The 57671-nt window shown below is 38.6% G+C and carries 53 protein-coding genes and 2 tRNA genes (2 of these 55 cut by a window edge); 26 read left to right on the top strand and 29 right to left on the bottom strand.

The features are described from left to right. From AC2SLP_RS07045 to AC2SLP_RS06965, 17 genes are all read left to right on the top strand, one after another. Positions 1-457: the 3' portion of a phosphoribosylanthranilate isomerase gene (locus AC2SLP_RS07045; RefSeq protein ID WP_486535969.1), read on the top strand. The gene continues 182 nt to the left of window position 1, outside the view; 457 of the gene's 639 nt are visible here — the last part of the coding sequence; its start codon lies beyond the left edge, outside the window; it ends in the stop codon at positions 455-457. A gap of 186 nt (positions 458-643) precedes the next feature. Next, positions 644-973: a helix-turn-helix transcriptional regulator gene (locus AC2SLP_RS07040; protein WP_486535960.1), complete on the top strand. Its 330-nt coding sequence runs from the start codon at positions 644-646 to the stop codon at positions 971-973. Positions 974-1148: 175 nt separating this feature from the next. Next, positions 1149-1712 carry a hypothetical protein gene (locus AC2SLP_RS07035; protein WP_486535959.1) on the top strand — a complete coding sequence of 188 codons (564 nt, stop codon included), beginning with the start codon at positions 1149-1151 and terminating at the stop codon, positions 1710-1712. Positions 1713-2010: 298 nt separating this feature from the next. Beyond that, positions 2011-2283, top strand: a complete 273-nt coding sequence (locus AC2SLP_RS07030) for a hypothetical protein (protein ID WP_486535958.1) — start codon at positions 2011-2013, stop codon at positions 2281-2283. Positions 2284-2299: 16 nt separating this feature from the next. Then, entirely contained in the window at positions 2300-2896 is a 597-nt protein-coding gene (locus AC2SLP_RS07025; RefSeq protein WP_486535957.1) for a DUF6714 family protein, read from the top strand. Between the two features lie 489 nt (positions 2897-3385). Further along, entirely contained in the window at positions 3386-4603 is a 1218-nt protein-coding gene (gene trpB / locus AC2SLP_RS07020; RefSeq protein WP_486535968.1) for a tryptophan synthase subunit beta, read from the top strand. Between the two features lie 159 nt (positions 4604-4762). Further along, entirely contained in the window at positions 4763-5017 is a 255-nt protein-coding gene (locus AC2SLP_RS07015; protein ID WP_486535956.1) for a hypothetical protein, read from the top strand. Continuing rightward, a complete protein-coding gene (locus AC2SLP_RS07010; RefSeq protein WP_486535955.1) occupies positions 5014-5415 on the top strand; it encodes a type II toxin-antitoxin system VapC family toxin in 402 nt (133 codons plus the stop codon). The genes AC2SLP_RS07015 and AC2SLP_RS07010 overlap by 4 nt, the downstream gene beginning before the upstream one ends. Positions 5416-5467: 52 nt before the next feature. Further along, positions 5468-6289 carry a tryptophan synthase subunit alpha gene (gene trpA / locus AC2SLP_RS07005; RefSeq protein WP_486535954.1) on the top strand — a complete coding sequence of 274 codons (822 nt, stop codon included), beginning with the start codon at positions 5468-5470 and terminating at the stop codon, positions 6287-6289. A gap of 261 nt (positions 6290-6550) precedes the next feature. Next, the gene (gene accD, locus AC2SLP_RS07000) at positions 6551-7480 is read left to right on the top strand and encodes an acetyl-CoA carboxylase, carboxyltransferase subunit beta (protein ID WP_486535953.1); all 930 of its coding nucleotides are present in this window, start codon (positions 6551-6553) and stop codon (positions 7478-7480) included. A gap of 72 nt (positions 7481-7552) precedes the next feature. Then, entirely contained in the window at positions 7553-8941 is a 1389-nt protein-coding gene (locus AC2SLP_RS06995) for a bifunctional folylpolyglutamate synthase/dihydrofolate synthase (RefSeq protein ID WP_486535952.1), read from the top strand. Between the two features lie 114 nt (positions 8942-9055). Beyond that, positions 9056-10615 (top strand): type II secretion system ATPase GspE, encoded by a 1560-nt coding sequence (gene gspE / locus AC2SLP_RS06990; RefSeq protein WP_486535951.1) that lies wholly within the window; start codon positions 9056-9058, stop codon positions 10613-10615. A 357-nt stretch (positions 10616-10972) separates the two neighbouring features. After that, positions 10973-12598 (top strand): TolC family protein, encoded by a 1626-nt coding sequence (locus tag AC2SLP_RS06985; protein ID WP_486535950.1) that lies wholly within the window; start codon positions 10973-10975, stop codon positions 12596-12598. 155 nt (positions 12599-12753) lie between these two features. After that, entirely contained in the window at positions 12754-15561 is a 2808-nt protein-coding gene (locus AC2SLP_RS06980; RefSeq protein ID WP_486535949.1) for a type I secretion system permease/ATPase, read from the top strand. Positions 15562-15563: 2 nt separating this feature from the next. Continuing rightward, entirely contained in the window at positions 15564-16733 is a 1170-nt protein-coding gene (locus AC2SLP_RS06975; RefSeq protein ID WP_486535948.1) for a beta-barrel domain-containing protein, read from the top strand. A 209-nt stretch (positions 16734-16942) separates the two neighbouring features. Beyond that, a tRNA-Val gene (locus AC2SLP_RS06970) sits at positions 16943-17018 on the top strand. A gap of 54 nt (positions 17019-17072) precedes the next feature. Next, positions 17073-17149, top strand: a tRNA-Asp gene (locus AC2SLP_RS06965). A 223-nt stretch (positions 17150-17372) separates the two neighbouring features. On the opposite strand, the gene AC2SLP_RS06960 is transcribed toward AC2SLP_RS06965, so the two are convergent. Continuing rightward, entirely contained in the window at positions 17373-17954 is a 582-nt protein-coding gene (locus AC2SLP_RS06960; protein WP_486535947.1) for an Rrf2 family transcriptional regulator, read from the bottom strand. A 217-nt stretch (positions 17955-18171) separates the two neighbouring features. Between AC2SLP_RS06960 and AC2SLP_RS06955 the strand changes: the two genes are divergently transcribed. Further along, a complete protein-coding gene (locus AC2SLP_RS06955) occupies positions 18172-18612 on the top strand; it encodes a CopD family protein (RefSeq protein ID WP_486535946.1) in 441 nt (146 codons plus the stop codon). A gap of 115 nt (positions 18613-18727) precedes the next feature. Here AC2SLP_RS06955 and AC2SLP_RS06950 read toward each other — a convergent pair whose 3' ends face one another. After that, entirely contained in the window at positions 18728-19960 is a 1233-nt protein-coding gene (locus AC2SLP_RS06950) for an NnrS family protein (protein ID WP_486535945.1), read from the bottom strand. A gap of 399 nt (positions 19961-20359) precedes the next feature. On the opposite strand from AC2SLP_RS06950, the gene AC2SLP_RS06945 reads away from it, so the two are divergent. After that, positions 20360-21178: a HesA/MoeB/ThiF family protein gene (locus AC2SLP_RS06945; RefSeq protein ID WP_486535944.1), complete on the top strand. Its 819-nt coding sequence runs from the start codon at positions 20360-20362 to the stop codon at positions 21176-21178. 97 nt (positions 21179-21275) lie between these two features. Here the strand turns inward: AC2SLP_RS06945 and AC2SLP_RS06940 are convergent, their stop codons facing one another. Beyond that, positions 21276-22574, bottom strand: coding sequence for an ABC1 kinase family protein (locus AC2SLP_RS06940; protein WP_486535943.1), 1299 nt, complete (start codon positions 22572-22574; stop codon positions 21276-21278). A 97-nt stretch (positions 22575-22671) separates the two neighbouring features. Next, positions 22672-23169, bottom strand: a complete 498-nt coding sequence (gene aroQ, locus AC2SLP_RS06935; RefSeq protein ID WP_486535942.1) for a type II 3-dehydroquinate dehydratase — start codon at positions 23167-23169, stop codon at positions 22672-22674. 498 nt (positions 23170-23667) lie between these two features. Between aroQ and AC2SLP_RS06930 the strand changes: the two genes are divergently transcribed. Then, positions 23668-23883, top strand: a complete 216-nt coding sequence (locus AC2SLP_RS06930) for a cold-shock protein (protein ID WP_486535941.1) — start codon at positions 23668-23670, stop codon at positions 23881-23883. 391 nt (positions 23884-24274) lie between these two features. Next, on the top strand, positions 24275-25426 hold the full coding sequence (locus tag AC2SLP_RS06925; RefSeq protein ID WP_486535940.1) for a DEAD/DEAH box helicase: 1152 nt from the start codon (positions 24275-24277) through the stop codon (positions 25424-25426). A gap of 31 nt (positions 25427-25457) precedes the next feature. On the opposite strand, the gene AC2SLP_RS06920 is transcribed toward AC2SLP_RS06925, so the two are convergent. The 7 genes from AC2SLP_RS06920 to ilvA form a co-directional block, all read right to left on the bottom strand. Beyond that, the gene (locus AC2SLP_RS06920) at positions 25458-26432 is read right to left on the bottom strand and encodes a sulfite exporter TauE/SafE family protein (RefSeq protein ID WP_486535939.1); all 975 of its coding nucleotides are present in this window, start codon (positions 26430-26432) and stop codon (positions 25458-25460) included. Between the two features lie 158 nt (positions 26433-26590). Continuing rightward, positions 26591-26857 carry a cbb3-type cytochrome oxidase assembly protein CcoS gene (gene ccoS / locus AC2SLP_RS06915; RefSeq protein WP_486535938.1) on the bottom strand — a complete coding sequence of 89 codons (267 nt, stop codon included), beginning with the start codon at positions 26855-26857 and terminating at the stop codon, positions 26591-26593. A gap of 225 nt (positions 26858-27082) precedes the next feature. Further along, complete coding sequence (locus AC2SLP_RS06910; RefSeq protein ID WP_486535937.1) at positions 27083-28042, bottom strand: YdcF family protein; 960 nt, start codon at positions 28040-28042, stop codon at positions 27083-27085. Between the two features lie 488 nt (positions 28043-28530). Further along, entirely contained in the window at positions 28531-29607 is a 1077-nt protein-coding gene (murB, locus tag AC2SLP_RS06905) for a UDP-N-acetylmuramate dehydrogenase (RefSeq protein WP_486535936.1), read from the bottom strand. Between the two features lie 293 nt (positions 29608-29900). Next, positions 29901-30401: a low molecular weight protein-tyrosine-phosphatase gene (locus tag AC2SLP_RS06900; RefSeq protein WP_486535935.1), complete on the bottom strand. Its 501-nt coding sequence runs from the start codon at positions 30399-30401 to the stop codon at positions 29901-29903. A gap of 227 nt (positions 30402-30628) precedes the next feature. Beyond that, positions 30629-31069: an RNA-binding S4 domain-containing protein gene (locus tag AC2SLP_RS06895; protein WP_486535934.1), complete on the bottom strand. Its 441-nt coding sequence runs from the start codon at positions 31067-31069 to the stop codon at positions 30629-30631. A gap of 98 nt (positions 31070-31167) precedes the next feature. Continuing rightward, a complete protein-coding gene (gene ilvA / locus AC2SLP_RS06890) occupies positions 31168-32721 on the bottom strand; it encodes a threonine ammonia-lyase, biosynthetic (protein ID WP_486535933.1) in 1554 nt (517 codons plus the stop codon). A 234-nt stretch (positions 32722-32955) separates the two neighbouring features. Between ilvA and rpiA the strand changes: the two genes are divergently transcribed. Together rpiA and AC2SLP_RS06880 are read left to right on the top strand one after the other, a co-directional pair. After that, a complete protein-coding gene (rpiA, locus tag AC2SLP_RS06885; protein ID WP_486535932.1) occupies positions 32956-33615 on the top strand; it encodes a ribose-5-phosphate isomerase RpiA in 660 nt (219 codons plus the stop codon). A gap of 147 nt (positions 33616-33762) precedes the next feature. Continuing rightward, positions 33763-34599: an alpha/beta fold hydrolase gene (locus AC2SLP_RS06880; RefSeq protein WP_486535931.1), complete on the top strand. Its 837-nt coding sequence runs from the start codon at positions 33763-33765 to the stop codon at positions 34597-34599. 123 nt (positions 34600-34722) lie between these two features. On the opposite strand, the gene argF is transcribed toward AC2SLP_RS06880, so the two are convergent. The 6 genes from argF to AC2SLP_RS06850 all read right to left on the bottom strand — a co-directional run bounded on the left by argF (position 34723) and on the right by AC2SLP_RS06850 (position 42017). Next, on the bottom strand, positions 34723-35643 hold the full coding sequence (gene argF / locus AC2SLP_RS06875; RefSeq protein WP_486535930.1) for an ornithine carbamoyltransferase: 921 nt from the start codon (positions 35641-35643) through the stop codon (positions 34723-34725). Between the two features lie 123 nt (positions 35644-35766). Further along, positions 35767-36924 carry an alanine racemase gene (gene alr / locus AC2SLP_RS06870; protein ID WP_486535929.1) on the bottom strand — a complete coding sequence of 386 codons (1158 nt, stop codon included), beginning with the start codon at positions 36922-36924 and terminating at the stop codon, positions 35767-35769. Positions 36925-37136: 212 nt separating this feature from the next. Beyond that, positions 37137-38780 (bottom strand): ABC1 kinase family protein, encoded by a 1644-nt coding sequence (locus tag AC2SLP_RS06865; protein WP_486535928.1) that lies wholly within the window; start codon positions 38778-38780, stop codon positions 37137-37139. Between the two features lie 320 nt (positions 38781-39100). Next, complete coding sequence (locus tag AC2SLP_RS06860) at positions 39101-39817, bottom strand: ubiquinone biosynthesis accessory factor UbiJ (protein ID WP_486535927.1); 717 nt, start codon at positions 39815-39817, stop codon at positions 39101-39103. Between the two features lie 88 nt (positions 39818-39905). Further along, positions 39906-41021, bottom strand: a complete 1116-nt coding sequence (gene ubiE / locus AC2SLP_RS06855) for a bifunctional demethylmenaquinone methyltransferase/2-methoxy-6-polyprenyl-1,4-benzoquinol methylase UbiE (RefSeq protein WP_486535926.1) — start codon at positions 41019-41021, stop codon at positions 39906-39908. Between the two features lie 321 nt (positions 41022-41342). After that, a complete protein-coding gene (locus AC2SLP_RS06850; protein ID WP_486535925.1) occupies positions 41343-42017 on the bottom strand; it encodes an FFLEELY motif protein in 675 nt (224 codons plus the stop codon). A gap of 641 nt (positions 42018-42658) precedes the next feature. Here AC2SLP_RS06850 and AC2SLP_RS06845 point away from each other — a divergent pair. Then, a complete protein-coding gene (locus AC2SLP_RS06845) occupies positions 42659-44374 on the top strand; it encodes an ATPase (protein WP_486535924.1) in 1716 nt (571 codons plus the stop codon). Positions 44375-44653: 279 nt separating this feature from the next. Continuing rightward, complete coding sequence (locus tag AC2SLP_RS06840) at positions 44654-46261, top strand: inorganic phosphate transporter (RefSeq protein ID WP_486535923.1); 1608 nt, start codon at positions 44654-44656, stop codon at positions 46259-46261. A 164-nt stretch (positions 46262-46425) separates the two neighbouring features. Here the strand turns inward: AC2SLP_RS06840 and AC2SLP_RS06835 are convergent, their stop codons facing one another. After that, positions 46426-46941, bottom strand: a complete 516-nt coding sequence (locus AC2SLP_RS06835; RefSeq protein ID WP_486535922.1) for a hypothetical protein — start codon at positions 46939-46941, stop codon at positions 46426-46428. A 426-nt stretch (positions 46942-47367) separates the two neighbouring features. On the opposite strand from AC2SLP_RS06835, the gene AC2SLP_RS06830 reads away from it, so the two are divergent. Further along, entirely contained in the window at positions 47368-49353 is a 1986-nt protein-coding gene (locus AC2SLP_RS06830) for a single-stranded-DNA-specific exonuclease RecJ (RefSeq protein ID WP_486535921.1), read from the top strand. A 110-nt stretch (positions 49354-49463) separates the two neighbouring features. Here AC2SLP_RS06830 and AC2SLP_RS06825 read toward each other — a convergent pair whose 3' ends face one another. The 11 genes from AC2SLP_RS06825 to mrdA all read right to left on the bottom strand — a co-directional run. Next, complete coding sequence (locus AC2SLP_RS06825; protein WP_486535920.1) at positions 49464-50138, bottom strand: trimeric intracellular cation channel family protein; 675 nt, start codon at positions 50136-50138, stop codon at positions 49464-49466. 70 nt (positions 50139-50208) lie between these two features. After that, entirely contained in the window at positions 50209-50844 is a 636-nt protein-coding gene (locus AC2SLP_RS06820; protein WP_486535919.1) for a trimeric intracellular cation channel family protein, read from the bottom strand. A 145-nt stretch (positions 50845-50989) separates the two neighbouring features. After that, positions 50990-51409 (bottom strand): ClpXP protease specificity-enhancing factor, encoded by a 420-nt coding sequence (locus AC2SLP_RS06815; RefSeq protein ID WP_486535918.1) that lies wholly within the window; start codon positions 51407-51409, stop codon positions 50990-50992. A 36-nt stretch (positions 51410-51445) separates the two neighbouring features. Continuing rightward, positions 51446-52066: a glutathione S-transferase N-terminal domain-containing protein gene (locus AC2SLP_RS06810; protein ID WP_486535917.1), complete on the bottom strand. Its 621-nt coding sequence runs from the start codon at positions 52064-52066 to the stop codon at positions 51446-51448. 460 nt (positions 52067-52526) lie between these two features. Then, positions 52527-53246, bottom strand: coding sequence for a cytochrome c1 (locus AC2SLP_RS06805; RefSeq protein WP_486535916.1), 720 nt, complete (start codon positions 53244-53246; stop codon positions 52527-52529). After that, positions 53246-54451: a cytochrome b gene (locus AC2SLP_RS06800; RefSeq protein ID WP_486535967.1), complete on the bottom strand. Its 1206-nt coding sequence runs from the start codon at positions 54449-54451 to the stop codon at positions 53246-53248. The genes AC2SLP_RS06805 and AC2SLP_RS06800 overlap by 1 nt, the downstream gene beginning before the upstream one ends. A 23-nt stretch (positions 54452-54474) precedes the next feature. After that, positions 54475-55059 carry a ubiquinol-cytochrome c reductase iron-sulfur subunit gene (petA, locus tag AC2SLP_RS06795; RefSeq protein ID WP_486535915.1) on the bottom strand — a complete coding sequence of 195 codons (585 nt, stop codon included), beginning with the start codon at positions 55057-55059 and terminating at the stop codon, positions 54475-54477. Positions 55060-55366: 307 nt separating this feature from the next. After that, complete coding sequence (gene rpsI, locus AC2SLP_RS06790; RefSeq protein WP_486535914.1) at positions 55367-55753, bottom strand: 30S ribosomal protein S9; 387 nt, start codon at positions 55751-55753, stop codon at positions 55367-55369. Positions 55754-55774: 21 nt separating this feature from the next. Next, positions 55775-56203 (bottom strand): 50S ribosomal protein L13, encoded by a 429-nt coding sequence (gene rplM, locus AC2SLP_RS06785; RefSeq protein WP_486535913.1) that lies wholly within the window; start codon positions 56201-56203, stop codon positions 55775-55777. Positions 56204-56399: 196 nt separating this feature from the next. Further along, complete coding sequence (rsmD, locus tag AC2SLP_RS06780; RefSeq protein WP_486535912.1) at positions 56400-57050, bottom strand: 16S rRNA (guanine(966)-N(2))-methyltransferase RsmD; 651 nt, start codon at positions 57048-57050, stop codon at positions 56400-56402. A gap of 114 nt (positions 57051-57164) precedes the next feature. Further along, positions 57165-57671, bottom strand: the 3' portion of a protein-coding gene (mrdA, locus tag AC2SLP_RS06775; RefSeq protein WP_486535911.1) for a penicillin-binding protein 2. 1467 nt of this gene lie beyond the right edge of the window; 507 of the gene's 1974 nt are visible here — the last part of the coding sequence; the start codon falls outside the window, past its right edge; its stop codon occupies positions 57165-57167.

The following is a 57671-nucleotide window of genomic DNA, read 5'->3' as shown; positions in this document are numbered from 1 at the left end:
TATGGGTGAGGAAGAATTAGTCATATTAGCAAATACGACGCATTTTGATGTGATTCAATTTCATGGTGATGAAACGGCAAGAGACTGCCAACGGCTTGCAGATCGGGTAAATAAACGCTGGATTAAAGCGTTACGGATTGATAAACAAACCCAAACGATAGACAGTATAAAAGCGCAAATCGATGAGTATGCCAAAGCGGGCGCAAGCAGTATTTTATTAGATGCGTATCATAAAGATGCGTATGGTGGCACGGGGCATCGCTTTGATTGGTCGCTGGTGCCAAAAAAGGCGAGTTTACCAATTATTCTAGCTGGCGGGCTTAACCCTAATAACGTAAGTGATATCGGTAAACAGAATTTGCCCATTCAAGCGGTAGATGTGAGTGGCGGTATTGAATCGGCAAAAGGGGTTAAGGATTTGGGCAGGATGAGGGCGTTTGTAGACGCCCTATGCTAATCCTCGGCTTGTTTCATAAGCATGAGAACCATTATAATTTCACTTACTCTCTACTAAATATAGTGTGATATAAGTGTCATTAATAACTAAATATGTTATTAGTGAGTGATATATTTATCATAATACCGATATTTAGCTTATGAATTACACCAATGGCGGTTGATTTGATTGGGGTAAGAACTAAACATGTCTAATAATTTATTGGAAAGTGATTTAATACATAGTCATAGACAACGAGCATCGCATATTAAGCCTAATCTTGATGGTTTGAGTCGTACTAAGGCGAGGGACAGAGTGATTAAATGCCTTGAGGATAATGCCTTATCTCAAGGCGAGGCACTAAAAATATTACGTGTGCAAATATTAGGCATCAAACAAGATGAGTTTGCACAAATGGTAAAAGTATCTCGCAAAACGTTATCAGACGTTGAAAATGATAAGGGCAATTATAGTGTTGAAACGCTAAATCAAATTTTCCGTCCTTTTGGCTTAAAGATGGGGTTGGTGCGGATTTAGATAGTATTCAATGGTCATGCGTTCAATCTGCCCACTTAAACGATGGATATGAGTGGCGGAATTGAGTTTGCTAGAGGGGTTGAGGATTTGGAAAAGATAAGGAGTTTTTAGTGAGGGGATTAGATATATTTAGTCCAACCTATGCCTACTATATTATTTTTATAGGAAATAAGTCATGATTGATTCATTAGTTAAAATTAAAAAATTGGTTGTTATTGGTTTATTTTGCATACCTTGTTGCGCTGGAGCTCAATCTGTAAATAATAAGTTAACCTTTGATAATGCAAATCCATTTTACAGAGAAATTAATGACATTCAAGTGAGTGACATAGACTATGACTTATTTAAAGCCAATCTAATGTTTAGAGTTATTAAATCATTTGCATACAACTGTAGAGCTAATGATCCAAATGTTAGTAATCAAATTTTAGAACGGGCTATGAGTCTGTTTTATGAAGAAAAACCAGAACTGTATGAACGTATAATTAAAACAGATACATTGTGGGAGGAAGTTAATCCTTTAACAAATGATGCAGGTAATTTAAACGCCATAGAGATTAATACTTTGCATATGGTTAAAGGACTGAACTTTCTTATACAAGGTAATGAAGTTGATGTTTCATCTACTGATTGTCAGTCTTTTTTGAGTAATATCAGCGATAATAATAGACAAAATGCCTATTGGGACAATTATTTGAATCAAGCTATACCAATTATCAAAGAAGCTAATGATTTTTAAAGGCTATAGGTTGGCTTGTTAGATCATCATTTATAGAAGGATACTAGTATAGAGATGTGCTAGCTTTTTCAACTAAAAATACTGTTTACAACTGACTAACTTAGTGTAGTCATAAGCCGTTAGTTATCACTCACATTACAATACTTGTTGTTTTGAGTAAGGGTTACAGTGGAGGTGCGGTTTAGCCTCGATTGAAGCGGTTATCCTGCTAGGCTAGGCGAGTTGCAGTGACTACGTTGCTTGGAAACATGTTGTTGATAATAAAGTAGTACGGTACTTTGTCTCTAGTTGTGGAGATGTGTGGAAGAATGTTGGTTTACAAACTTCTGAAGAAAGCAAATTAAACTATTTAGATTTATCAGGCTTAGATGAAGATGAAGCTAATGAAGTAATCTGGAGTGATAGAGTGAAAAGTAACGATGAGATTATTTCGTTTTTCGATGAGGAACATGTTATTGGTATTTGCGAAGCATGGACTGGTATAAATCCATGTAATTTTGATTCTCAACCAGTCCTAATTAACTGCTTACCAAATGACGGTATTTGTGGGTTTTTGGAGAAGCGAGCGTAGCTTAACTATAACTAATATGCAAGATAACTTAACTATTGAAGATGAACAGCGACTAAGAAAGATACTTATTGAGTTTCGCTCCTTTTGTAAGCGTAGTAGATATTGCGATTATTCGCCAAAGTTAGAGGCATTGGTTATTAATCTGATTAGAGCTTTTCTAGATACAAAACTAGAAGAGGGCGTTGGATTTTTTGAGGCCACAGCTATTGATGATTATTATCCTAGAGATAGTGATGAATGTAGAGCAATGCGTCGCTTAGATGAGCACGATTACTGGGAGAATATTTACTTTAATAGTCATCAATCAAGAGACACTGAATGGCATAAACATTTCTACCCTATGTCTGCTATTGGTTTTATGGATGCTCAAGGGGTGAAATTTGTATTACCGTGTTGTTTATTATGGGCGTTAGAATACTATGACTACGAGGATAATGCTAAAGACATTCCTTGTGTTTCTAGGGTTGTTTTAATAACGGCGCACTTACTTAGTGCAGAACAAAAGTTAGTCGTGCTAGAGATTTTGAATATCTTAATAGATCGTGCATTTGAATGGAATGAAGATTATGAATATGATGATCTGAAGAATGCTATTCATAAATTGTCCTCGTAGTTGTTAATATTAATAGTTAATAAAATGAAATGTTTTTCAAAACGAAGTAGCTTAACGTCGAGGTGCGAGAGCCAAAGGATGAGTAAAGAATTCTGCAAGTTTAAGCTTCAAAGTATCATTCCAGCCTACCCTAACGTTAACCAAGCTAGTAGAGTAAAGCGCAAGTAGTTACAACATCAAAGACTACAGGAACATAATTGTGCTTGAGCGCTATACACTATAAACTACACCTACATATAAATGAAAATTAGATATAAGCTTTTATAAGCCTAATAAGCTTGAATCTATCCACTTGAGAAGGCATCAAAATGGCAATGTTAATTAAAGCTGGCAAACGTGACCGATGGCAACGTTTAACCTAAAATAATGTAAATTAATATTGAATATCTTAGCTATATTAAATTCAAAGAATTAAAGTGAGCGTTTATGAATAATTTTAACAATGTACCGCCCCGTGATGATACAAACAGGGATGAAGTACCTGATGATATGCCTTTAGACAATGTGACCGATTTTAATCAGTATCCTGATGCTAGTGGTCATTTTGGGATTCATGGTGGGCGCTTTGTGTCCGAGACCTTGATGGCGGCGCTAGAGGAGCTTGAGACGCTGTATTATCAGGTGAAACAAGACCCGAAGTTTTGGGAAGAGTATCATAATGATTTGGTAAATTATGTGGGTCGTCCGACGCCGTTGTATCATGCAAAACGTTTGAGTGATGAGCAAGGAGGTGCGCAGATTTATTTTAAACGTGAAGATTTGAGCCACACAGGCGCACATAAGATAAATAATACGATTGGTCAGGCGCTACTCGCTAAGATGAGCGGTAAGAAACGTATTATCGCTGAGACGGGCGCAGGGCAACATGGTGTGGCAACAGCAACAATTGCAGCACGTTTAGGGCTTGAGTGCATTGTGTATATGGGCGCTGATGATGTAGAGCGTCAAAAGATGAACGTGTATCGTATGCGATTGTTGGGTACTAAGGTTGTGCCAGTAACCTCGGGTTCACGTACCCTAAAAGATGCGATGAATGAGGCGATGCGCGATTGGGTAACCAATGTCGATACAACCTATTATATTATTGGCACGTGTGCCGGTCCGCATCCTTATCCTTTGCTTGTGCGTGATTTTCAAGCGATTATAGGTAAAGAGGCTAGATTACAGCATTTAGAGAAGACAGGTAAGTTGCCTGACGCGCTGGTGGCGTGTGTGGGCGGTGGCTCGAATGCGATTGGTCTGTTTTATGACTTTTTAAATGACAGCGACGTGAAAATTTATGGCGTTGAGGCAACGGGTGATGGTTTGGAGACGCTTCGTCATTCTGCGCCGCTCGCAAAAGGTCGTGTCGGGGTATTGCACGGCAACCGTACGTATTTGATGGCAGATGATGATGGTCAGATTCAAGAGACGCATTCGATTTCAGCAGGATTAGATTACCCCGGTGTTGGCCCTGAACATAGTTTTTTGAAAGATATTGAGCGGGTCGAGTATGTCGGTTGCACCGATAAACAGGCACTTAAGGGCTTTCATGAGGTGACCCGTAAAGAAGGGATTATCCCTGCGCTGGAGTCGGCACATGCAGTGTGGTATGGATTAGAGCTTGCGAAGACGATGACCCCTGAGCAGACGATTATTGTGAATATGTCGGGTCGTGGTGATAAGGATTTGCATTCTGTGATGCAGGCAGAAGGGTTTGAGCTTTAGAGTGACCATTTTAAAAACTGTCCTAATTGTTTTTGACTTGGTTCAAACTGGCTAGACCTACAGCTTGTAGCGTCTACACTTATTCACATTATTAGTTTAGCTTTCAGATGTGATATACGCTTTAAACCTTGCTTGTTAGAGGTTTTTTTGAGAGGGGTTATGCAAACGATAACTTTAAGAGTTGATGATGAGGCGGTCGATAAGGTTTTAGAATTATTGTCTCGTTTGCCCAAAAAGCAAGTTGAGGTAATATCAAAGCCTAACCAAGACGCTTCCGACTACGTGGATAGTCAATCTGATAAACTTTCTGGTATGTTTGCTCATTATGTGACTCAGAGGGTAACAGATGAGCAAATCAATGATGCCATCACTCAAGGTATTACTAAGCGAGCAATGGCAGGTAAAGGTCAATGATTTACGTTGTTGATACCAATGTCATGTTACGCTATTTACTAAATGATGACGTACACCAAAGTGAAATAGCGTCTCGTTTGTTATCTGATGCGTCATCAGAGTTTAAAATACCTACGTATGTACTGAATGAAGTTATTTGGTTTTTACGAAACTCATTCAAAGTTAAGCGTTCAGAATTGATTGATTTAATCGAAACTTTGCTATCAAAAGAAAACTTTACTTTAAACGTTGATGAAGTAAGCGTAGGTTTAGATTTTTTAAAGTCTGGTGGTGACTTTGCCGATGGCGTCATTGCTTATCAAGTTAGTCAGTATGATAATGCCAGTCTATTAACCTTCGATAAGAATGCGCAAAAGATAGCTCATGCATTAGATATTGTAGTGACTGAGCCAAGTTAAATCCACACTAAAGCATTTAGAATATTAATTACTAGATTTTATAGAGAAAATAATGACCCGAATAGAAAAAACCTTCCAAGACTTAAAAGCCCAAAACAAAAAAGCATTAATTCCTTACGTCATGGCAGGCGACCCTGCACCCGATACGTTTGTTGGCTTACTACATGATCTTGTTAAGCACGGCGCCGATATGATAGAGGTCGGCTTACCATTTTCTGACCCTATGGCAGATGGTCCTACGGTAGCAACTGCTGGCGAGCGAGCGCTAGCTGGCGGCACGAGTACCCGCCAAGCGATTGAGATGGTAAAAGCGTTTCGAAAAACCGACTCTGATACGCCTATTATTTTAATGGGATATCTAAACCCAGTTGAGATTATCGGGTATGACAACTTTACAAAGCTGTGTGAAGAGGCTGGGGTAGATGGGTTATTGATGGTGGATTTACCGCCAGCGGAGGCAGGTACATTTACCCAGTATTTATCTGACCATGCGATGAATGAGATATTTTTATTATCACCAACCACATTGCAACAAAGACGCAAACAGGTCATGACCCATTGTAGTGGTTATATCTACTATGTGTCGCTAAAAGGGGTGACCGGTTCTGCTACCTTAGATACGGATGACGTTGGCAAACAAGTGCAAGCGATAAAAGCAGAGACGGATTTGCCAGTATGTGTCGGCTTTGGTATTAATAGTGGCGAGTCTGCTAAAGCGGTTGGTCAACATGCTGATGGCGTGATTGTTGGTAGTGCGCTGGTAAAACAGTTTGAAGGATTGAGCGTAGACAGCGATAAAGATGCAATTAGCGACGCTCAAGCGAAGATGATGGCGACGATGGATGAATTGCGTGGTGCGTTGGATAGCTTATAGTAGTTTTATTGATAGCAGTTTTATAGTCAAAGAACTTTAAAGTAGTCACAAGGCAACCGAGTGCAAGTACTACTTGGGTAGGCTTAACGAGGTTAACACCGTGACTCTTTATAAGTTCGCCGACTATATTGAACTATATTGGCTAAGTTAGAGTATTCAACCAAAATGCTATTAAACCATTAGTTTTTAAACTACTAAACCTATCTAAAATAGTTAGACTATTAGACAGATCACTCGACTTGTAATTGGCTAAATAAGACTATGACAAAAATTGTGAATGATACTGACCTACAATCAGAATTAAAATCTGCTAAAGATAAGGTGAAGCCGGCTTCTTCATCTGATGGATGGCTAGGACGTCCTGTACCTACCGTACACAAAAATAGTCTGCCCCAATTAACAGCGGTTGAAACAGAACCTTCGACCCAATGCCCGCAGTGTCATTCGATGACTACGAACACGGCACTTATATTTAATAGCTACGTTTGTCCTCACTGTGACTATCACCTTGCTATGACAGCGCGTGAGCGGTTGACTGGTTTTTTAGATCAGGTTGATAATGAACTGGGTCAACAGTTTAGTACGGGCGATCCCTTAAGCTTCGTTGATAGTAAACCTTATCCACAACGCTTAGCATCTATGCAAGCCAAGACACATGAAACGGAAGCTCTTATTGTACTTGAAGGAAAGCTTCGAGATATGCACGTTGTCTCTTGTGCTTTTGATTTTCGCTTTATGGGGGGGTCTATGGGCTCAGTCGTAGGTGATAGGTTTGTAGCAGCTGCAGAAACTGCACTAGATAAAAAAATCCCTTTGATTTGTTTTGCTGCGTCAGGCGGCGCTCGAATGCAAGAGGGGCTTTTATCCTTAATGCAAATGGCACGAACAGCGGCGGCCATTGAGCGATTGCGTCTTGCCAGTGTGCCCTATATTGTGGTTTTGACCAATCCAGTTTATGGCGGGGTCACCGCATCACTGGCTATGCTTGGTGATATTCATATTGCTGAGCCTAAAGCAATGATAGGTTTTGCTGGTAAACGCGTTATTGAACAGACAGTACGAGAAACGCTTGATGAGCCTTTTCAGCGTGCTGAATACTTACTAGATCACGGGGTTATCGATCAAGTTGTCCACCGTCATCAAGTTAACGATACCATTTATCGTTTACTTGCTAAGCTCACTTATTATTAATACATTGCCAATTTGATTTATTAAGCCATATTTAACATAATCGACGCCTTATTTATCTTACCGAGAAAATCTGTGACCATACCGCCTGTTATTACTCCAAACCAAGCCAGTTCGTTATCGGATTGGCTTAATTATATACAGCAAATTCACGTATCTGCCATTGATATGGGGCTGTCTCGTGTCATTCCTGTTGCTGATACGTTAGGGTTAATCCAAAGCGCCAAACAAGATGCTTATGTATTTACGGTTGCTGGCACCAATGGAAAAGGGTCAACGACGGCAGTGATCAGTGAGGTATGCCAACATGCTGGCTATAAAACCGCATTGTATCAATCTCCGCACATTATAGATTTTAATGAACGAGTGCGTATCAATGGTGAGCCTGTAGGTGATCAGGTCTTAGTTGATGCAATTTACGAGGTTGAAAAAGCTCGGCTTGAGTGCAATTTAACGTTATCGTTTTTTGAGATGACGACACTAGCCGCCATGCTAATTTTTGCTCAGGCCAATTGTGATGTGTGGGTGCTAGAGGTAGGCCTTGGTGGGCGCTTGGATGTGGTGAATATTATTGATCCTGATTTGGCAGTTATTACCAATATAGGTATCGATCATGTGGATTGGCTTGGGGATAATCGAGAAAAGATAGGGTACGAGAAGGCAGGCATATTACGTGACTCTATTCCTTTAATTTATGGTGAAACGGATATGCCTGATTCTGTAACCGTCAAAATAAAAGACGGTCATAATACCTGTTATCAATTTGATAAAGACTATAGTTTTATCGATCTAGGTGACAAGAGCAATCATGCTGATAAAAGCAATCAAGGTGATAAAAGTAGTCAAGCAGATAAAAGTAGTCAAGCCGAAAAATGGCTATTTAGCAGTGCTCACATTACCATGCAATTACCAAAACCTGTGTTATCCTTAGTCAATACTACCAATGCTATATCGGCATTATTAGCAAGCCAACTTAATATTACCCAGCAGCACATCGAGTCTGCTTTAGCAGAAGTTTCATTAGCAGGACGCTTTGACAATAGGCACATTGCCAATCGTAACTGGGTGTTTGATGTGGCTCATAATGAGCGTGGCATGGAGTTTCTGTTAGACCAATTTGCTCCATTGTGGGAACAGCACAAACAAACTTACCCAGCTTCAAGCTTGCATTTAGTATTTTCGATGCTTGAGGATAAAGACATTGCGCAAGTCGTAAATCTATTGGTAAACAGTCATATAGAAATTAAACAATGGCACATCGCCCAGATTGATCATCCACGAGCGGCTTCTGTAGAATGCTTACTCAAAGTATTGAAACAATATGGTCAATCTAGTGTGATAGAGTATGAGTCACTGCCTCATGCTCGAGACGCAGTCATAAAGAATACGACAGCTGAGGATTTGATCTTAGTATGTGGCTCATTTCATACCATTGGAGAAGTCTTAAAAGATTTCAATGAATAAATTGCACTATGATACTATTTATTTATATCAAGTCTTTTTTATTTATACCGAGTCTAGTTGTGTGTAAATTCTTCTGTTGTAGTCGGGTATTTCATCAAAATAAGTAATTAAATCATGTCATTTTTACCCTATGGTTTCGCCAAACGTCATCAAATTTTATTAGTTCCTTCTATCGATGTGACGGTTTCTCCAACACTCTTGTTTACAGAAGCCACACCCGTTAATGCAATTAATGAAGCCATTCATTTCGTCTCAAGTCAAAGTGGCGGAATGAAGCCTGACCTCGTTAGTGTCAGTGGTACTGAGCTTGAGCAAAAAATGAACACGGCATATGCCAGCAATACAGGAGAGTCGCAGCATATTGCGGCAGGGCTTGAAGATCATCCAGATTTGGTTAGTTTGGCCGAAAGTGTGCCTGAAACTGAGGATTTAATGGATAGCCAAGATGATGCTCCTATTATTCGACTGATTAACGCCCTATTATCTGAAGCCATTCGCCTAAACGCTTCAGACATACATATTGAAACGTTCGAAAAAAGATTATCCGTGCGCTTTAGAGTAGATGGAGAGCTTAAAGAAATAGTGAGTCCAAAACGTCAATTGGCGCCGCTTTTAGTGTCACGTATAAAAGTTATGGCCAAGCTCGATATTGCTGAAAAGCGCATACCGCAAGATGGGCGTATTAGTTTGCGTTTAGCAGGACGAGAGGTTGATGTTAGGGTATCTACACTACCTTCAAGCTTTGGCGAGCGCGTAGTTATGCGTTTGCTTGATAAGCAGGCAGGACGCCTAAACATGACCTACCTTGGGTTAGATGACAAAGACTACGAACAGCTCAGAAAGCTCATATATAGACCTCATGGAATAATATTGGTGACGGGCCCCACAGGTTCTGGTAAAACTACTACCCTATATGCGGCATTAACCGACTTAAATGATCAAACGCGAAATATTTTAACCGCAGAAGATCCAATCGAATTTCAACTTGATGGCATTGGTCAAACTCAGGTCAATACAAAAGTAGACATGACTTTTGCTCGAAGTTTACGCGCCATGCTACGCCAAGATCCAGATGTGGTTATGGTTGGTGAGATACGTGATTTAGAAACCGCTGAAATTGCCGTGCAGGCATCGCTAACAGGTCATCTTGTTTTATCCACCTTACATACCAATACCGCCATTGGTGCAATGACTCGCCTGCAAGATATGGGCGTTGAGCCATTCTTATTATCCTCATCATTAATCGGAGTAGTCGCTCAGCGTTTGGTACGCACATTGTGCCCGCATTGCCATACATGGAAATCAGCTGATCCAGTCCAAGCTGAATTGTTTGCTAATATTAAACATCACCAGCCTGAATTAATAAATTTACGTAATAAGTCAGACAATACCTTATTATTACCCATATCTGTGGGGTGCGAGTCATGCAATCATTCAGGTTATAAGGGGCGTACCGCAATATACGAAGTCGTGCCCGTTGATGACACATTACGGCGTATGATTCATAGCGGTTCTGCAGAGTTTCTATTAGAAGAATATGCTAGGAAACTAACGCCTTCAATACGTGATGATGGCTTAAAAAAGGTTCTTAAAGGAAAAACATCTTTAGAAGAGGTTTTGAGAGTGACTAAAAATTCTGAAGGGTCTAAAAATGAAGCTTTGGAATTATTATAACGTCGTACTTTAAGTCAGAGATAAATATAGATTAAATTTAGTTTAACTGGAATAATTTTATTTAAATTGAAGATAGTATGATAAAAATTAATAATTGAATTTATTAAAATTAGCATAACTGGTTTAATTTATCTTCTTAGTCGTTTAAACTGTTTAAAAAATATTACATATATTTAAACCCTATTTAATTTGCTTTGTATTGGTATTGGTCAACAATTTCAAATCAATTGATGTAAAATCATATAATTAAATCATTCGTTAAGTAATACTTATAGATTCTTATCGCTAGATTATGTTCTTAAATAAGTATATTAACCTCATTATGTATTAACCTTAATTAAATAAGTTCACAGAATTATGATACTTAGATCAAAAACCGGAAATAGTCATATAACTAAGAAAATTATATTATCTTTAAGCTTTATGACAGGCGTAGCTGCAACAGCTTATGCTGATACTTCTTTAACTGATGTTACGGTTAATACATTAATTTCACAGGCGATTGAGACGCATCCCTTGGTAGGAGCTGCGCGCGCTGAACGTGACGCCACCGCAGAAGGGGTCACTGCCGCTAAGTTAAATGTGCTACCCACGCCAAGCTTTACCACTAATTATGATGATAACAATGATATTGTCTCTGAGGTTGCTCTTAGACAACCTTTATGGACGGGGGGTCAGTTAACAGCTAATGTCAATCAAGCAATATTTGATGACAAAGCGGCCATCGAGTATGTGTTTGAGCAACAGAACCAAGTTGCAAAAACTACCATTGAAGCATGGCAAACTTATATAACTGCTGTTGCCCAGCAGCGCGTTTATGTAGGCACATTAGAGCAACTATATAACTTTGAACAAATGATGAAACGCCGTGTTAATCAAGGCGTATCTGCACGTATTGAGCTTGATTTAGTTGGTAATCGTATTCTACAAGAGCAAAATGCTTATGAAGCGGCTGTTGAGCAGCAGCGAATTGCGGCAGCACGTTTGGAACAAATTATTGGTCGTCCAATTACTAAAGGAAGTGAGTATAACGTTCCTAAACTTAAAGTATTGTCCGATAGAGCTATAGAATCGTCTTTGAATTTTGAGCAATTGGCATTTGGCGACAATAGTTTCTACAATCCGTCAGTTGTCAGAGAATTCTTTCAAATTGAAGCCGCCAAACAAGAAGTTAAAGCGCAAAATGCTGCAAAATATCCCACTGTCTTTGCTGAATATAAACACACATACGATCATGATGAAAGTGAAGATGATGGTCAGTTTTATGTGGGTTTAAACTATCAACCAGGCGCAGGGTTTTCTAACTTTGCCTTAACTCGTGCATCTCAAGCAAGAGTCAATAGTCTCATTCAGAATCAAGAAGCCGCACGCCGTGATGTCATGGAAGACATTCAAATTCAATTTCAACAATTTAATAGCGCAAAAAGCCGAGAACAGGCTTTGATCGCGGCGGTAGCAGGCGCACAAATCGTTGTTAGCTCTTACCAGCGCCAATTTAAAGCAGGTCGTAAATCTTGGTTAGAGGTTTTAAACGCAGTCAGAGAACTTAGTGGCTATGAAATACAGCTCGTCCAAGTGCGTGCTGATATTTTGGCTTCTTTTTATAAACTGCAAGTCGATTTTGGACTGATGCCTTGGCAGCAGTTTGAGCGTAATCGAGAGCCTGTTAAATTGTTCAAAGTCACAGATACCGTTAAAGATTGGATAGACGTAGATCGAAGCTCGCTTAATCGCCCATTTGCTAATAGTAATAGTGAAGTCATTCAAGGTGATGATAAGGTATATGGTTATGTAGAGCCTGAGACGGCTATTTATGTTGAATCTGATTCCGCTGTTGAACCGACTATAGATACGGATGCATCTATTGAAAGTGTGGGTGAAAGTAGCAGTGTAAATAGTAGCCAAACCGTCGGTCGAAAAGTAAATTATACAGACGTACAAATTATAAATGATGATACAATTATTTTATTTGAGGAAGAATAGCCTAAGCTTGTATTAGCTTATACAAAGTATTGTTAATACTCATTCAGATATGAACCTTAATCAAACGCATTGTTTGAAAAATACCGATGATAAGCCTATAAAACTATTATTCAATACTCACGAGTTAGCAATTTTAATAATTATAAGTAGATATTATGAATGATAACCAAAATACATCAAATTATAATGAAGGTGATGGTTTGGAATCACAAGGGGACCTAGTCGTTAATACCCCTGAACAGTCGACAGCTCTAACACTTGCAGATGCCTTAAAACATATGCTTGGGCATCAAGGGTATCCTATCGATAACATTCGACTACAAGATGTTATACGCAAACAAGATACTGCTAGAGCCAACAAAGAAGGTAGAGGTATCAATACTCTGGGCGGTATAGTTAGAGTATTAAATGGACTTGGTATTGAAGAGGCGCCTGAAATATTAGAGCAGCCAGATCCAGCTTTTATGCCACTTTTAGCCTATCACAAACGTTACGGATGGGGTGTTTTGGATGGTCAAACGCCTCAAGGTGCCTGGAACTTACGTCAAGAAACTCATAACCATTCTGTACAAACCTCAGATATTAATCTAATACTACGTTTACGACTCAAAGATGATCATATATTAAAACGCACGGCTTCTTTTACTGACCTATTGAAAAAAGACTTATTTAATTATAAAGGTGTGGTTATCGAAGCCGTAGTTGCTTCATTTCTCATCAACTTCCTTGCCTTGGCGGTCTCGTTATTCTCATTACAAGTCTATGACCGCGTTATTCCTACTCGTGCAGTGAGCACCTTAGTTATTTTAGCGAGTGGGGTGGCGTTATTTATATTATTCGAAGCATTCATGAAGTTTGCACGTTCTCGAATTATGGATAAGGTAGTTGTCGGCTTAGATCAATATTTATCTCGTGAAGTCTTTCAACGTCTTTTACGCGTTCGTATCGACCAGATGCCAGGATCTGTGGGATCAATGGCTGCTCAATTAAGAGGCTATGAACAAGTACGAAGTTTCTTTACGGCAAGTACCTTATTTGGTTTGGTTGATTTACCAATGACGATCATCTTCTTAGTATTGATTGCCTACATTGGTGCTCCCGTAGTGGCTTTGATCCCAATTATCGCAGCCGCTATTGCGATTACTATGGGTTTAAGCGCCAGAAAGAAGATTGATACTATTGCTGCTGAAGGCGCTTCGGCGTCCTACTATAAGACGGGTTTGTTGGTAGAGACAGTAGAAGGCGTTGAAACAATAAAAGCTGGTTCTGGTAGCTGGAAGTTCTTATCACGTTGGTTAGATGTCATGAATGTCACAATCAAAAATGATTTGGATATGAAGCATGCCAATGACAACTTAAGTTATTTCTCACAAATGCTACAACAGGCCAGTTATGTAGGTATCGTCATTACGGGTGCATTTGTCGTAATGAATGGTGATATGACCATGGGTGGTTTGATTGCTTGTTCTATTTTGGGGGGGAGGGTATTAGCACCTGTGATGGCCATCCCTAATCTGCTTGTTCAGTATTCGCATGCAAAAGCTGCTAAGAGTATGATTGAGGCAATTTTTGCCTTAGAACAAGACAACCATGGGGTCAACTATCCGTTATCTCCAACTAAAATTAGAGGACATTATCAATGTGATAATTTAGTGTTCAATTATGCTGATAATGATCGTCCCGCAATTACCGTTGAAAAATTAGTGATTCAACCTGGTGAAAGAATAGCAGTGTTAGGTCCAATTGGTTCAGGCAAATCCACATTATTAAAACTCCTATCAGGATTGTATGCGCCAACCTCTGGACGATTGTTGCTTGATGGATTAGATATTCAGCAAATTAGCCGTGAAGCACTGAGTGAGCAAGTGGGTTATTTGCAACAAGATCACCGATTGTTTCAAGGCACCTTACGTGAAAACCTGCTCATTGGTATGCCTGCACCTAAAGATGATGTGCTATATGACGCATTACAGAAAACAGGACTAATTAATTTAGTAGCCAATCATTCAAGTGGACTTGATTTGCCCATCAGTGAAGGGGGGCGCGGATTATCAGGCGGTCAAAAACAATTAGTGGCCTTTACACGCTTATTATTGACCAAACCTTCAGTGATGTTAATTGATGAGCCCACCGCTTCGATGGATAATCGACAGGAACAGCGCTGTCTTCAAGTATTACGAGAAGAGCTAAAAGATGGACAAACTTTCGTTGTGTCTACACATAAAACTGCCCTGCTAGATTTGGTTGATCGCATCATTATTATGGATAATCATAAGATCGTTATGGATGGTGCAAAAGATGCCGTACTTGAACAGCTTATGCAAAAAGAGCAAGCCAAGAAAGAGGGCGCGCTTTCGAAATTAAAGAATGTAAATGCAGGTCAAAAAACTTTAGCGGATTCTCCGGCCACGCCACCCAATCCGAATGAACCGCAAACCCCTCAAAGCAAAGGTCCTAGTAATAATTCCAATCAGTCACGCGCGTCAGCAGACTCCGCTAATAGCAAAAATAGAATTAATAAAATATCTATTACTCCAGCAACTGCGAATTCTGCAAAGCAAACGACGACTAAGACTAGTAATGTTACAAATCCAGCTAAAACTGGAGTATCTGGCTCTGTTATAAAGGGTGCTGGACAAGGTAATGCTGGACAAGGTAATGCTGGACAAGGTGGCGCGCGAGCTGCTACACCTAATAAATCAAAAGCAGCACCAAAACCAAAAGTTGAGATTAAAGCAGTCTCAGAAAAGCAAGCCAATAGCGGTAGTAATATTGGTACTAATAGTCAATCGGCTGCTGAAAAAAGTAGCACATCAACAAATCACTCAATAAAAATTAATGCGACCAAAACTGATACAATTGCACAAAATACTGCCACCCAAGCCAATCCAAACAGCGTTAAAATAGATAAGCCTCGGATTTCAAAAAATATTGTTGTAAAACCTAAAATGGAAGAGAAGTAAACATGTCTGACTACCAATACAAACCAACGAAACCTAAAGTTGGCCGGGCTCGTTTAAGTATATGGATTGCCGTAGCTGGCATTATCATACTTTTGATTTGGGCTTCTTTTGCTAAGATTGATCAGGTAACACGCGCCAAAGCAACTGTTATTGCAAGTGATAGAACTCAAGAAGTTCAAGCATCTGAAGGTGGGGTTTTAACCGATATTTTAGTATCAGAGGGTGATGATGTTGAAAAAGGCCAATTGTTGGTCGTATTGGAAGATGAACGTGCTCAGGCAGCCGTGGATAACTCAGCGACCAAAATTGCCGCACTACAAGCCAAAGTAGCAAGACTACAAGCTGAAATATTTGACCGTCGTCTCGAGTTTCCTGAAGGGATGGACAAATATCCTGACTATGTGCGAAATCAGACTGAGCTTTATAACCGTAGAAGGCAAGCTATCAATGAAGAAGTTTCATCGTTAGAAAAAATGCTGGTTCTTGCCAATCAAGAACTTAAAATGAACGAGCCTTTATTGGTTCATGGAGATGTTAGCCAAGCGGATGTGATTAAATTACGTCGTCAAGTAGCTGATTTAGAAGCTCAAATAAATAACAAACAAAATAAATACTTTGAGGAAGCTCAAGCTGAAATCACCAAAGCTCAAGAAGATCTTGATGCTGAGCTTGAGCAGATGCGCGATCGGGCCCAGGTCCTTGAAGAAAAACGCTTATTATCTCCCCAAGATGGTAAGGTTAATAGCATCAATGTTACAACAATCGGTGGTGTGGTTAAACCTGGTGAAGTGATTATGGAATTACTGCCTACTAGCAGTGATCTTATCGTTCAAGCTCAAGTGAGCCCCGCTGATATTGCTTATGTTAAAGAAGGTCAAGCTGCTTCTGTCAAACTAGATGCCTACGATTTCTCAATTTTTGGTGCGATGAATGGTACTGTGATCTATATCAGTCCAGATACCCTAATTGAAAAGACTCCAAAAGGAGAGGAGCCTTACTACAGAGTATTGATTAAGATTGGTAAAGCTGAGTTTGCGGATCGTGGTGACGAGATTGTTATTAAGCCAGGTATGACGGCTAGTGTGGATATTAAGGCTATGGAGCGTACAGTATTGTCGTACTTAACTAAGCCTATTACCAAAACTTTATCAGAAGGTTTAGGAGAGCGTTAATATCAGCATAAATTGAGGGTTGTGTATTTAATTGCATATTGATCAAAGTGAATACAACACATTTAAAACCTAATTAATTTTTAAATAATGTTTGACACCAAATCTTAATTCTATATAATACACATCCACAGAGCGGGAACTTAGCTTTAATAAAGCGCAGTTTGGCTCTTGCGAACCTAAAATTGCAGTTCAATTTTTAATGGTTCTTAGGGTGATTAGCTCAGTTGGTAGAGCGTCTGCCTTACACGCAGAATGTCGGCGGTTCGAATCCGTCATCACCCACCACTTATTGCTATTTATACTAATGGCAAAGTGGCTTAATATAGTTATACGACCTAAGCAGCGGTAGTTCAGTTGGTTAGAATACCGGCCTGTCACGCCGGGGGTCGCGGGTTCGAGTCCCGTCCGCTGCGCCATATTTAAAACTAGTTTTTTAAACAAAGTTTCAACCCTAGGTATTAAGTTATCTAGGGTTTTTTTGTGGACAGTGTTATGTAATAGTTGATTGGTGTCTCTAGTAAAGATATCTATCTACTAAACAGTTACGTTCTCAATCCCTTGAAGCTTACGCAAGTAGATGTTAAGTTCGGTTATTCTATAATTATTTTATAATTCTATGTCTATAGATTCTTACTATAGCTATTCGTTAGTACCATTGAGCTTTAATATTTCAATTAAATCTTTTTCATTTGCGACGATGTCAGCTAAAGTATAACTTAGTATCACTTGAATGAAAGCTTGGGTTGCTTCTTCAAATACATATTTAAGTTTGCATACGGGGCTAATTTCACACTGTTCAGTAGTTGATCTAATGGATAGTTTAGTTGAAGTATTAGAGCTTGGTGATGGTTTGGACGCTATTGAAGTTTTAGAAGCTATTGAAGATTTATCAGATATTAAGTTCTCTGACAAATAGCTAGGCTTATTGGTTTGATATTCAAAGCAGGGTACCACATAAAAGTCAGCCTCAGTATGACGAATTACCTCACCTAGGTTGATGTCTTTAGGGTCTTTAAATAAACGAATGCCCCCATTTTTGCCCCGTATACTCTGTATGTATCCAAGTTTGGCCAGATGATGAATAATTTTAGTGAGGTGACTTCTCGAAATACGATAACTATTCGCAATATTAGTTATAGTCGCTAACTCTCCCTGTTTTGGGACTATGGTTAAATACATTAGGGTGCGTAAAGCATAATCGCTATAGTTGGTCAAACGCATACAATCTATTGCTATCTAATACCTTTCCTAAAAAACAACCTATCTTTATCAAACTTACTGACCCTACTTTTGTTCGCGTTTGCATTCATTTTTCTCGACAGGGTAATTTAAAGATTTGATATAATATTACATCTAAAAATGTTGAAAGTTATCATAATTATATTTATAAAATTTATAAAACCACCATTGCATTTACTTACCCACAGGTTATAAAAGCATGATTAATTATGTATTGGTCGCTCATTTATTAGGCGCAGCTGTATGGACTGGTGGTCACTTAATATTGTCAATCGTAATTCTACCTAAAGCGCTTAAAAATAAAGAATTATCTAATCTAATGGCATTTGAAGCGCAGTTTGAAAAGGTTGGCATGCCAGCCTTAATACTTCAAATACTAACTGGACTATGGATGGCGTATAAAATGATGCCCGAACTATCAATGTGGTTTGGTTTGAACAATGATATTAGTAAGTTGATCGTATTAAAGCTAAGCATATTGTTACTCACTATACTTGTTGCTCTTCATGCTCGGTTTAGAGTAATTCCAACGTTATCAGTTGATAGGCTTAACTTTTTTGCCATACATATTTTAACCGTGACTTTATTATCCGTAAGTTTTGTCATAGTCGGATCGCTGTTTAGAACAGGACTGAGTTGATTTTATAAACTATTATAAACGGTTATGAATAGTCTCATTTTAATCCGAATGTTAAAGAGCAAACTCTAATCCAGCAACCATATAAACTAGAAGTACCAGTGTATAAAATATAAATTTAACCGAACAAACCATCTTCTCTTTTTTTAGACAGTATAGGCAAGTAACTGATACAGAATAGTACGAAACACATTATCCACAACGTTTGGGCAATCATTATCCACATTATATAATTTTCTATAAATACTAATGGCATGATGACTCTAAAAACAAAGACTAGAACCATAAGTATAAAAGTATAATTTAAAGTGTTAGGCGGCGTATAAATACTACGTCCATTATGACCTAAAGACACGCGTGACATCATGGATACGGTCATCATACCCACACCAGATACAGCCAGCGCGTGAACGGCGATGCTGTGGCTAAATCTCATCCAAGGTTGAACTGCAAATAGTATAAAACTAATACACATGCCTAAAAAAGCCACAAATAATGACCAAAGCAAAGGCTTTTGCCATAGCCTATAATGGTACCAACCCATCAATCTAAATAAATTAACAATAGCCACCATACTTGCACTAATAGTCACAAGATATGGATATGGATAAAATACGTCTGCAATGCTAAATACTAAAAATGAAACCAAACTCAGCACATCTAATACTTTGCTATTTTTAATCGCTATGTCTTCATCACTATCGAAACTTAGTCCTCGCGCTATAAAGAAGGGTACCACACGGCGACCAATGGTTAGTACAATGCCCATGACAAGGTACAAGCCCAAATATACCCCAATACGTAAGTAATCTTGATCCTTACTTAAAATACCCCAGTAGCACAAAGCATTACCTATAGTTAGTAATATTAATTTGGAGATAATGCCCATTTGACGATATTGTTTTACGGCAAATATAGCTTTAATAACCGTCCATGCGCATAAAACTATGAACAGTAAGTCAAACAGCATAGCGATATATAGCCAGACACTTGCTGAACCAATTCCTAATCCCAAAGCTGCCCAGCCAATTCGAGCAATACACCAACAGCTAAATATCGCACCCAATCGATACCCATAGGGCATCATAATGCCCGTCCATGTTTTTACAGCAGTTAATAAAAAGCCTGCAATAATAGCTAATGCGTAACCATATAGCATTTCATGCGCATGCCAATAAAATGGATTAATATGAGTCACATCAATTTGAGTCTTTCCCATAAACACAAATGTCCATAGCAACATGGATACAATAGCAAAGACTGCGCCGGCACTAAAAAATATTCTAAATGATAAGTTTAAAAGTGGGTGTGGTGATGAAGGCTGCTCGTTAGGGGATTGGATCTGAAGCATAGGACACTCTAAAGATATATTTAAAATGAATGTTTATATTAACGTCTACCTCGCTCATTTCATAAACTTTTAGGCGTTTATTTAACAAAAAACCTTTGCAATAAACGAATATTGCAAAGGTTGAGGATTATAATAGTTATATGTTTTTATTATTGATAAAACTTAAAATTTATATTTATTTAATTTTTGCATTTGTTCATGTAAAGAATGCATTATAAAACAAAGTTATTTGAATGTAAACGATAATTATTATCAAATGTAATATAATGTCATTTAAAATGTTTCATGCTCAAATATAAAATCTTAGTATAATGAGTGGTTAAGTCATGCTAAGACTATAATCTTTGACTATAAGCTTAGACAGTTACAAAAATATAAGTATATAGGTTGGATAAAAAAGTGAGTTTAAATAAAGACAAAGCCTGCGAGTTGACATCCGCTTTAAGTGATGAAGAGTTACTGCGCTATTCACGCCAAGTTCTATTAAATGAATGGGATATAGATGCTCAACAACGTCTTAAATCAAGTATCGTTATTATAATTGGGGCAGGAGGGCTGGGATGTCCTGTTTCTGAAACCTTAACCCGAGCGGGGATAGGATCGTTACATATTATAGATGATGATATGATAGAGATCAGCAATTTACAACGCCAAACCTTATTTATGCAAAAAGACGTTGGCAAGTATAAAGCAGAAGTAGCGTATCAATCACTACGTGAAATTAATGAATTCACGGCGGTTAGTTTTTCTATTCAACGTATTAAAGACAACAATATAAAAGATGAGCTCAACGCAAAAATTGAAACCAACCAAAATACTCTAATATTGGATTGCACAGATAATTTTGAGATTAGAGAACTATTAAATACCTATAGTGTTGCTAATAGCATACCACTATTATCCGCATCTGCAATAGGTATGTCAGGGCAGCTTGCCCTTTATGAGCCTTATAAAAATACAGGGTGCTATTACTGTGTCTTTGGGACAACACTCAGCGCTCAAGATGCAGAATCAGAACAAAGAAATTGCTCAAATTCAGGTGTACTGGCAAGCACAACAACGATAATGGGTAACCTACAAGCCAATGCTGCCTTACAGTACTTAGGTCTGCGCAAGAATGTTTTAAAGGGGGAGTTATTGCTATGGGATGGACGCTCAATGACTCAAACTAAACTTAGGTACAACCAAGTTATAAACTGCCCAATATGTACCTTTTAGACTGAAAAAATTAGAAAATTTAGTGGAGTTAGTAGTTTAATAAAATTAGTAGTTTATTAATAAATTATCCGATAAGATGCGATACGATTAACAGACTTTAATAATCAATGTATTCTTTAACTAAAGGACTAAGGTCTATTTCTACCCCCAAGTTAACCAAATTCCAATACTGGCCAGACACGGTTCTATCCAGCATCATCGTCGTGGCAGAGGGCTGAAATTGCTTATAATATTTGAGTCCTTTTTTTGCAAGGTCAATCGCCTCTTTATGAACCCCGCTATTAGCAAAGTTAAAATCCCCTTTGTGATACGGGGGTATGGATAATGGTTTTAGACCGACTGCTAACCAGTCTTGATAAAATTCGCCAGGGATAGTGACATCATCTTCACGGCGTACCCCTAATGTGACTAAGTCCTGCTCCAAAGCGGTCACATCACCCCTTAAAGCATGACGAGCAAAGCGTCTGAATAATTGAATTTCAGCATCACTGTAACTACGTATTCCGCCGAAGTCGTATGCAATGACACTACCATCTTCCCTAAATGCAAAATTACCTGGATGCGGGTCACAATGCATACGGTACAATTCAAATATTTGACCGGCGCTAAAGTGAAAGAGTTGGGTGGCTATTTTTTGTTTGATATCATTGTCCCAAGTTTGAGCCACGCTAAGTGGTTCACCCATCTCCTCCGTTAAGGTCAATATGCGTCTTGTCGAATGGCTTTTTATAACTTTAGGTATGATTAATCCTGAATCATCGGCATGAAAAGCACCAAATATCGCTAAATTATGAGCTTCTTTAATATAGTCCAATTCATCTTTTAAACTGTTTCGAATCTCATTAAATATCTGGTCTTGTAGCTCACGGCTCATATTTAATACGCCCGCCATCTTCAGTGCCAAACGGACTTGTTTTAAGTCGCTATCACAATTTTTATCCACATCGGGATATTGCACTTTAACCACAACATTTTGACCGTTAGGTAGTGTCGCTTTATGTACTTGTCCTATTGAGGCTGCCGCAAAAGGCACGGTGTCAAAGTTGCTATAAGCCTCATCAATAGGTGTACCTAGTTCACGCTCTACTTGGGCTTTAATCAAGCCATAAGACATAGCAGGCGCATCTTTTTGTAGCTTCTCTAAAGCAGTTGCTACTTCAGGTGGAAACACGTCTTTGTATTGAGACGCTATTTGACCCACCTTCATGACGGCACCTTTCATCTCGCCTAGTGTCTCAGCGATTTGAATACCAACTTCTTGCATCATTTGAGAGCGTGCGTGAGCGCGTTTTTCCTCATCAATTGATAAGCTTTTGAAGGAGTTTTTAGCAGCTTTACCTGCAATGCTAGCTGTCATACCTGCAAGCTTCATAAAGCGTTTACTCGATGTTGCCATACTTTACTGCCTTTTAATCTTAAACCAATATACTTAATCAATCATATAATCTTAATAGAGTTTAAGAATAACTATGTTGTTTTTTATCAGTTATAGTCTAAATAATGTACTTAGACCCTATAAAATAATTAAGCGCCATGTCATACCCTCGGTGTCCTAATCCACAAATTACCCCCTCAGCACGATCACTAAAATAAGAATGCGTTCTAAACGGTTCGCGCGCGTGTATATTTGACAGATGCACTTCTACAAAAGGCTTGTCAATAGCTATGAGAGCATCTCGTATACCAATGGAGGTATGGGTGAAGGCCGCAGGATTAATAATCACAGCATCAATTGAATCTTTTTTATCAGCCAGTAGACCATGATATTGGATTTTATCAATTAATTCGCTTTCACTATTTGACTGAAAACATATGACTTCAACATTATGTTTAGCTGCGGTTAGATTTAGCCGAATTTCAATATCTTTAAGTGTGGTGGAGCCATATATATCTGGTTCACGCAAACCCAATAAATTTAGATTAGGACCATTTATAATCAGTATTCGTTTAGGCTCGGTAGAAAGGTTCGTATGAGGCTGAGTCGTAGACATTTATATTCCATCAAATAGCGGGTTTTAAGAGTTAATTTAGTAATTTTCTAGAATTTTATCGTGCTAGAGAGCATGTCGTTTTTATAAGTAAATTTATTGGTACAATAAATATTAGATTAAATTGTATGATTTGATATATAAAATACAAATAATAGAATACACATTTTAAAAGTGATTAAATAGCAAAAGTATAATGATTACAAATATATCTAGAGCAATAGGACGCGTTAGTCAATATCAAATGTGAAATAATTGTTAAAATACTTTGTGTTAGCTATAGGGCGTGATATGATTAGTTTTAGATAATAAACGTGTCTATATTGTTACAGTAATAAGTCATCTATACAAAATAGAATCAACTTATTAATTAAATTTAGGCTTGGTCGTATTATCATATGGGTTTACCATATTATCGTACTAGTCAGTTAATAGTTAGCATTTAGTCTAATTACTCCTGGTCTAATTCAATTTTTTTATTAAGTTTTTAGGATATACATTATGTCAGCTCGCGAGCAAGGTACTGTTAAGTGGTTTAATGATTCAAAAGGATTCGGGTTCATTCAACGTGAAAGTGGCGAAGATATCTTCGTACATTTCCGTGCCATTCAAGGTGATGGTTATCGTTCACTACAAGATGGTCAAAAGGTAGAATTTACTGTGACTGAAGGTGAAAAAGGCTTGCAAGCTGAAGAAGTTACCAAATTAGACGCTTAATCTTAAAGCGACAAAATTGTAAATTTTTAAATAGTATATTTCAGAGTAAATAGTCAATTTACTTAATTATATTTGTTAGATATATTTTAACAATAATGACCGATGCATTTAATTCAAGTATTATCGTACTTGGGATTATAGCATCGGTTTTTTTATGGTTATTATAGATGGTTATTGCAGATAGTTATTGCAAATGGTTATTAATAATGGTTATTACTAACGGCTACTGAAAATTGCAAGAATTTATAGATAGAATGTTCCACACGCCCTAATATTGAGCTAAATTAATCCAAATAATTTTCAACTCATAACTCGTAACTCATAACACTTAATCCTTAATTCATAACTTATAATTTATAACTCACAATTCTAACAATATAAAGGAAATATAATGGATACGTTCTTAAGATTTGAAGATTTAGGAATAAGTCACAGTATTTTAGAAGCCGTGGAAGATTTAGGATTTAAGGAGCTGACCCCGATTCAAGCCAAAATATTACCTTATACTTTAGCTGGACAGGACGCGATAGGTCAAGCGCAAACAGGCACAGGTAAGACAGCCACTTTCTTGATTACCATCATAGAAACCCTATTAAAAAGACCTTTTGAAGAAAATGAAGCAAGATATCTGGGTGAACCAAGGGCATTGATATTGGCACCTACGCGTGAGCTTGCAAATCAGATTTTTGAGGACGCCCTATTATTAACGAAGCACACAGAGCTACATAGTGTCTGTCTAATGGGTGGTATTGATTATGAAAAGCAGCTATCAGAATTAAATAAAGGATATACAGATATCTTAATTGCAACACCAGGTCGACTGATTGATTTAATTCAAAAAAGCCATATTTTCCTAGATAGGATAGAGGCATTTGTGCTGGATGAAGCGGACAGAATGCTAGATATGGGCTTTATTCCTGATATCAAACGTATCATCCGCTATATGCCGGACACTACAGATCGTCAAAGCTTATTATTTTCTGCAACGTTTAATCAAGATGTCATGAATTTAGCTTACAAGTGGCTACTTAATCCTGTTTTCGTTGAGATTGAACCTGAACATAAAACAAGCGATCTTGTTGAGCAGAAGTTCTATCTCACCACTGAAGCAGATAAGTTTAAAGTATTAACTACTATACTACACTCAAATGATGTGGATAAAGTTATTGTTTTCTCGAACCGTAAAGATCAAGTTAAGCGATTATTCAACCGCTTAGGCGCTGATTTTAATGTAGTGATGCTATCTGGTGATGTGGATCAGAATAAACGAGAACGTTATTTAGATAAGTTCAAAAATGGTAAGGCCAAAGTTTTGGTGGCGACCGATGTCGCAGGGCGTGGTATCCATGTTGACGATGTGAGCCATGTCATTAATTATACCCTACCGGACCAACCCGATGATTATGTCCACCGTATAGGGCGTACGGGACGGGCAGGTCAAACAGGCATTAGTATCAGTTTCGTCAGTGAAGATGATGCGTTTAATTTACCTGCCCTCGAAGCGCATTTAGATACAAAAGTTAAAGTAGAACAGTTTAGCTAATACTAGGGCATGGCCCAAGGGCTCGACATTATTAATGCGTCATGTGCTCTGAATGCGATGGTTCATCATACATAGGTTTAGAATGATTGCTGTGTTCTGAATTATTGCTGTGTTCTGAATGTTCAGGCGTCTGTTGCGATTCTGAAAGCTGATGATTTAAATGCTGATGTTCTGAATCGGATATAGCATTGTCAGTGTTATGGTGAGCGGCATCATACTGCATATTGTGTACCTTAAGCTCATCAGTTGTCTGCGCTGTAACTGAATGATGATCCATAGAATGATTCATGGAACGATTCGAATTGGCATGTGCAGAATGCGCGCCATGTCCACCCATTTGTATCATTAACATTGGAATAAAGACAACGGCTAGGCCTGATAAAATCATAATCACGCCATTTAATTGACGCAATCTAAATCGTCCAATTTGCTTACGTAACCAGCCCACAGTCTCGTGCGTCGCTACCAGCATAGGGACGGTACCTAATCCAAAAACAAACATTAATAAAGCGCCTGTTACTAAGTCATTACCGACAACTGCTAATAATAAAGCACCATAAACTAAACCACATGGCAAGAACCCCCAAAGCAGGCCTGCGGATAACGCTCTAGGAAAGCTTGAAATTGGAAAGACCTTTTGACGCAGCGGTGAAAGCTTTTGCCATAACCGCATGCCTATCTTTTCAAGACTGCTAAGATATGGCAAACCTAACATGCTAAAACCAATAAAAACTAAAACAGCACCGAGTAGAATTCTAGGTAGACTATTGCCCACCATTATTGGTTGTAAAACGGCAATGCCTATTAAGCTTGCAATAATGCCTAAAGCCGAATAACTCAATAGACGACCCAGATGATAAGTTGCAATAAGTCCACGTTTTTTAGCTGGGCTAACCTCTTTCATGGATAAACCGAATGCTGTTACCAAGCCGCCGCACATGCCTAGACAATGTGGTGATCCAAAAAAACCCATGGCAAACGCCGCGACCAAAAGAGAAATAGTCATGTAGGTATCCAATATAATGAAGGTAATGAAATAATGCGTTATAAGCTGAAAAATTAGATTATGAAATGCTTTGAGAGGTGTTGACCGAGTTTAATTACCCTATAAATTCACCCAAATCGTTTTGGGTGTATATAAACTAAAATAGACTCAATAAAGTCTTAAAAACGGGTATCGCCGACATCTTTATCTTTTGACGTTTCAATCGATGCATTATCTTTAGACTGATTTGTAGAGGTAGGTTTGGCCTTAGTAACAGGTGTTTTGCTTAAAGATTGACGACGATCTTGCTTGTCGTCAAGGATTACCCGTTGTGCTGCATTGTCTAAGTCGTCGAATTGATTAGATTTAACCGCAAAGCGCACGGCCCAAATACCAACCACAAAAAGCATCAAACTAAGCGGAATTAGCAAATATATACTGACCATATCAAGCCACCTTGTTTAAGTCATGCGACATACGACATTCATAATCTTTATGAATAAAACCTAACTTTTTTCAAAATTTAAAATTAAATCTTATAGGTAAGTTTTATAAACAGATAGCTATTATACCGTTTTTTTAAACACATGCGTCTTAGTTTAGACAACCCAATGGTTTAGGATAAAAGCAGTGTATTGGCTCTTGATTAAGGTTACTAAAATGTATACATGCTAAAAAGTCTTTAAGCTGTCAGGTTTTCGGCTACGTCGTAGGGTATCAAAGCTAACTTCATTCGCTGTACGGCAGTTTTTTTGCGGAAAAAACACATCACGTGTATAAGCGGCTAATTCATATACGGTACGTCTGGAATGTTGTGCGTTATTGATTGGGTCAAGCCAGCCTTTATTAAATGGAAGTTTAGAAGGAATCGGTGAGGTATGGATGTGATTTAGGGCAAACTGGCGCCGAGCGCGTGGCATATGATACGCATCTGTAATTAAAAATACATCTTCCAGATTAAGTCGTTTTGCGGTAAAGCGTGCATTTTCGCAGGTATTCATACTGGCATTTTCGGTTATTGTATTGTCAATACCGTAACTTTTGAGCCAATCTTGCATCCATGCTGCCTCTACTCCTGTCAATACGATAGGCAAGGGGTTTTTATTATAGTGCCTCATTACCGTATGCATACGTATTAAGCTGTACTCGTTAAGCACGATATTGTTGGTCTGAGGATGACGCAGAGTAGAGGGTAGGGGTGAATGTTTTTGAGACTCATCCTCATTAGTAGTCATTACGTTTGACGTATTAGAGGATGAAATTGAAGATTTAATTTGGCGGGTATTTGACTTAATTTCTAGCGATGTATTATTAGTACCAGCGTCATTGCCTTTATTATTTTTATTGTTAATGGGCTCATAAATATCGTCGCGACTAGTTTCACGATTTGCTTCGGTAAGCCCGCCACCAAGTACCACATAGGCAGTTGGCTGATGATTAAATGTAAGGTCTATATCAATAGCATTACTTGTCGACGTATCAGGGGTAGGTGCGGCATCATTATTGCCAGATATGCTAATTGCGGCTGGATGTATAATAGATTTACTACGATGAGCCACATGCGGTACGGGTAGGGCGTTTAATATCCTTAAGCCTACTGCTGAGAAGATAGGCGTATAATAGCTGATCATAACGATGAGTCCTATTAATAAAGCAGTGAAGGTGAATCTCACGATCATATTAATAGTTTGTTTTAGCAGCTTACGCATTGAATAGGGTACCAATATATTAGGGACTGTATAGAATTGCTTAATTAGGACTGCTGATAGTTACCAATTAATCCAAGCTGTGTTCCAAACTAGTCGTAAACCGCCGATAATGCCCTAAGCGTATTGGACCTTAGCTAGGTTTACAACAACGTTTGTGGCAATTTTAGGATCAGCCTTGTGAACGGTTCTCGAGCAAAGCACTGCTTTGCCCGTTCGCAAGGCGAGAGCTATGCTCGAGAGGGGGGTAGAGCTATTTTATGCCAATATATTGGGACATTCAATAATTAAGGGATCTAACTTAGAACGACTAAGCTGCGAAAATTACCCTGCATATTGCCTAAAAAATAGCCTCTGCCAGTTCCATGAATCAATTCTATACAGCCCCTAATCTACAATAATCTTAAATTGGGTTAACAACTGCTCTGATTGCCTAACGTATCTACCCATACAGGCTCACGTTCCAAAGCAATATCAAATTTTTGCTGAATAGCCCGTTGAATAAATTGCTGCGTGGCTAAAATATCGGACTGGTCTGCTGGTACATTATTCTCTGTGCTGTGATTAACCAGTACCAAAGCCTGTTTGGTATGCGTTAAGATAGGTTCTATTCCTCTACCTTTTAAGCCTGCGGTGTCAATTAGCCATCCTGCAGCAACTTTTGTGTGATCGTTATCTATAGGATAACCCACGATAGTTGGATATTTAGTCTTTAGATTTAGATAGTGAGTGTTATCAATGATAGGATTCTTAAAATAACTACCGCAATTAGGTAAAATGCTTGGGTCAGGTAACTTAGATTGACGAATAGTGATAATTGCGTTCATAACATCAAGTGGGGTAGGCGTGGCCCGCGAATTGGTGTGGGCTAGCTCTAAAGCCAACTTGGAAACATCACCGTAGTTAGCATTGATTTTACGAGTGTCTTTATGTAACCTAATGCCGACACGAGAGATGAGCCAGTCACCAGATTCACGTTTAAATTTGCTATTGCGATAATCAAACTCACAGTCATCAGTGGAAAGTTGATACCAACGAAGGCTTGGTATATGAAACGCTTTGACATGGGTAATACAATCTTCAAGTTGCACCCCATAGGCACCTATATTTTGAACAGGGGATGCGCCCACAAGTCCTGGGATAAGGGCTAAGTTTTCAAGTCCATACCACCCTTGATTGACAGTATGTACGATCATTTCATGCCAGTTCTCACCGCTCATTACTTCAATATCAATATAATCTTGGGTGTTGTTTACTATATGCAGACCTTTAAGATCTGGATGTATGACCACTGCATTTAACTTTGAGGGTAGGATTAAATTACTACCGCCCGAAAGTATAAAGGTGGAAGACTTTGATTGATGATAGGTTTCAAATACGGCTTCAATGTCTGATTCATCTTTTAAAGTTATCAGTTTATCTGCCAAACATGACAAGCGCATGGTATTAAATGGCATTAAATTAACATGATTCTGTGTCTTTAAAGACATAGTATAGCTCAGCAGTTGACTAGGTAAGCTTAATCAAAAGTAACGTTTTACAATAAGGTGCGAACGTTAACTATTAGATGCTTAACAAATAAAAAGTATGTAAATAAATAAACGTAAAAAATTTAACCAAGAATTATTCAAATAGTTATAAAACTAATAAAGCGTTTATTTTATAACATTATGCAACGACTATACCAAGCTAGTATATTTTGGATTAGCACTGAACTAAATTTGCAACGCTCCAGTTTAGGAATGATCTAGTTTAGCTAAGTAAAGCTATGATATAAAAGTAGTTAATTTTTCCAGACATCTATCCATGCATCCACAGATGATTCTACCATCTTAATAACTTCTTCAAAACCGTCTTCACCGCCATAATAAGGATCTGGCACATCTTGATTAAGGTAGCTAATATCTTCGCCACTCATAAGCGCTAAACGACCAATACGTTTGTTTGGATTGTTTTGTACGGCCGATTCTCTAATACGCTCTAAGTCTTTAAGATTCTGTGAATCCATAGCTAATATAAGATCGAATTTATAAAAATCTTGTTCTTTAACCTGCCGAGCGACCAAGCTGCTAATGTTATAACCATGTTGCTTGGCATGCTTTTGGGCGCGTTCATCAGGATGTTTACCGATATGCCAATCACCAGTACCAGCTGAATCAATGTTGATAGACAGTCCAGCTAAAGCTGTACGCTGACTCATAATGCCTTCTGCGGTTGGCGAACGACAGATATTACCCAAACATACGAGCAAGACAGACTTAGGTATGGCATCAGCTTGAGACATAATTAACCTTAATAATAAATGATTGAGATCTTTTTAGAAACATTAGCTATTCTATCAATCTTCAAGATTAAACGGTATAAATAATAAAGACTATAAAAATATAATTTGCTGTTTATTGATTAATTTAACAAAATCTTTAGACTTATTCGCTAAACTCATTGGTTAAGCTCATTTGCTATTCAATCAAAAGGTTAGATAAAATGACATTAGCTAAATAGTTCTAATAATCAATTGTCTGAGTTATATTTAAAACGCTGTAAATGGCGGCGCTGTTTTTTATTAGGCTTCGTGTCAGGACGGGCCAGATTAGCAAGCTTTCTTTGCTCCGCATAATATTCACGTCTACTAATGCTTTCATCCGTCTCTTCGTATAACGTCTGTGCAACAGTAGCATTACCGCGCTGAACCGACAGGCCTTTGACGACCACTGTCTTCTCTGTCATCGCGGTGGCTGAGCCTTGACGAATGGTAAGCTCATCACCAATACTGATCTCTTTACTGGTTTTGACACGGCTACCATCATAATGCACCTTACCCCCTTCAATGGCTTGTTTGGCGAGGCTTCGCGTGCGATAAAACCGCGCCGCCCATAGCCATTTGTCTAGGCGAACTTTATGAGCTTCGTCAATTTGACTTGTAGCTGTTTTAGATATGGTTTTTTTAGACATAGCTTTTTTAGGTTCTCACAGTTCAAAATATACTATTAATTTATACCACGCTATAGACATTGATTTATATAAAAGGATGAAAGAACGGCCCCAAATCACTACTTTAGGAATAATTGATATCCTACATTATCCGTGACTGGTCGGCAGTCATACCCAATATCTTGTAAGGTGTCTTGTAGCTCACGAGTATTAGTATCTGACGCTTGAAGACCTACCAAAACCCGTCCATCGGCGGCGCCATGATTTCGATAATGAAATAAGGTAATATTAAAGTCTTGACCCAGTTTTTCTAAAAAGTTCAATAATGCGCCAGGTCGCTCTGGGAACGCTACTTTAAAAAGCTGCTCATCTTCGACATTGGCATGTCCGCCAATTAAATAGCGAATATGGGTTTTTGCAATATCATCATCGGTCAAATCGTGTGCATCGTAGCCTGATCTCTCCAAAGATTGAGCGATGGCATGTCTTTCTACATCACCTTCTTTAAGAGCAATACCAACGAATATTGAGGCTGGTTGCAAAGAATCTGGCGCTTTATTGCTCCTAGCGCGATAGTTGAACTCAGTAATGTTACGCCCTTTTAAGCTACGACAGAACTCAAGGAATGCACCGGTACGCTCAGGTATCGTCACTGCAAAAATAGCTTCTTTCTTTTCGCCAATTTCTGTACGCTCAGCAATATAACGTAGGCGATCAAAATTCATGTTTGCACCGCAGACAATACCGACGCAGTTTTTATTGGTTAAATTGTGCGCATTTAGAAACTTTTTCATACCTGCAATAGCTAACGCTCCAGCCGGTTCTACGATACTACGATTTTCTTCAAATACATCCTTAATCGCCGCACAAACCTCGTCATTGGTACACGTAACAACGTCAGGCTCGATAATCTTTCCTGAGCCATTACTTTTATCTAGATTAACTACTTCAAACGGTAATTCGCCAATTTGAGCTACTGCGACACCATCCACAAACAAACTTACTTGTGGCAGCTTAACACGCTCATTGGCTTCAAGTGCAGCCTTTAAACACGCTGAACCTTCAGGCTCAACAGCAATCACCTTAACATGCGGCGCAACTTCGCCCAAAAATGCAGCAACTCCTGCTATGAGCCCACCGCCGCCAACCGCAACAAATACATACTCCATATCACGCCACTGTTGTGATAATTCAAGCGCAATAGTCCCTTGCCCTGCAATCACTAATTCATCATCGTATGGCGGTATGTAGGTCAACCCTTCATCTTGAGCTTTTTTAATCGCATATTGATTGGCGCTATCAAAGCTATCCCCATATAGGTCAACATTACCGCCTAGTACTTTCACCGCTTCAACTTTAATCTCGGGCGTTGTTGTGGGCATGACAATGATATTGTTAAGGCCAAGTTTGGACGAGGAATAGGCTACCCCTTGAGCATGGTTACCAGCGGAAGCACAAATAACGCCTCTAGACTTTTGCTCATCATTAAGTTGGCTAATACGATTATAAGCGCCACGGAGTTTAAAAGAAAAAACGGGCTGCAAATCCTCTCTTTTTAAGCGAATATTATTATTGAAACGCGCAGAGAGTTTCGGTGCATAATCAAGCGGAGTATGTATCGCAGCTTCATATACCGTTGCTTGAAGAATATTACGGACCCACTTTGAAAGCATATTTGTTCCTGAACATTAACTTGAAGAAGTTGATAGTTTAAAATTATATATTATAGGAGGGTTAAGCCTATTCTGTTTTTTAAAATCGTGCAAGGTCTACACCTAAATAATTAGTCATATAATGGCATTAGAGTCTGTTGAACATCATATTAAGATATAATATGTTTAATTCTATACAGCTTTGAATCTATCAATACCTATTAAAATCTTAAAAACTTCATTATAAGGGCAGTCATGAGTCATCAACAGCAGCTAAAGCAGCAGGTCGCACAAGAAGCAATTCGTTATATTCAAGATGGCATGATTCTGGGTGTGGGGACAGGAAGTACCGTCAACTGTTTAATAGATTTATTGCCGCAAGTAAATTTAAAAGGTGCTGTAGCAAGCTCTCAAGTAACGCAAGAAAAGCTTGAAGCGTTAGGTATAGAAGTGATGGATTTAAACTTTGTAGGAGAGCTGGATTTATATATAGATGGGGCCGATGAGGTAAATCCCAATTTGCAGCTCATTAAAGGTGGGGGCGGGGCGTTAACCCGCGAAAAAATTGTCGCAGCGGCGTCAAAAGAGTTTATATGTTTGGTCGATGAGAGCAAAATGGTGACTCAATTAGGGCGAGAGTTTCCTGTACCCATAGAAGTCTTACCACAAGCGCGTTCTTATGTGGCACGAGAATTGGTTAAGCTTGGCGCAGACCCCGTGTATAGAGAAGGGTTTGTTACAGATTATGGCAATCTTATTTTAGATACTTACCAGCTTGAGATAGACAGTGCAGCCAACGTGGAGATTACCTTGAATAATATCGTTGGGGTAGTTTGCAATGGTATATTTGCAGCAAATCAAGCTGATAAATTATTAGTTGCTAAAACCAAAGGCGTAGAGACGTTGACTCGGTAGTCGTTATCTTCGGTTATCCCTATAGATTTGAGTTGCTATAGTTCATTCGTAGCATCTATTAGTATAGCTGCATTATTTTCAAGAAACTCCTGATGAGTTTTTTGATTTAGTTTATTTAATGCTTCATAAGGTAAGGATACCAAAAATATGCCAAAGATAACGATCAATAACGCTAAAATTTATTATGAAGACAGTGCGCCGGAACAAAATGAGCTGCCTGCCGATCAGCGTAAGCCAGTAATGATGTTTGCTCATGGGCTGCTTTGGGGTACACATATGTATGATAAGCAAGTCGCGCATTTTAAAGAGGATTACCGCTGTATAGCTTTTGACTTTAGAGGGCAGGGTAAGTCAGAAGTGACCAAGACTGGGTACGATATGGATACCCTTACTGATGATGCTATTGCACTGCTAGAAGCGTTGGATATTCAAAAATGTCACTTTATTGGGTTATCAATGGGTGGCTATGTCGCACAGCGCGTCGCCTTAAAACGCCCAGATTTACTAGAAACACTTATGCTACTAGATACTGGCGCTGAGGCTGAAAACCCTGTTAAGAAAGTAGATTACGAAAAGTTAATTAAAGTGATTGGTTTTGTCGGTATAAGAGATTTTATTGGCAAGAAAATCATAGACATCATGTTTGGTAAAACATTTATTAATGATAAGTCTCGTAGAAAAGAGCTTAAAAAATGGAAGAAATTTCTCAAAAACAACAATAAAAAAGGCGCTGTTAAAGCAACTCGCGGTGTGATAGATCGAGAAGAGGTGTTGAGCCGATTGCCTCAAATAGATCTGCCAACGCTCATTGTTGTCGGTGATGAGGATGTGCCAACGCCATACCCAGAAGCTCAAAAAATGCATTTTGCAATTAAAGGGTCTAAGCTTGCGGTTATCAAGGGGTCTGGACATACTACGACAGTAGAAGAACCGGAGCAGCTTAATAAAGTGATTGAGACCTTCATTGAACTACAAGCGGGTTAAAGTAGACAGCCTCTAGTTTTGACAAACAAATCAGACCAAGCATAGCTTAGTCTGATTTGTTTATACAATAAAGCTCTTTGTTAAATGCTTGCTATAAATCTGTATGAAAAATAAACTATAACATCAGCTGAGTTTAATTTTGTCTTTTAACAAAAACTCCATAAGCGCTTTTTGTGCATGTAGTCGGTTTTCTGCTTCGTGCCAGACAACAGAACGAGGGTCGTCTAATAAGTCGTGAGATATCTCTTCTCCTCGGTGCGCTGGCAGGCAATGCATGAACAGAACATCAGGGTCAGCTTTGTCTAGCATAGAGGGGGTAACTTGATAATTGGCAAAGCGTCTAGCCCGAGTCGCTTGTTCGTTCTCTTGACCCATACTGGCCCAGACATCTGTCACTATAAGATGCGCATCCTTTGCAGCATCTTGAACGTCATCTACCAAACTAACACAATGTTTGAACTTCTCCATCAATATTGGGTCTGGCTCAAAGCCGTAAGGAGTGGCCACTCTTAGCTCAAATCCAAATTGGTTCGCCGCCATCATGAAGGAGGAGCACATATTATTACCATCGCCTACCCAAGTGACTATCTTATCTTTAATACTGCCTCGATGTTCATAATACGTTTGCATATCAGCTAAAAGCTGGCAGGGATGAAAATCGTCTGTTAAGGCATTAATTATAGGCACAGAAGAATACTCTGCGAACGTTTCAACCATCTCATGTTCAAAGGTACGAATCATGATGATATCAACCATACTTGAGATGACCCTCGCAGAATCCTCAATGGGCTCGCCGCGTCCAAGCTGGGTGTCTTTGGGTGATAAAAATATGGCATTACCACCAAATTGACCCATACCTGTCTCAAATGAAATACGAGTTCGGGTAGATGATTTCTCAAATATCATACCCAAAGTACGTCCAATAAAGGGTTGGTAGACTTCACCAGCGTGTTGCATCTTACGCAGTTCACTCGCACGCTTTATGAGCGCTTTAAGCTCAGTGGGAGATAGGTCTAATAAGGTTAAAAAATGGCGCACGCTCATGAAATTCTCTTCATATAAATATGATTCAATAATACAGTTTTATATAGCAAATCAAACAGTATAGCGAAATTTATAAAGATGTGAAATATTTTGACCGTTTTAATATGAGGTTAACTCGAAAGTCTAAATCACATATCTTGTAGGACGCTGGGTCAATCGGCAAAATAGCTCGTAGCTTATGGTATTCGCATAGACTGCAATGTCATCTATACTAGGCTCATGAACCTTGTTGCCCCATAAGACAACGTCGCAAGCGTACTTAGGATTTGGAACATGAGTGAGGTCAATAGCGATCATATCCATGGCCACTCGTCCAATAACCTTGCAAGCATAATGTATATCATCTTGTATGACGCTGACCCATGCAGCCGTATCCAACACTCTAGGATACCCATCCCCATACCCGATACTTACGATACCTTTCACCATAGGTTTTAAAGCTTTAAAGCAGCTACCGTAGCCTATAGGAGTGCCCTTATCAATAGGATGTATAGCCATTAACTTTGCTTCAAGTCGCATAGCTTGAATGAGTTCTAAATCAGCTGCATTTAATGACGATATGGGCGAGCTACCGTATAACATAATTCCGGGTCGTACCCAGTCATAATGACATTCTGGAAAATTAATAATACCTGCTGAATTGCATAGCGATGCTTTTATAGGTTTATTAAGCTTCGAACGCAATTTTGTAAGCACTTGATAAAATATTTTAATCTGATCATTATTTAGAGGATAGTCTTTTACATCCGCGTTTGCAAAATGGCTAGTTAAGATAATCTCATAGCCTGCATCAGATAATTTGCTAGCTACTGTTTCAATACTGTTAGCATTAAATCCCAATCGATTCATACCCGTATTCAGCTTAAGCCAAATGGTTAGGCTCTCCGGCTTTTTAGGTAATTGATTACTAGGCGAATGCTCGATAGATAAATGTTCACTAGGTATAGACTTTAGCGCCCATTCTACTTGATGATTATTATGGATTAAACACTGGCAGTCGGCGTCAATAGCCTGATGCCATTCGTCTTCACTAAACACGCCTTCAATAAGAATTAGTGGCTTTATCCAGCTCAATTGACGAATCTGTTGAGCTTCTTGGAAGCTTGCCACACCCAGACCATCTGCGTTAGCAAAAGCGGTTATACAGTTTTCGATGCCATGACCGTAGGCATCGGCTTTTACCATAGCTAATATTTTTGTTTTTTTAGGTATGTTGCTTCTTATTTGATTAAGATTATGTGCAAGTGCAGCGGTGTCAATTGAAATAGTAGCGGTTCGCATCAAGTATCACCAAATGAATTTTATCGGTTAATAACCTATATTTTATAACTTATATATAGTCAAATAAGTCTAATATGGTTACTAAGCAACCGAGTATAAGTTGGCTTAACGAGGATACTATCGTAACCGTTTAGTAGTTCGCTAACTATATTTAGCGCATGAACTAACAGACCCGAATCAAAGAACTAAAATTAGTAAATTCTATATAGCCTCTAGTTCACGATACGCCATAGCACGATCAATATAGCTATAAAATAAAATAGCGGGGATAGCCATCCTATAACTTGGGTGGCTATAGCAATGCTAATGCCAAAGCCTAGTAGAGCCATCCAATCCAGTCGTCTATTATTTAATATATCAGCGCGAATGCTTTGAATTTCACGCAATTGTTGGTCTTGTCTTGATCCTAATGACGCCATACTTTGTAAGCTTTGATCAACCAGTTTGGGCAATTGAGTTGTGGAAAGCATCAGTTCAGGCAACTGCTCGCGTATCTCTCGCATATTGCGGGCAGGGTCTAGTTGCTCCTTAACCCAGCCAGTTAAAATAGGCTTAGCAAGAGACCAAATATCAAGATCAGGGTACAAGTCTCTACCAAGACCTTCGACATGAACCAGTGTCTTAAGCAATAACATTAGCTGGGGAGGTATACTCATATGGTGGCGACGGGCAATATCTAGTATCTCCATTAGTACACCAGCAAAGTCAATTTCATTTATAGGTTTTAGCACCATGGGTCCAACCGTGCGGCGCATGTCACGAGTTAGGGCGTGTTTATCTGTATTAGGCGGGATCCAGCCAGCTCTGCTAACGATATCAACTAAATTAGAAAAATTATTATTCATAACCGCTAATAGCATACGTGCCACTATCATTTGGTCATCGCGGGATAATTCGCCCATTATGGCGCAGTCGAGACCTATATAGCGTGGATAATAACGATAAGGTTCGGGCGCGGTATCTGGAAGGGTCTCAACAAACACATTACCAGGATGCATATCGGCATGAAAAAAATTATCACGAAAGACTTGGGTGAAAAAAATCGTTAACCCTTTCTCAGCCAATGCCGCGCGATCATAGCCTTTTTCATCAAACACTTGCGTTTGAGAGATGGGTACACCGCTGATACGTTCCATAACCATGACATTTTTAGACGCCATATAAACTTCTGGGACATACATCATCGTTGAGCCAAAAAAGTTATTGCGCATCTGCGTAGTGTTGTCAGCTTCATACGTCAAATCCAGCTCATTTAGCATAATTTGACGATAATCTTCAACAATATCGATAATATGAACTGCACGAGCTGCTTCAATGCGCGCGGATGCCCACTGCGCTAAGTCGCGCAATAATTCAAAATCTTCAATAATGCGATCACGAATATCAGGTCTAACTACTTTTACCACCACCTCTCGTCCATCATGTAGTGAGGCGGTATGTACCTGTGCAATAGAAGCGGCGGCTAATGGCTTAGTATCAAAACGTCTAAATAGCTCGTCGATGCTCTTACCTAACCCATTTTTATTACTTTCAATCTGTTCTATAGCAGTCTCTACGCCAAAGGGTTTTACCCTGTCTTGAAGTTGTACTAGCTGTTCAATAATATCAGGCGTCACTAAGTCACGCCGTGTAGAGAGCAGTTGACCCAATTTAAGAAACAAGGTCCCCATCTCTTCGAGCGAAAGCTTCACACCATTGGGATGATGTTTTTTACCCCAAGCGCTGGGATGAGTTTTAATAAGCCTAGCAGCGGGTTGTAACTGAGGGGCATCTTCTATAGGAAGGTGCGTATCAAGGCGATATTTGGCAGCAATTTGCCACAATTCCATCAGACGTTTGCGATGAGTTAACAACATAATAAGAGACATTCACTAAGACATAATTGATGAGCATTATCATATCATGCTCATGCGAATATAAGAATAAAGGTTAATAGGTTTTAAGCCAATAAATTAAATATCAATCTAAAAAAATTAGATAAAAAAAGGTTATCATCCGTATGGACTGATAACCTATTAATTCATTAGAGTTTCTATAAATGATTAAAGACTAAAATACTTAAATCATTGACACTAGATTCTATTAAACATTAACTTAAGTTGAACGTTAGCTTAAGTAGATTGAGCCTCAATCACTGTACTTATTGCTGTACTTATCGCTGTTCTTTTTACTTTCATTATTGATGACCTTTAAGACGCTCTTGCTCGGCTTTAATCATAGCCAAACGGGCCTCTTCGCGCTCAACATCTGCTCGAAGCTTTAGCAATTGCTGTTTCAAATCACTCACTTCTTGTTCAACAACAGGGTCCTGAGGCGCGTTGCCAGCAACATCATTAGCCCAATCAGCCACGTCGTTAAAAGCATGTTTTGCAGTATGTGCTACATTCCCTTTTAAGGAACGAATAAGTAAATTTAGTTGAATCGCTAGTGGGGTACCAATCAATGGCTCAAGCTGAGATGCAATATCAGGGTTAAAACCAGATATAAGCTGCTTGACCTGCATCAAAACTTTGTAGTCTCCTTCAATAGGTAGGTTACCACTTGTATCGCGCATAAGGTTTAAGAGTTCAGCGATATTATCAATATTAATAGTACAATCTGGTTGGGTATGACCTACCTTAACGTGTTGTTGACGCGCATAACTACGTTCGCTATCCGTATCATTATCTGCATACGTGGCGGTTTCAAACACGCTATCAGGAATTTGGCTCACGGGTTCCAGACGAATATGGTCTTCATTGAATAACACATCAATACTAACCTTTGGCATAGCAAGATTTAATCGCAAGACCTTACCAGACAATGGTGTTAGTCCAGATTTCGTAATATTGTCACTCAATAATGCAAAGTTAACGAGCTTTTCAATACCTGCTAAAAGCAAAACCGTTATCATATATATACCTGAATTAAAATTAATTGAATCATAGTCTTAATGTGTATGAAATAGTGTAAATCTAAGCGCATAAAGCTTTTTTTAAAAGCTACTGCTTAAAGCCGCGGTGCACAGCGACGATACCAGCCGTTAGGTTATGATAATCACAGTTTACAAACCCAGCATTTTGCATCATGTTTTTTAGGGTTTGTTGATCTGGATGCATACGAATAGATTCAGCAAGATACTGATAGCTTTCAGAATCATTTGCAACTATTTTGCCCATTAATGGCAAAGCTGTAAATGAATACAGATCATACGCTTTAGATAAAGGCTCAAACACAGGTTTTGAGAACTCTAAAATAAGTAACCGTCCACCTGGCTTAAGTACACGGTACATGGAGCGAAGCGCAGCCTGTTTGTCGGTGACATTTCGTAGTCCAAAGCTTATTGTTAATAGATCAAAACTATTGTCTTCAAAGGGCGCTAAAGTTTCAGCATTTGCTAATACAAAATCAACATTGTTACATCCCGAATTGATGAGTCTTTCACGGCCAACATCAAGCATGGCAGCATTGATGTCTGAGAGGACAACCTTACCGGTTCTACCTACTTCCTTACTAAACGCTTTGGCCAAATCTCCAGTACCGCCAGCAATATCCAATACATGCTGACCTGCACGCACACCTGATAAGCTTATCGCATAGCGTTTCCATAGGCGGTGAATACCAAAGGACATCAAATCATTCATGATGTCGTATTTTTGCGCAACGGAAGTAAACACGTCTGCCACGCGGGCTTGTTTTTCAGCTTTTTTTACTTTTTTGTACCCAAAGTGCGTTTCTTCTAAGCCATCGGTATCTGCAGTATGTGGATTATTTATATCATCTTTCTCATTGAACTTCGCGTAATCAGATTGACCCGTTTCTGCACGAATAGACGCCTGCTGATTAGCTTGAGCTCTCGTGTCGTGACTGGATGTGGTTGATGTACTAGAGGTATAAGGACGTGTGGTTTGCTGACCCTGAGGAATTCCTGCTGGTAAGTCATCAACACTGCTAAATTGGTCATTTAAGACAGTTTGATGCTCGTCTGTAGGTTGAAAAGATTGTTTCACTTTGCCGTTTAGCTCATCATTATGTTTGATGGATTCTTTAACCAATTTATCTTGAAGACTGGCAGTATTGTCATCAGAAGTATTGGTAATATTGTTTTGTTGATTCATTATGGATCCTGATTAAATATAATAAGAACGTAAGGCTAAGGTTATAAACGAATACTTAGCCATTGACCAAGCTTTGATTTGTAGGGATGTACTGTCTAAAAAAGGTAATTAGATGGCATTGTATTAATACCCTATAAAAGCCTTAATAATATTTTGTTTTTATATTAATATTGACAGTGAACTGATAGATCAATGATACCTCAAATGGATGGAAGATGCTTATGCTTCTATTGTACATTTAGCCTATTCTACATTCAGCCTATAGTACCTTGAACCACAAGCCACACTGTCTTAATTATCGTTCGTTGAGTCGGCGCTCATTTAGCCATGTACTTCATTGATTATCTCAAGTTCACGCTTACAAAACGGATCGATAAAGTTTTTAACACTTTTAAGAGGTTTCATCGCATTTAGACCAGATTCAATGAAATTATATAAGGGTTGTAGATTGTGCTTGTAAGCAGATTTTTTGGTGAGCTTAAAAACTTTATGTAATATAAAAGAATTTAGATATTTGTCGCTTCGGTAGCACACCTGTCTTAAGTCTTCTATTTGTTGTTTACGCGCGCTGGCTGAGTCAACTGCTCTATAGGCTTCATGCATATTGGTTTGATTCACTTCCAGGTTATTCTCAAGTAACCATTTCGCCAGATCTACATCGAGTTTAGTCGAGTTGATGGCAGTACGAATACCCAGTACGCCCGTTTCTAAAGCGGTAGCAGGGGCAATCTTTTCTACCTTTTTAGCTTTTGGTAAAATCTTTTCAAGTTGTTGGATGACTTCATTTAACGAGTCACCGCCATACAGATTGTTTAAAAAATAGTCTGCCATGAGTCTGTTTTTAGGTTGTGAGAATAACTCGCTATGGGTATTACTAATACGCTTTTTTTGCCATGTTTGAACCTCATGTAGCTTAGCGTTGAGCTCAGGGTTATTATGATGGAGAAGGTTCCAATATTCTTTGATATCCTCACTTAGCTCAGTTAATGCAGTCATATACTATCTCCAAATATACAAGGGTTATAATAGGTTGAGGGCTAACAGTGCATATCAACTTACAGCTGATAAAATATGTTTAGCAGACCCTAAATACAAAATTTTAAATAACAAATATTAAATAACTAACGTCAAATAACAAACGACAAATAACGAACATTAAATAATTAGCATCAAAATTGTTATCACAATCACTAAAACAATTGTGAAATAGTTTAAAGCTGTTGATAAATTATCATATATTAAGTGGTGCAGAACTTATATTTCAAATAAGTAAACATATAAACATTGCCCAAATTGATTACTATTTTATATTAAATAGCATCATGCATAAATTAATAAAATAATTTAACTAGGGTCATATAGCCTCACACCTCTAAATATGATTTAGTAGGACAATATAAAAACCTATTAGTTGGCAACTGCAACTTAATGGGCATATATAAATTCTTTAATAAATTAGAGCTAAATTCTCTATGCTAAATTGTATGCAGTAAAACCAACACATTAAAGCGCTATACTTGAGAGATATTTCTTCAAAAGTATAAATAAAGATCTATTGATAGAAACTATAAATTAACTCTATCCATTAACAACTATAAATTAATAACTATAAATTAATAACTAATCAAGGAAAACATATGTCTAGTAATGACAACACTCAAATCGTTGATGCCATACTGGGAGCTGATCCTTTGAGTAAATTTCATATGGATGAAAATACGCTTCGACTGGAGCTGGTTAAAGCTCAATATGCACTGCGTGAAACACGCCAAGAGGGTCAAGAGACTGGTCTGCTAGTGCTGGTAAATGGTATGGAGTTTTCAGGCAAAGGTGCTGCGGTTACTCAATTAAGAGAATGGGTTGACCCTCGGCTATTAAATGTTGAAGCAACCATTGGTACTGTACCAAGCCTTAGTGAACCTATATGGCAAGCACATGCCACAAAGCTTCCTAGGCACGGAAACATTACAGCTTATTTTGGAAATTGGTATGCAGACCTAATTGTGGGCGCTATGCAGCTTATGAAAACTGAGGCGGAAAATAAAAAAGACAATAAAGACAAAAAAGACAAAAAAGATAAAAAAGATAAAAAAGGTAAAGAGGTTAAGGGTAAAAAGGATGAGATAGATACATGGGCGGCATATATTTTAAAACAGCTGAGTGTTTTATCTGAATTTGAAGCTCAATTATCTAACAATCATACCAAGATATTGAAATGTTGGTTTCACATCGATGAAGATACTTTGAAGGATAGATTGAAAGATGCGAAAGAAGATCCGCATTGGCTATATCAAATGGACTGGAATAGTAAAAAACAAGTAAAACGCTTTAATAAAATAGCCAAAGTGATTTTGAGTCATCAATCAGATTGGGTTGTCATCGATGGTAGCGATAAAAGAAATAAACACGATAAGAAAGTTAAATATAAAGATATAGGATTTAATAAAGAGGCGAATATTCAAATTTGCCATGAGGTTTTGCAAGCGACTCAAACCGCTTTATTAAGTAGTCATCAAAGTGACAGTAAGCATCCTATTATCGATCATGTAAAACGTAATATTAATGCCGCTTTTTCATGGACCGATATACCAGACAAATTAACAGATATCGATGATCCAGATATGGATAAATCCGATTATCAAAAAGCGCTTGCTAAAAAACAGGCAAAGTTTGCTGAATTAATCAGAACAAGAAACAACAATAGGAATGACGACTCAGACCAGTCATCGCACCATGTGATATTTGCATTTGAAGGTATGGATGCAGCTGGTAAAGGAGGAGCAATTAAACGCTTAGTGTCTTCTTTAGATCCACGCGAGTACCAAATATATAATATTTCCGCACCCAATAACATTGAGCTGCAACATCCGTATCTGTGGCGTTTTTGGACCCGTTTACCAGAGACTAGCCCTTGTTTTAAAGATGAGCGATTAAGCCGGGTGGCTATTTTCGATAGAACTTGGTATGGACGTGTCTTGGTAGAGCGTATCGAGGGGTTTGCAAGCGATGCGGCGTGGCAAAGAGCGTATGATGAAATCAATAAAATGGAGAGAGACTTAGCTGATAAAGGAACCATAATTATTAAGTATTGGCTTGCCATAGACAAACACGAGCAGCTCGAACGGTTTGAAGATAGGAAAGAGACCCCACACAAACAGTTTAAATTAACCGATGATGATTGGCGTAACCGGGATAAATGGCATGATTATGTGCAAGCGGCCGCAGATATGCTGGCTCGTACCAATACTAAATATGCTCCATGGCACGTAGTAGCGACCAATGACAAACGTACTGCACGCCTAGCTGTTCTAGATCATGCTATCGCTCGACTAGAAAAAGCGCTTGGAGAATAGCGCGTAAAACAGTTGTTTCAAGTTTGATTTATCAAAGGTATAATATGTATAATTTAAGTTGAGGGTTGATTGAGAACCCTATATGTTGACGGTTAATTGAGAACCTTGATCGTTAGGTAAATTCGCGTCACTCTAGTGATCGCTTTGACTGAGCAACATATTAAGCATATGAAGAATCTATAAATATTAAACTGTTTTATTTATACATTTGAATTTTCATTGGAACCCCGAAATATCGGGGTTTTTAATTATTTATCATCTGATTGGCTAAGAAATCCCATGCTTCCACAGACAACTACGCCGGGTAAGACTCAATACCACGGTTCTAAGAAGGCGAATATTCTATTCGGTCTGTTTCTATTTGCTGTCACCGCTTTTTTTATGTGGTGGGGCTTGGATTATACAAACCATAACCAAGTCATGTTGTTTATCGTTGCCACTTTATTTGGCATCTTTATGGCATTTAACATTGGCGGTAACGATGTGGCCAATTCCTTTGGTACATCAGTAGGGGCGGGCACGCTATCTATCCCCCAAGCACTTGCAGTTGCTGCTATTTTTGAAGTGTCTGGAGCGGTTATCGCAGGTGGAGAGGTGACGGACACCATCCGAAAAGGTATTGTCGATTTAGATGGCCTAATGGTAACCCCTAATCAGTTCATTTACGTGATGTTATCTGCATTAATTGCGGCAGCGTTTTGGTTATTATTTGCAACTAAAAAGGGATTGCCCGTATCTACCACGCACTCAATCATCGGTGGCGTCGTCGGCAGCTCCATAATCATGGGTATTCAAATTGGTGGTACTGATTTAGCACTAAGCACCGTTAAGTGGGATCAAGTTGGTCAAATAGCGTTGTCATGGGTCTTGTCACCTGTACTCGGTGGGGTGTTGGCTTATATATTATATAAACAGATTAAAATTAATATCTTAGCCTATAACGACCGTGTAGAGGATAGAGTTAAAGAGCTTAAGGCGGCAAAAAAATCACTTAAAAAGCGTCACAAAGAGTGGGTGAGTCAACTAGCTGAATCCCTTCAAATTTCTTATACCTCCAAAATGGTTCGTGACCAAGAGATATATAAAGATGAAGATACAGAGCGTGATGACTTAGAAACGGATTACTATCAAGAGCTTTATGATATCGAACGTGAAAGATCTAATATCGATACCTTAAAAGCTTTGCGTAATTGGGTGCCCTTAGTGGCCGCTCTTGGCGGTGTAGTTATGACCGCTATGGTTGTGTTCAAAGGTCTAAAAAACATAGATATGAGTGTATCTACGTTAACTAGCGTGCTGCTCATGTTCATGATTGGCGCGCTGATCTGGCTTACTACCTTTATTTATACTAAAAGTATCAAAGGCAAGCATAAAGAAGACTTGACCCGAGCCACTTTCATTCTGTTTAGTTGGATGCAAGTGTTTACAGCTGCAGGCTTTGCCTTTAGTCATGGTGCAAATGATATTGCAAACGCGGTTGGACCGTTTGCAGCAATTATGGATGTAATTCGTAATAATGCCATATCGTCTGAAGCCGCAGTGCCTGGTCCCGTCATGATTACATTTGGTGTGGCGCTAATCGTTGGCTTATGGTTTATCGGTAAAGAGGTGATTCAAACCGTTGGTACAAATCTTGCTAAAATGCATCCTGCGTCTGGCTTCTCAGCCGAACTATCCGCAGCTGCTGTGGTAATGGCGGCATCAATGCTAGGCCTTCCTGTTTCTAGTACTCACGTTTTAGTAGGGGCTGTACTTGGCATCGGTATGGTGAATAGAAATACCAACTGGGGTCTTATGAAGCCTATTGGCCTAGCGTGGGTTATTACCTTACCTGCCGCAGCAACGATGTCTATGATTAGCTATCTTATCCTTAGTAATATTTTTTAGTCTTTGATATTAAGTTTAACTTTTAGAGCTTCACTTTTTTTGATTTAACACTTAAGGCTCTAACACAAAAAGCCCTCAATATATTGAGGGCTTATAAAATGCGAATAGTGTCACTCTCTAAATATAATGAGTAGAGATTAAGTAGTCAATTATAATGCTAAAAATTAAACATTATTACCATGTTGTTTGTTCTGAATTTTCTTAGCTAATTTGTAGCACTCGTTAATATGCTGAGTGGCGATACGCTTAAAAATCATATAGCCGATAGTAGCGGCGACTAATTGACCACCGAGTGGCACAAATTTAGTCACTTGTTTAGCAACAATACGACCACCATAGCCCTGTACCGTCTTCTTAACCACACCACGAGTTGCCATCAATCCTGCAAAGTCGACAGCACGATCTTTCATTTCTTTCCAATGAATTTCACGTGCTTGTATATCAATAGCAGATTCACGATCTGAGATTAATCCAAAACGTTCGCTAATCTCTGGTAACAATTGAGTTAATAGACTCGCATCAATAGCTACATCAAGAAAAGGAACCGGTATGACTGCTGCACCAGCAGAATACTTTGCACGAGATTTAACCAGTTCAAGGCATTCTTTTCTTACTTTATCTAAATCTAAATCTGGATCAATAGTATCTGGTAGTTTTTCTGCGGCTGGTACTGTTTTCATAGATTGTCCTTATATCGTTTAATTAAAATAGTAGGGTGATAAATAAAATTTTAACTTTTCTGAAATCTACCTATCATTATCAAACTTGTTGAACCTACAACTTATAGTATTTAAATCGTTATAGCGTTTAAACTCGTTTTTATTAATATGCAAATTTCAGGCTTGGTACAACGTAAATTGAAGACATGCACTCTGAACTAAAGCAAATTGTCATTATTGCAAAATAATAAAACTACAGGCATATTTAAATGCATATGAATAATATTAAATTTTAATAGAACTAGACACACTGACAAGATGAAGTTTGTATCTATCGCTCTTTGAAGGATAATTATTTGTAAATATACTATTGTTTTCTATAAGCTTTTTAATTATAAAGTATTGTCTCAATTCAATTCAAATTTCTAACAATAGATAAGACCCCTTATGCTCAAGCTTTCAAATCGCTATACAGGCCAGTTACCCAAGGATCTACCCGACACCTTTAGAGGCCTTTACAACCAACATCCAACATTAGTACGTCTATTATTAGCCCGAGGCATCACTACGCCAATAGAGCTAGATTATTCTTTATCCAGTTTGCTGCCAGCTGATGGGTTATGCGATATTGATAACGCAGTCCAAATTTTGGATGACGCCATTGAAACGAATAAACGCATTTTAATCGTAGGCGACTTTGATTGTGATGGGGCAACGAGTACTGCATTGATGATGCGAGTACTAAGTAAGATGGGCGCCAATGTAGATTTCGTAGTACCTGATCGTTTCAAATACGGTTATGGTTTAACACCTGAAATTGTCCAGCTTGGTATTGATGATTTTGAGCCAGATGTCATTGTGACTGTTGATAACGGTATTTCAAGCCACGATGGTGTCAAAAAGGCTTTAGAGAATGACATAACTGTTATTATTACGGACCATCATCTAACGACTAAAAAAGCCCCTGACGCTCACGCTATCGTTAACCCGAATCAGTTAGACTGTAATTTTGAAAGTAAGTCCTTGGTTGGGGTGGGGGTAGCTTTTTATGTATTGGGCCGATTGTCAAAGTATCGACGGGATGCTGGGCGATCTAGTGTTCAAGTTAGTCAGTATTTGGATTTAGTGGCTTTAGGTACAGTCGCTGATGTCGGTATATTGGATTTTAATAATCGTACCCTTGTTAGTCATGGGCTGCAAGCCATTAAGATGGGTCGCTGCTCGGCGGGAATACTTGCCATACTCGAGATGGCAGGACGTGATCATAAAAAGGTAACTGTGCAAGATTTTGGCTTTGTTATTGGGCCACGTATTAATGCAGCAGGTCGAATGGATAACATGCGAGTTGGTATAGAATGTTTGGTAACAGATGATATCAATATCGCTAGAAATTTAGCTTATCAGCTAGATAAGCTTAATAAAGAACGCCGAACAGTTGAAGGCGGTATGCGGCAAGAAGCAGATGCTATTTTAGAAGTATTGAAAAGCCACGATTCTAATACTAAAAGTATGCAGCCTAAGTCAATTAATTTCGAAAGTGATGTAGAGTCCGAACTCAATAAGAGTACTGATTCTAAGGGTACTGGTTCTAAGAGTACTGGTTCTAAGTGTACTGGCTCTAAGGGTACTGACTCTGGTTTAGAAGCCGAATCAACTTCAATTAGCGAATCTCAATCTAACCAAGCGTTAAGTAAGCCTGATATAGATAAAAAAGAAAATCAGGACAAAGAGTCAACACCTCGTGCGATGGTTTTATTCCAAGAAGACTGGCATCAAGGTGTCATCGGTATCGTTGCTGGGCGTCTTAAAGAGCAATACTATCGGCCTACTATAATTTTTGCTCCTGCAGATACCGATAAAGTTGAGGAAGAAGACCTCATTAAAGGTTCTGCGCGATCCATACCTGGTCTACATATTAGAGATGTTATTGAGGGTATAGCGGAGGCAGAGCCAGAATTAATAAGTCATTTCGGTGGGCATGCTATGGCGGCTGGTCTGACACTTCAAAAGAAAAATTTCGAATCATTTTCTAAGGCGTTTCATATCGCCATGCAGGAATTAGATGCTGAGATTTTTGAAGAAGAGAAATATACAGATGGTCAGCTTGATGCAGTGGACTTTAATCTTCAGTTTGCAGAGTTAATAAACAATCAATATATATGGGGGCATGGCTTTGTCGCCCCTCAATTTGATGGTGTGTTTGACATCTTAAACTTCCGTATTTTAAAAGACAAGCATCTTAAGTTATCTCTTAAATATCCAGGCGTTATGTATCCTATTGACGCCATATGGTTCAATTATGATGCCAAAGCGTGGGATTATAAAGCAAGTAAAGTACACATCTTATTTGAGCTGGACATTAATGAGTGGAATAGTCAAAAGAGTGTTCAATTGATAGTTAAAGACCTTGACGTAGCGTCAACAACACCTTAATTGAGTAACCGCAAACAATGAATAGTCGATACAAATAATGTAAAAGCTAACTCATTATGAATTTACCTTTCTTACTATATATTTTGCTATATATCCTGCTATATATTTTGCTATTTAGTGCTGTAAAGCTCAATATCAGGAAACCGCCAATCGTAACGTATGGCTAATGAGCGAATGACAAAAATGGTCAACATAGTAAGAATTTCAGCAAGCCAGGTGTGTACACCAAATTTGGGCAAAATAAAGTAGAGACTGCCGCCAAGTAAGGCAGGCGTGATATATATCTCATGTTGTAGAACCAAGGGAATCTCATTACAAATCATATCGCGGATTATACCGCCGACAATTATCGTAATAACACCAAGCAGTAGAGACACTGCAATATTAGCCCCCATGCTGGAGGCGACTTTTATCCCAATGAGCGTAAATGCTGCAAGACCTATCGTATCAAAGAGCTTCAGTAGAGCATCTACATGGCGAGAATTAGGATGAAAAAATATCTGGAATGTTAGCGATGTAATGGTGATTACCACCAGATAATGCATACCAGTCATCCAAAATAAAGGATGACGGTCTAATATTACATCACGTACTGTACCACCACCTATGGCAGTCACCATAGCTACCAACAGACACCCAAATACATCAAACCTTTTATGCTTGGCAAGTATAGTGCCTGAAATACTACAGGCTACGATACCAATCATATCGAAGGTAAAAATAAGTGAGTTAGGGTCAAAGGAGGTGCTTAAGGTTTTAGTCAAGTCGCTAACATAATTAAGCATGAATGGTTGTACCTTGTTCAACTAACACATGGCGCTTAAGAATTATCTATACCTTATCGTTCTACATAAGCTATTTGACTAAACGTATAGAGGGTAGGTGCCAATCAAAAACAATGGCCAATATTCTGACTAAAAAGATAAAGCCCAATGTTAATAGATCATTTATACCAGGGTCTAGACCAAAATGCGCCATCATAAAGTAAAAACATGAGCCTAAAACACTGGCGGTGATATAAATCTCTTTTTGCAAGACTAAGGGTATTTCATTACAGATAATATCACGTATAAGTCCACCCACAATGGCGGTACAAACGGCCATTAATACTGCAATTACCAGATCGACTCCTTGGGATAAAGCAACTTTTAAACCAATCACACTAAATGCTGCCAGCCCAACTGCATCAAATAATTTAACAGCATTATCTATCTTATGATACAGATGAAAGAATATCTGTAAGATCAGTGAAGTTAAGGTGATGACAATTAAGTAATTTAAATCTGTCATCCAAAATAGGGGATGACGATCTAACACTATATCGCGAATAGTACCGCCACCAATGGCATTTGCCATAGAGACTAAGATACAGCCTGCAATATCAAATCCTTTATGCTGCGCCAATAATGTACCTGCTATCGCACAAGCAACAACGCCAACCATATCGAAAAGATAAATTAACATGTCAGGATTTATAAAATAATTGGGCATGTTTGGTCACATTAGCTAAGTGGTAGAACGTATCGTTTAAGCGTCGAGGTAGAGAGTATTGGTATAGAGCACCGTGGTTAGATTTTAAACAAATTAAAAGGCCCCTTTATCAAGAGACCTCCTATTCTATACAGACCCTCGTAACTTATTTCAAAACGCGTAAACCGGGTTTGTTTTCAGGTTTGGGTTTAGTTTTTTGTGCGCTGACCGACTCTTCCGAGGTATAGTTTTCATATTCATTAGGATCAAAAGGCATAATAATATTTTGATTTTCTTTAGCGAATATCGCCATTACAGCTTGCATAGGTATCCATAACTCTCGTGAAACGCCACCAAAGCGGGCTGCAAAACTTATAAAATCATTAGTGATGTTCATATTGCCAGTCGCTCTACCTGCTATATTTAAGACAATCTGTCCATCTTGCACGTGTTCTGTCGGAATAATTAAATTATCTTGAGTAGCATCCACTAACAAATATGGCGTTAAGGCATTGTCCTCTAACCATTCGTAGAAAGCTCGAATCATATATGGACGGGTAGGGGTAAGGTTTAATTCTTCTGACATATTAAATTCTTCTTAAGATAACGATGGGTTCTAAATTCAGTCTAAATCTAAAGTTTTAATAAAACTATCGCGTTCAAATATACGCTGCTGATAATCTATCAGTGGTCGAATTAAATGAACAGGTAATTGTATGTCCATTTCATCCAATTTGTATAGCATAACCCCAAGTAGTACATCACACCAGCCAAACTCATTCGACATGAAATAAGAATGTTGGCTAAAAACAGGGGAGAGAGTAACTAAAGCATCTGATAACTTCTGACGCGCTATATCTGCTTTGGATTCATTAATACTGTCTTTATGCGTCAACAAAATACGGCCAAGCTTTAACCAATCATTTTGAATGCGCCACGCCAATTGTCTATGAATCGCTTTTTGTTTTGGCGTATCAGGAAGTAACTTATGACCATGATAGCGATCTTCAAGATATTCAAAAATAACATTTAGTTCATATAAACTAAAATCACGATGAGTTAGAACTGGCAAAGTATTATACGGGTTAAGCTGTCTTAAATCTTCAGGACGTTCGCTATCAAGTAATGACAAATAGTAACTAATTTGCTTTTCAGCCAATAAAAATCGTACAACGTGGCTATTGTAGCCATCATCAGCATACAAGATAAGTTGACTATCGGGAATATCATTTGAATCGATCATATAAAACTTAACGCCATGAATAGACTAGCATCGTAACTAAACTAAACACGTTAATCAATAGGGGAATAGATACCAAGGTCTAAGAACCTTATATGATATTATTATCATTGAAAATATAGCTTGATTAATTTAATCCAAACTAAAATCTTAGTTTGATATATTACTGTCATAACTGAGACTTAAATATAGTCAGTTAACTACTTAATGGTAACATCGTGAATTAATAGTTACAGCGTGAACCTCGCTAAGCCTACACAAGTAAAACTGGCACTCGGTTGCCTTGTAAACAATTTAGACTTGTTGGACTATAATATAAATAGATTTGTTTGAGGGTATTTAACTAAGCGAATTAAAACCAAAAAAAGAGACGATAATCATATCGTCTCTTTTTTAATTATTTATAGAGTAAATTAAGTATAAATTACCTTATAAATTCAAGTTATTATTATTAATGACAAGATTACTTAACATCTTTCCAGAACTCTTTATTGAGTAAGTAAACTGGTATTAGCAATACCAACAAGAAAAGTATCACAAAGTATCCATAACGCTTGCGATCTTCACGTACTGGTTCTGCCATCCATGCCATAAAGTTCACTAAATCTCCAACACGATTACGGTATTCTTCTTCACCGAGTTCATTTTGCAAATTCAATAAAACATGAGGCATAGCGGCATTTTTTAAGACCAAGTTATTAGCGCCCCAAGGACGGCTAGGATCTTCATAAAAACTTAAAAGATACGTATATACCCAGTCATCACCACGTAAACGTGTCTCTAAAGACAGATCTGGTGGTGGTGCACCAAACCAAGACGCTTGAACTTCTGGATCAATACCATTTTCAATATGATCACCGATTTGATCTGTGGTCACCATTAGGTATTTTTCAACAAGTTCGGGTGGTATTTCTAGATCTTGTGCAATACGGGAATGACGAACGTATTTCGCTGAATGGCAGCCAACACAATAGTTCATAAACATCGTAGCACCACGTTGAAGTGACCCTTTATTGTTAAAATCAATCGGAGCACTACTACAGGCTAAATGTTCGGTTTCACCCTTTGCATTGGTGAACGTTCCGCATCCACCACCGCCCGCTGCTTGCGCAGAAGTAGTTGCAGCTAGCGATAAAGCAACACCAAATCCGAAGCCGGTTAATGATTTTTTTAAAGCACTCATTAGTGACCTCCAGTAACACGTTCAGGTGGCTGCTTACACGTCTCAATAGATGTATAGATAGGCATCAATAAGAAATATAAGAAGTACAGAATAGTAAAGATACGGCCTAGGATAGTATTAACTGGTGTAGCAGGGGCAACACCTAAATAACCTAGAACAATAAAGCTAACAACAAAGATACCTAAAGCGATTTTTGATAATATACCTTTGTATCTAATAGATCTAACTGGAGAACGATCTAACCAAGGCAATAAGAATAACATTGCAATAGCACCACCCATACCTATAACACCACCGAGCTTATCAGGAATAGCACGTAAGATTGCATAGAAAGGCGTGTAGTACCAAACAGGTGCGATATGCTCTGGAGTTTTAAGCGCATTAGCAACTTCAAAGTTAGGTTTCTCTAAGAAGAAACCACCACCTTCAGGGAAGAAGAACACAACTGCAAAGAAGATAATGAAGAAGACCACAATACCAACCATGTCATGAACGGTATAGTATGGATGGAAAGGAACACCATCTAAAGGTACACCATTTTTATCTTTTAGCTTTTTAATATCAATACCATCTGGGTTATTAGAACCAACATGGTGAAGTGCAACTAAGTGAATAAATACTAAGCCCACCAATACAAGTGGAATTGCCACAACATGTAAAGCGAAGAATCTATTCAATGTGATTCCAGATATTAGGTAATCACCACGAACCCATTCAGCCAGGCCATCACCAATAACAGGAATGGCAGCAGGTAAGTTAAGAATAACCTGAGCACCCCAGAATGACATATTACCCCATGGTAATAGATATCCGAAGAAACCTTCAGCCATCAAGCACAGATAAATACCCATACCAATTAACCAAATTAGCTCACGTGGTTTCTTATATGAACCGTATAACATACCACGGAACATATGCAGATAAACTACCACAAAGAATGCGGATGCACCCGTGGAATGCATATAACGAATCAACCAGCCGCCTTTTACATCACGCATGATGTATTCGACAGAAGCAAAAGCACCTTCAGCACTTGGATTAAACATCATTGTAAGCCAAATACCAGTAACTAACTGGTTGACTAAAACAATCATAGATAACACGCCAAAGAAATACCAGAAGTTAAAGTTTTTTGGCGCATAGTACTTAGACATATGATATTCATATGTTTCAGTAGCGGGGAATCGGGCGTCAACCCAGCCCATGACTTTCTTTCCTATACTCATAGTTACGACTCCCCAACAGTTAAGATAGGACCACTAATACTGTAATCAGGAATAGGTAGATTGGTAGGTGCAGGAACACCGCTATAAACTCGGCCCGCGAGATCATATTTAGAACCATGGCATGGGCAGAAGAATCCCCCATACCAACTGTCTCCACCCAAATCAGCAGCACCTACTTCTGGTCGATAGTTAGGTGCGCATCCTAAGTGAGTGCATACACCTTCAACGACCAAAATCTCAGGTTCGCGTGAGCGAATTTTATTCTGCGCGTATTCAGGTTGTATAGACTCTGTAGAATCAGGATCACTTAGAAAAGGGACTACCTCATCCAAGGTATCTACCATCTCTGCAGTACGCTTAACTACAAATATAGGTTTACCACGATATTTAACCACGATCATTTGGCCATCTTCGATAGCGCTGATATCTTGAGTAACAGCAGCGCCTGCAGCTTCTGCCTTAGCACTGGGGTACCAAGATCTAACAAATGGTGTGGCCACCGAAGCAACCCCTACTGCACCGATAGCTGCAGTAGAAGCGATAAGAACTCTACGGCGTTTTATATTGACGCCTTCGGCATGGCTCATTAACAACTTCCTCCAGATAAAAGTCATGAAATAACGAATAAGATAAACATCGCTATTTCAAACTGGTATGTATCATTCAAATTTAGTGAGACTATATAACTAGATTGTCTATTATTATCTCTAATATATAGTATACATAGTCTGCTTTACTAAATATTGAATAATTTTGGCTTTGCCTAATATTACTAATTGTGTCTATTCTAAGCTATTTTAGTAATAAAATAAATTCGGTTCTGCAAAAATAAAAAAACCCTTGAGTCAACAAGGGTTTTTTATTAGATAAGCCGATAATAGCTCAAACAACAGATTAACGTTTCGAGAATTGAGGACGCTTACGTGCTTTACGTAGGCCCAATTTCTTACGTTCAACTTGACGTGAATCACGAGTAACGAAGCCAGCTTCTTTAAGGGCAGGCTTTAAGGTTTCGTCAGATTCAATCAATGCACGAGTAATACCATGACGAATAGCACCGGCTTGACCATTAATACCACCACCTTTAACCGTAGCGTAAATGTCATAGCTTTCACCTGCATCTAGTAATTCTAGAGGCTGACGAACAACCATACGTGATGTTTCACGACCAAAGTATTCATCTAGTGGTTTGCCGTTAATAACTATATTGCCCGTACCTTTTGATAAAAATACACGAGCTGTTGAGGTTTTACGACGACCTGTTCCGTAATTGCGTTCCATAATTTGCTCCTGATTATGCGATTAAATGTCTAGTTCTTGAGGCTGCTGTGCGGCATGAGGATGCTCAGTGCCCGCATATAGCTTCAACTTCTTGATAGTGGCATAACCAAGAGGACCTTTAGGCAACATGCCTTTTACAGCTTTTAAAAGAACATCTTCAGGCTTATGAGCAATCAACTTATTAAAGTTGGTTTCTTTAATGCCGCCAGGGTATCCGCTGTGACGATAATACTTTTTGTCTTGAGCTTTTTTACCAGTAACTGTTATTTTGTCTGCATTAATAACAACGATATAATCGCCAGTATCAACGTGAGGGGTAAATGAGGGCTTATGCTTACCGCGCAGACGAGCTGCAATTTGGGTAGCAAGACGGCCTAATGTTTTACCTTCAGCATCAACGATATACCAGTCGTGAGTTACTTCAGCAGGCTTTGCACTTAATGTTTTCATGATTTGACCTTGAGTTGTCGTGTGAAATAGCTTTCTATATCAATACAGGTAGGCTATCCCACCTTAGTTGAGAGTGTTGGGGGAAACGGGGCTCTCAAAAAACAGACGCACATTGTATGCATTACTGAATGAAAATGCAACCCAATACCGTTAAATACTAAGGCTTTTTGAAGATATATTTGACCGTAATATGAAATTATATTTCTAATTGAATCAAACTTGCATATATTTGACCCACTTTGGTGGTCTTCAATACCTGATAACTCCTATCTAAGAGCGCTAATGTCTCAGCTAAAGGGCGTCTATCTTCTATATATAATAATGACTCAGAATGTACGAGATTTTTTTGTAGTAATGTGGTTAACATAGGTACCCATAGGTCAAGATCGTAGGGAGGGTCTATAAACACTACATCGAATACCATGTTATGAACTGCTTGGTTAGAAACGGCTATGTTAGTAATGCCGTCACAAGTAGAGCCAGACAACCTTGGTAAAATGGATATGGCATCTCCAATCATTACCGTGAATTTATTAGTATTAATATTTAGCTTTTCTGCCGTCTGCTTAATAAGGTTTGCTTGCTGTGCTTTTATCTCAATGAAAGTGACATGACCAGCCCCTCTCGATAAAGCTTCAAGTCCTAATACACCACTTCCTGCACAGGCATCCAAAACAGTAGCCTCGTGAAGATCAAACTGTATCCAATTAAATAGGGTTTCTCTTAACCGGTCAGGACTGGGCCTTAATCCAGGGGCATTAATAAAAGGTATCCATTGTCTTTTATACTGACCGCCGATAATGCGCACCTGACTGTCGCCGCCAGACTTGTTTTTGGATTTGGACATGAGGTTCTCAAGATTATTACCATGTAAGACAAATTTTATAAATACTATTTGCTATTAATATATTAATTATTGTTTAACTATTTTTGTTCTTTAATTATATCTGTTCAACAGACCCTAATTACCAGTACTCTCTATTTGTTCACCAAGCTCACTTTGATTTTCTTCTGCTTCTCGCAGCGCTTCGAGTTTTGCTTTATCAAGTGCTTTTTGCGCTTTTATTTCGGCAAGCTCATCAGCTGTCGGCGGTAAAATAGGATTATTTTCACGTCGCAATACCCAATAATCGAATAAAGCACGCCCAATAGGTGCCGCCGTTTTACTACCGCCACCCCCATTTTCTACCAATATAGAGAGGGCGATACTTGGTTTTTCAACGGGTGCAAACCCAGTAAACCAAGCATGATCCCAGTGACGCTTATCGAGCTCATTCTTATTGTAACTTTTACCTTGAGCAATCGACTTAACTTGTGCGGTTCCTGTTTTTCCTGCAATCCGATATTTGGGCGTATAAATTCGACGACCTGTACCACGTTTAATGGTTTGTTCCATCGCGTTTTGCATTTTAAGCCAGTCTGAATTTGAGCCATTAAACTCTATGACACCCGTTGGTTTATCAATGGG

The sequence above is a fragment of the Psychrobacter sp. CX21 genome, from assembly GCF_057396255.1.
Note: the sequence above shows the minus strand (reverse complement) of the source record. Positions and strands in the feature narration are given on the sequence as shown.

Excerpts from the sequence above, each read along its gene's own strand:
- AC2SLP_RS06895 (WP_486535934.1), bottom strand. The coding sequence starts at position 31,069 with ATGTCTAAAAAAACCATATCTAAAACAGCTACAAGTCAAATTGACGAA.
- AC2SLP_RS07025 (WP_486535957.1), top strand. The coding sequence starts at position 2,300 with ATGCAAGATAACTTAACTATTGAAGATGAACAGCGACTAAGAAAGATA.
- rpsI (WP_486535914.1), bottom strand. The coding sequence starts at position 55,753 with ATGGAACGCAATTACGGAACAGGTCGTCGTAAAACCTCAACAGCTCGT.
- AC2SLP_RS06975 (WP_486535948.1), top strand. The coding sequence starts at position 15,564 with ATGTCTGACTACCAATACAAACCAACGAAACCTAAAGTTGGCCGGGCT.
- AC2SLP_RS06865 (WP_486535928.1), bottom strand. The coding sequence starts at position 38,780 with ATGTTGTTAACTCATCGCAAACGTCTGATGGAATTGTGGCAAATTGCT.
- AC2SLP_RS06955 (WP_486535946.1), top strand. The coding sequence starts at position 18,172 with ATGATTAATTATGTATTGGTCGCTCATTTATTAGGCGCAGCTGTATGG.
- AC2SLP_RS06950 (WP_486535945.1), bottom strand. The coding sequence starts at position 19,960 with ATGCTTCAGATCCAATCCCCTAACGAGCAGCCTTCATCACCACACCCA.
- AC2SLP_RS06960 (WP_486535947.1), bottom strand. The coding sequence starts at position 17,954 with ATGCGTTTGACCAACTATAGCGATTATGCTTTACGCACCCTAATGTAT.
- ilvA (WP_486535933.1), bottom strand. The coding sequence starts at position 32,721 with ATGCTTTCAAAGTGGGTCCGTAATATTCTTCAAGCAACGGTATATGAA.
- AC2SLP_RS06835 (WP_486535922.1), bottom strand. The coding sequence starts at position 46,941 with ATGAAAACAGTACCAGCCGCAGAAAAACTACCAGATACTATTGATCCA.
- AC2SLP_RS07035 (WP_486535959.1), top strand. The coding sequence starts at position 1,149 with ATGATTGATTCATTAGTTAAAATTAAAAAATTGGTTGTTATTGGTTTA.
- alr (WP_486535929.1), bottom strand. The coding sequence starts at position 36,924 with ATGCGAACCGCTACTATTTCAATTGACACCGCTGCACTTGCACATAAT.
- petA (WP_486535915.1), bottom strand. The coding sequence starts at position 55,059 with ATGAGCCATGCCGAAGGCGTCAATATAAAACGCCGTAGAGTTCTTATC.
- AC2SLP_RS06820 (WP_486535919.1), bottom strand. The coding sequence starts at position 50,844 with ATGCCCAATTATTTTATAAATCCTGACATGTTAATTTATCTTTTCGAT.
- AC2SLP_RS07040 (WP_486535960.1), top strand. The coding sequence starts at position 644 with ATGTCTAATAATTTATTGGAAAGTGATTTAATACATAGTCATAGACAA.
- AC2SLP_RS07010 (WP_486535955.1), top strand. The coding sequence starts at position 5,014 with ATGATTTACGTTGTTGATACCAATGTCATGTTACGCTATTTACTAAAT.
- accD (WP_486535953.1), top strand. The coding sequence starts at position 6,551 with ATGACAAAAATTGTGAATGATACTGACCTACAATCAGAATTAAAATCT.
- argF (WP_486535930.1), bottom strand. The coding sequence starts at position 35,643 with ATGAGCGTGCGCCATTTTTTAACCTTATTAGACCTATCTCCCACTGAG.
- AC2SLP_RS06980 (WP_486535949.1), top strand. The coding sequence starts at position 12,754 with ATGAATGATAACCAAAATACATCAAATTATAATGAAGGTGATGGTTTG.
- AC2SLP_RS06800 (WP_486535967.1), bottom strand. The coding sequence starts at position 54,451 with ATGGGCTGGGTTGACGCCCGATTCCCCGCTACTGAAACATATGAATAT.
- AC2SLP_RS06850 (WP_486535925.1), bottom strand. The coding sequence starts at position 42,017 with ATGACTGCATTAACTGAGCTAAGTGAGGATATCAAAGAATATTGGAAC.
- rpiA (WP_486535932.1), top strand. The coding sequence starts at position 32,956 with ATGAGTCATCAACAGCAGCTAAAGCAGCAGGTCGCACAAGAAGCAATT.
- AC2SLP_RS06920 (WP_486535939.1), bottom strand. The coding sequence starts at position 26,432 with ATGACTATTTCTCTTTTGGTCGCGGCGTTTGCCATGGGTTTTTTTGGA.
- AC2SLP_RS06940 (WP_486535943.1), bottom strand. The coding sequence starts at position 22,574 with ATGGCAACATCGAGTAAACGCTTTATGAAGCTTGCAGGTATGACAGCT.
- AC2SLP_RS06925 (WP_486535940.1), top strand. The coding sequence starts at position 24,275 with ATGGATACGTTCTTAAGATTTGAAGATTTAGGAATAAGTCACAGTATT.
- AC2SLP_RS06825 (WP_486535920.1), bottom strand. The coding sequence starts at position 50,138 with ATGCTTAATTATGTTAGCGACTTGACTAAAACCTTAAGCACCTCCTTT.
- AC2SLP_RS06985 (WP_486535950.1), top strand. The coding sequence starts at position 10,973 with ATGATACTTAGATCAAAAACCGGAAATAGTCATATAACTAAGAAAATT.
- rsmD (WP_486535912.1), bottom strand. The coding sequence starts at position 57,050 with ATGTCCAAATCCAAAAACAAGTCTGGCGGCGACAGTCAGGTGCGCATT.
- murB (WP_486535936.1), bottom strand. The coding sequence starts at position 29,607 with ATGTCTTTAAAGACACAGAATCATGTTAATTTAATGCCATTTAATACC.
- AC2SLP_RS06900 (WP_486535935.1), bottom strand. The coding sequence starts at position 30,401 with ATGTCTCAAGCTGATGCCATACCTAAGTCTGTCTTGCTCGTATGTTTG.
- trpA (WP_486535954.1), top strand. The coding sequence starts at position 5,468 with ATGACCCGAATAGAAAAAACCTTCCAAGACTTAAAAGCCCAAAACAAA.
- ubiE (WP_486535926.1), bottom strand. The coding sequence starts at position 41,021 with ATGAATCAACAAAACAATATTACCAATACTTCTGATGACAATACTGCC.
- AC2SLP_RS06830 (WP_486535921.1), top strand. The coding sequence starts at position 47,368 with ATGCTCAAGCTTTCAAATCGCTATACAGGCCAGTTACCCAAGGATCTA.
- aroQ (WP_486535942.1), bottom strand. The coding sequence starts at position 23,169 with ATGTCTACGACTCAGCCTCATACGAACCTTTCTACCGAGCCTAAACGA.
- rplM (WP_486535913.1), bottom strand. The coding sequence starts at position 56,203 with ATGAAAACATTAAGTGCAAAGCCTGCTGAAGTAACTCACGACTGGTAT.
- AC2SLP_RS07015 (WP_486535956.1), top strand. The coding sequence starts at position 4,763 with ATGCAAACGATAACTTTAAGAGTTGATGATGAGGCGGTCGATAAGGTT.
- ccoS (WP_486535938.1), bottom strand. The coding sequence starts at position 26,857 with ATGGTCAGTATATATTTGCTAATTCCGCTTAGTTTGATGCTTTTTGTG.
- AC2SLP_RS06810 (WP_486535917.1), bottom strand. The coding sequence starts at position 52,066 with ATGATCGATTCAAATGATATTCCCGATAGTCAACTTATCTTGTATGCT.
- AC2SLP_RS06880 (WP_486535931.1), top strand. The coding sequence starts at position 33,763 with ATGCCAAAGATAACGATCAATAACGCTAAAATTTATTATGAAGACAGT.
- AC2SLP_RS06840 (WP_486535923.1), top strand. The coding sequence starts at position 44,654 with ATGCTTCCACAGACAACTACGCCGGGTAAGACTCAATACCACGGTTCT.
- gspE (WP_486535951.1), top strand. The coding sequence starts at position 9,056 with ATGTCATTTTTACCCTATGGTTTCGCCAAACGTCATCAAATTTTATTA.
- trpB (WP_486535968.1), top strand. The coding sequence starts at position 3,386 with ATGCCTTTAGACAATGTGACCGATTTTAATCAGTATCCTGATGCTAGT.
- AC2SLP_RS06910 (WP_486535937.1), bottom strand. The coding sequence starts at position 28,042 with ATGATCAGCTATTATACGCCTATCTTCTCAGCAGTAGGCTTAAGGATA.
- AC2SLP_RS06845 (WP_486535924.1), top strand. The coding sequence starts at position 42,659 with ATGTCTAGTAATGACAACACTCAAATCGTTGATGCCATACTGGGAGCT.
- AC2SLP_RS06805 (WP_486535916.1), bottom strand. The coding sequence starts at position 53,246 with ATGAGTGCTTTAAAAAAATCATTAACCGGCTTCGGATTTGGTGTTGCT.
- AC2SLP_RS06815 (WP_486535918.1), bottom strand. The coding sequence starts at position 51,409 with ATGTCAGAAGAATTAAACCTTACCCCTACCCGTCCATATATGATTCGA.
- AC2SLP_RS06860 (WP_486535927.1), bottom strand. The coding sequence starts at position 39,817 with ATGATAACGGTTTTGCTTTTAGCAGGTATTGAAAAGCTCGTTAACTTT.
- AC2SLP_RS06930 (WP_486535941.1), top strand. The coding sequence starts at position 23,668 with ATGTCAGCTCGCGAGCAAGGTACTGTTAAGTGGTTTAATGATTCAAAA.